The 57,671-nt window shown below is 47.6% G+C and carries 48 protein-coding genes, 1 pseudogene and 1 other annotated feature (2 of these 50 cut by a window edge); of the genes and pseudogenes, 21 read left to right on the top strand and 28 right to left on the bottom strand.

The window, feature by feature from the left end:
* The 5 genes from DW677_RS06220 to DW677_RS06200 form a co-directional block, all read left to right on the top strand.
* A protein-coding gene (locus DW677_RS06220; protein WP_117552738.1) for an MBL fold metallo-hydrolase crosses the window boundary here: on the top strand, positions 1 to 606 show its 3' portion. It extends 18 nt beyond the left edge of the window; only the last 606 of its 624 coding nucleotides appear in the window; the start codon falls outside the window, past its left edge; its stop codon occupies positions 604 to 606.
* Between the two features lie 312 nt (positions 607 to 918).
* Entirely contained in the window at positions 919 to 1,401 is a 483-nt protein-coding gene (gene leuD / locus DW677_RS06215; protein ID WP_117566676.1) for a 3-isopropylmalate dehydratase small subunit, read from the top strand.
* A 4-nt stretch (positions 1,402 to 1,405) separates the two neighbouring features.
* The gene (locus tag DW677_RS06210) at positions 1,406 to 2,656 is read left to right on the top strand and encodes a 3-isopropylmalate dehydratase large subunit (protein WP_117566675.1); all 1,251 of its coding nucleotides are present in this window, start codon (positions 1,406 to 1,408) and stop codon (positions 2,654 to 2,656) included.
* 325 nt (positions 2,657 to 2,981) lie between these two features.
* Positions 2,982 to 3,473 carry a 3-isopropylmalate dehydratase gene (locus tag DW677_RS06205; protein ID WP_117503805.1) on the top strand — a complete coding sequence of 164 codons (492 nt, stop codon included), beginning with the start codon at positions 2,982 to 2,984 and terminating at the stop codon, positions 3,471 to 3,473.
* 14 nt (positions 3,474 to 3,487) lie between these two features.
* Positions 3,488 to 4,732, top strand: a complete 1,245-nt coding sequence (locus DW677_RS06200; RefSeq protein WP_117566674.1) for a 3-isopropylmalate dehydratase large subunit — start codon at positions 3,488 to 3,490, stop codon at positions 4,730 to 4,732.
* 200 nt (positions 4,733 to 4,932) lie between these two features.
* Here DW677_RS06200 and gltS read toward each other — a convergent pair whose 3' ends face one another.
* Together gltS and DW677_RS06190 are read right to left on the bottom strand one after the other, a co-directional pair.
* A complete protein-coding gene (gltS, locus tag DW677_RS06195; protein ID WP_117469980.1) occupies positions 4,933 to 6,174 on the bottom strand; it encodes a sodium/glutamate symporter in 1,242 nt (413 codons plus the stop codon).
* Positions 6,175 to 6,212: 38 nt separating this feature from the next.
* The gene (locus DW677_RS06190; RefSeq protein WP_117469979.1) at positions 6,213 to 7,175 is read right to left on the bottom strand and encodes an arginase family protein; all 963 of its coding nucleotides are present in this window, start codon (positions 7,173 to 7,175) and stop codon (positions 6,213 to 6,215) included.
* 290 nt (positions 7,176 to 7,465) lie between these two features.
* Here DW677_RS06190 and DW677_RS06185 point away from each other — a divergent pair, with 290 nt between their 5' ends.
* Positions 7,466 to 8,236, top strand: coding sequence for an IclR family transcriptional regulator (locus tag DW677_RS06185; protein ID WP_199537912.1), 771 nt, complete (start codon positions 7,466 to 7,468; stop codon positions 8,234 to 8,236).
* 147 nt (positions 8,237 to 8,383) lie between these two features.
* On the opposite strand, the gene DW677_RS06180 is transcribed toward DW677_RS06185, so the two are convergent.
* The 16 genes from DW677_RS06180 to metG all read right to left on the bottom strand — a co-directional run bounded on the left by DW677_RS06180 (position 8,384) and on the right by metG (position 28,819).
* A complete protein-coding gene (locus DW677_RS06180; RefSeq protein ID WP_117469978.1) occupies positions 8,384 to 9,748 on the bottom strand; it encodes an MATE family efflux transporter in 1,365 nt (454 codons plus the stop codon).
* Entirely contained in the window at positions 9,735 to 10,181 is a 447-nt protein-coding gene (locus tag DW677_RS06175) for a MarR family winged helix-turn-helix transcriptional regulator (RefSeq protein WP_117469977.1), read from the bottom strand. Before DW677_RS06175 ends, DW677_RS06180 begins: the two co-directional genes overlap by 14 nt.
* Before the next feature lie 431 nt (positions 10,182 to 10,612).
* Entirely contained in the window at positions 10,613 to 11,164 is a 552-nt protein-coding gene (gene nrdG, locus DW677_RS06170; protein ID WP_117469976.1) for an anaerobic ribonucleoside-triphosphate reductase activating protein, read from the bottom strand.
* Positions 11,164 to 13,353, bottom strand: coding sequence for an anaerobic ribonucleoside-triphosphate reductase (nrdD, locus tag DW677_RS06165; protein ID WP_117552744.1), 2,190 nt, complete (start codon positions 13,351 to 13,353; stop codon positions 11,164 to 11,166). Before nrdD ends, nrdG begins: the two co-directional genes overlap by 1 nt.
* A gap of 581 nt (positions 13,354 to 13,934) precedes the next feature.
* Positions 13,935 to 14,807, bottom strand: coding sequence for a radical SAM protein (locus tag DW677_RS06160; protein ID WP_117512966.1), 873 nt, complete (start codon positions 14,805 to 14,807; stop codon positions 13,935 to 13,937).
* A 122-nt stretch (positions 14,808 to 14,929) separates the two neighbouring features.
* Positions 14,930 to 16,477: a MoxR family ATPase gene (locus DW677_RS06155; protein WP_117566673.1), complete on the bottom strand. Its 1,548-nt coding sequence runs from the start codon at positions 16,475 to 16,477 to the stop codon at positions 14,930 to 14,932.
* 195 nt (positions 16,478 to 16,672) lie between these two features.
* Positions 16,673 to 18,037 (bottom strand): VWA-like domain-containing protein, encoded by a 1,365-nt coding sequence (locus DW677_RS06150; RefSeq protein WP_117566672.1) that lies wholly within the window; start codon positions 18,035 to 18,037, stop codon positions 16,673 to 16,675.
* Between the two features lie 17 nt (positions 18,038 to 18,054).
* The gene (locus DW677_RS06145; protein ID WP_181968312.1) at positions 18,055 to 18,990 is read right to left on the bottom strand and encodes a leucine-rich repeat protein; all 936 of its coding nucleotides are present in this window, start codon (positions 18,988 to 18,990) and stop codon (positions 18,055 to 18,057) included.
* Positions 18,991 to 19,108: 118 nt separating this feature from the next.
* Positions 19,109 to 20,512 carry an MATE family efflux transporter gene (locus DW677_RS06140; RefSeq protein ID WP_347473046.1) on the bottom strand — a complete coding sequence of 468 codons (1,404 nt, stop codon included), beginning with the start codon at positions 20,510 to 20,512 and terminating at the stop codon, positions 19,109 to 19,111.
* A 140-nt stretch (positions 20,513 to 20,652) separates the two neighbouring features.
* Positions 20,653 to 21,639 carry a diaminopimelate dehydrogenase gene (locus DW677_RS06135; RefSeq protein ID WP_117512972.1) on the bottom strand — a complete coding sequence of 329 codons (987 nt, stop codon included), beginning with the start codon at positions 21,637 to 21,639 and terminating at the stop codon, positions 20,653 to 20,655.
* Between the two features lie 237 nt (positions 21,640 to 21,876).
* Positions 21,877 to 23,190, bottom strand: a complete 1,314-nt coding sequence (locus DW677_RS06130) for an MATE family efflux transporter (protein ID WP_117512974.1) — start codon at positions 23,188 to 23,190, stop codon at positions 21,877 to 21,879.
* Positions 23,191 to 23,292: 102 nt separating this feature from the next.
* Complete coding sequence (locus DW677_RS06125; RefSeq protein WP_015553983.1) at positions 23,293 to 23,985, bottom strand: L-2-amino-thiazoline-4-carboxylic acid hydrolase; 693 nt, start codon at positions 23,983 to 23,985, stop codon at positions 23,293 to 23,295.
* 119 nt (positions 23,986 to 24,104) lie between these two features.
* Complete coding sequence (gene rsmA / locus DW677_RS06120; protein ID WP_015553982.1) at positions 24,105 to 24,971, bottom strand: 16S rRNA (adenine(1518)-N(6)/adenine(1519)-N(6))-dimethyltransferase RsmA; 867 nt, start codon at positions 24,969 to 24,971, stop codon at positions 24,105 to 24,107.
* A gap of 178 nt (positions 24,972 to 25,149) precedes the next feature.
* The gene (locus tag DW677_RS06115; RefSeq protein ID WP_117512976.1) at positions 25,150 to 26,010 is read right to left on the bottom strand and encodes a TatD family hydrolase; all 861 of its coding nucleotides are present in this window, start codon (positions 26,008 to 26,010) and stop codon (positions 25,150 to 25,152) included.
* Positions 26,011 to 26,053: 43 nt separating this feature from the next.
* On the bottom strand, positions 26,054 to 26,842 hold the full coding sequence (locus DW677_RS06110) for a TraX family protein (RefSeq protein ID WP_117566671.1): 789 nt from the start codon (positions 26,840 to 26,842) through the stop codon (positions 26,054 to 26,056).
* Entirely contained in the window at positions 26,843 to 28,819 is a 1,977-nt protein-coding gene (gene metG, locus DW677_RS06105) for a methionine--tRNA ligase (RefSeq protein WP_021905796.1), read from the bottom strand. It lies immediately after the preceding gene.
* A gap of 215 nt (positions 28,820 to 29,034) precedes the next feature.
* Positions 29,035 to 29,277 (bottom strand) — a binding site (T-box leader).
* 246 nt (positions 29,278 to 29,523) lie between these two features.
* Between metG and DW677_RS06100 the strand changes: the two genes are divergently transcribed.
* The 3 genes from DW677_RS06100 to DW677_RS06090 all read left to right on the top strand — a co-directional run bounded on the left by DW677_RS06100 (position 29,524) and on the right by DW677_RS06090 (position 33,986).
* The gene (locus DW677_RS06100; protein WP_117566670.1) at positions 29,524 to 31,245 is read left to right on the top strand and encodes a DUF2156 domain-containing protein; all 1,722 of its coding nucleotides are present in this window, start codon (positions 29,524 to 29,526) and stop codon (positions 31,243 to 31,245) included.
* Positions 31,233 to 32,018 (top strand): alpha/beta hydrolase, encoded by a 786-nt coding sequence (locus tag DW677_RS06095; RefSeq protein WP_117566669.1) that lies wholly within the window; start codon positions 31,233 to 31,235, stop codon positions 32,016 to 32,018. Before DW677_RS06100 ends, DW677_RS06095 begins: the two co-directional genes overlap by 13 nt.
* A gap of 141 nt (positions 32,019 to 32,159) precedes the next feature.
* Entirely contained in the window at positions 32,160 to 33,986 is a 1,827-nt protein-coding gene (locus DW677_RS06090) for a DUF885 domain-containing protein (protein WP_117566668.1), read from the top strand.
* 111 nt (positions 33,987 to 34,097) lie between these two features.
* Here the strand turns inward: DW677_RS06090 and DW677_RS18270 are convergent, their stop codons facing one another.
* Entirely contained in the window at positions 34,098 to 34,805 is a 708-nt protein-coding gene (locus DW677_RS18270; protein WP_181968311.1) for a transposase, read from the bottom strand.
* Between the two features lie 331 nt (positions 34,806 to 35,136).
* On the opposite strand from DW677_RS18270, the gene DW677_RS06080 reads away from it, so the two are divergent.
* From DW677_RS06080 to DW677_RS06050, 7 genes are all read left to right on the top strand, one after another.
* Positions 35,137 to 35,892 carry a copper homeostasis protein CutC gene (locus DW677_RS06080; RefSeq protein WP_347473040.1) on the top strand — a complete coding sequence of 252 codons (756 nt, stop codon included), beginning with the start codon at positions 35,137 to 35,139 and terminating at the stop codon, positions 35,890 to 35,892.
* A 49-nt stretch (positions 35,893 to 35,941) separates the two neighbouring features.
* Positions 35,942 to 38,512 carry a transglutaminase domain-containing protein gene (locus DW677_RS06075; RefSeq protein WP_015553970.1) on the top strand — a complete coding sequence of 857 codons (2,571 nt, stop codon included), beginning with the start codon at positions 35,942 to 35,944 and terminating at the stop codon, positions 38,510 to 38,512.
* A gap of 118 nt (positions 38,513 to 38,630) precedes the next feature.
* Entirely contained in the window at positions 38,631 to 40,262 is a 1,632-nt protein-coding gene (locus DW677_RS06070) for an ABC transporter substrate-binding protein (RefSeq protein ID WP_117512986.1), read from the top strand.
* Between the two features lie 100 nt (positions 40,263 to 40,362).
* Entirely contained in the window at positions 40,363 to 41,283 is a 921-nt protein-coding gene (locus DW677_RS06065; RefSeq protein ID WP_015553968.1) for an ABC transporter permease, read from the top strand.
* A gap of 18 nt (positions 41,284 to 41,301) precedes the next feature.
* Positions 41,302 to 42,222, top strand: a complete 921-nt coding sequence (locus tag DW677_RS06060) for an ABC transporter permease subunit (protein WP_117566667.1) — start codon at positions 41,302 to 41,304, stop codon at positions 42,220 to 42,222.
* Positions 42,223 to 42,251: 29 nt separating this feature from the next.
* Positions 42,252 to 43,247, top strand: coding sequence for an ABC transporter ATP-binding protein (locus DW677_RS06055; RefSeq protein ID WP_117512988.1), 996 nt, complete (start codon positions 42,252 to 42,254; stop codon positions 43,245 to 43,247).
* Positions 43,248 to 44,222, top strand: coding sequence for an oligopeptide/dipeptide ABC transporter ATP-binding protein (locus DW677_RS06050; RefSeq protein ID WP_015553965.1), 975 nt, complete (start codon positions 43,248 to 43,250; stop codon positions 44,220 to 44,222).
* A gap of 128 nt (positions 44,223 to 44,350) precedes the next feature.
* On the opposite strand, the gene DW677_RS06045 is transcribed toward DW677_RS06050, so the two are convergent.
* Positions 44,351 to 45,844 (bottom strand): M81 family metallopeptidase, encoded by a 1,494-nt coding sequence (locus DW677_RS06045; RefSeq protein WP_015553964.1) that lies wholly within the window; start codon positions 45,842 to 45,844, stop codon positions 44,351 to 44,353.
* A 41-nt stretch (positions 45,845 to 45,885) separates the two neighbouring features.
* The gene (locus DW677_RS06040) at positions 45,886 to 46,851 is read right to left on the bottom strand and encodes an ROK family glucokinase (protein ID WP_015553963.1); all 966 of its coding nucleotides are present in this window, start codon (positions 46,849 to 46,851) and stop codon (positions 45,886 to 45,888) included.
* Positions 46,852 to 47,107: 256 nt separating this feature from the next.
* Here DW677_RS06040 and nagB point away from each other — a divergent pair, with 256 nt between their 5' ends.
* Together nagB and nagA are read left to right on the top strand one after the other, a co-directional pair.
* Positions 47,108 to 47,860 (top strand): glucosamine-6-phosphate deaminase, encoded by a 753-nt coding sequence (gene nagB / locus DW677_RS06035; RefSeq protein WP_015553962.1) that lies wholly within the window; start codon positions 47,108 to 47,110, stop codon positions 47,858 to 47,860.
* Positions 47,851 to 48,984, top strand: coding sequence for an N-acetylglucosamine-6-phosphate deacetylase (gene nagA / locus DW677_RS06030; protein ID WP_015553961.1), 1,134 nt, complete (start codon positions 47,851 to 47,853; stop codon positions 48,982 to 48,984). The genes nagB and nagA overlap by 10 nt, the downstream gene beginning before the upstream one ends.
* A gap of 301 nt (positions 48,985 to 49,285) precedes the next feature.
* On the opposite strand, the pseudogene DW677_RS18690 reads toward nagA, so the two are convergent.
* Positions 49,286 to 49,957, bottom strand: a pseudogene (locus DW677_RS18690) (transposase); the annotation flags it as partial.
* A 94-nt stretch (positions 49,958 to 50,051) separates the two neighbouring features.
* On the bottom strand, positions 50,052 to 50,915 hold the full coding sequence (locus tag DW677_RS18685; RefSeq protein ID WP_242992114.1) for a transposase: 864 nt from the start codon (positions 50,913 to 50,915) through the stop codon (positions 50,052 to 50,054).
* Between the two features lie 64 nt (positions 50,916 to 50,979).
* On the opposite strand from DW677_RS18685, the gene DW677_RS06020 reads away from it, so the two are divergent.
* Both DW677_RS06020 and DW677_RS06015 read left to right on the top strand, forming a co-directional pair.
* Positions 50,980 to 52,197: a hypothetical protein gene (locus tag DW677_RS06020; protein WP_117566666.1), complete on the top strand. Its 1,218-nt coding sequence runs from the start codon at positions 50,980 to 50,982 to the stop codon at positions 52,195 to 52,197.
* A gap of 204 nt (positions 52,198 to 52,401) precedes the next feature.
* Complete coding sequence (locus DW677_RS06015) at positions 52,402 to 52,923, top strand: nitroreductase (protein WP_117483892.1); 522 nt, start codon at positions 52,402 to 52,404, stop codon at positions 52,921 to 52,923.
* A 134-nt stretch (positions 52,924 to 53,057) separates the two neighbouring features.
* Here the strand turns inward: DW677_RS06015 and DW677_RS18265 are convergent, their stop codons facing one another.
* The 3 genes from DW677_RS18265 to DW677_RS06000 all read right to left on the bottom strand — a co-directional run bounded on the left by DW677_RS18265 (position 53,058) and on the right by DW677_RS06000 (position 55,265).
* Positions 53,058 to 53,558, bottom strand: a complete 501-nt coding sequence (locus DW677_RS18265; protein WP_181968310.1) for a hypothetical protein — start codon at positions 53,556 to 53,558, stop codon at positions 53,058 to 53,060.
* Between the two features lie 479 nt (positions 53,559 to 54,037).
* Positions 54,038 to 54,499 carry a MarR family transcriptional regulator gene (locus DW677_RS06005; RefSeq protein ID WP_021905808.1) on the bottom strand — a complete coding sequence of 154 codons (462 nt, stop codon included), beginning with the start codon at positions 54,497 to 54,499 and terminating at the stop codon, positions 54,038 to 54,040.
* Positions 54,500 to 54,740: 241 nt separating this feature from the next.
* Complete coding sequence (locus DW677_RS06000) at positions 54,741 to 55,265, bottom strand: membrane protein (protein ID WP_015553956.1); 525 nt, start codon at positions 55,263 to 55,265, stop codon at positions 54,741 to 54,743.
* Between the two features lie 188 nt (positions 55,266 to 55,453).
* Between DW677_RS06000 and DW677_RS05995 the strand changes: the two genes are divergently transcribed.
* Complete coding sequence (locus tag DW677_RS05995; RefSeq protein WP_015553955.1) at positions 55,454 to 55,810, top strand: arsenate reductase family protein; 357 nt, start codon at positions 55,454 to 55,456, stop codon at positions 55,808 to 55,810.
* On the opposite strand, the gene DW677_RS05990 is transcribed toward DW677_RS05995, so the two are convergent.
* Together DW677_RS05990 and DW677_RS05985 are read right to left on the bottom strand one after the other, a co-directional pair.
* Positions 55,802 to 56,746 (bottom strand): hypothetical protein, encoded by a 945-nt coding sequence (locus tag DW677_RS05990; protein WP_133304048.1) that lies wholly within the window; start codon positions 56,744 to 56,746, stop codon positions 55,802 to 55,804. The two genes, DW677_RS05995 and DW677_RS05990, sit on opposite strands and share 9 nt — an antisense overlap.
* A 58-nt stretch (positions 56,747 to 56,804) precedes the next feature.
* On the bottom strand, positions 56,805 to 57,671 hold the end of the coding sequence (locus tag DW677_RS05985) for a SpaA isopeptide-forming pilin-related protein (protein WP_117566665.1). It continues 9,306 nt past the right edge of the window; the window shows 867 of its 10,173 coding nt (coding positions 9,307–10,173); the start codon falls outside the window, past its right edge — the gene reads right to left on this strand; its stop codon occupies positions 56,805 to 56,807.

The following is a 57,671-nucleotide window of genomic DNA, read 5'->3' as shown; positions in this document are numbered from 1 at the left end:
ACCTGGAATGGTCATTCCTGTTTTACCGTTGAAAAAGATGGATTTTCCATTGTATTTGATCCATATGGCCCGAATACAGTACCGGGACTCGCTCCGCTTTCCCTCATTGCGGACATGGTACTCTGCAGCCACGAGCACGGTGACCACGGATACACAGACGCAGTAACCTTAAAGCACAGCGGGACAAAAAACCCGTTTTCCATCACGAAGATCGACACCTGGCATGACCCGGAACAGGGAGCCCTCCGCGGACCGAACCGGATCCACATTTTAGAATCAGATGGACTTAAAATTGCCCATATGGGTGACATCGGATGTCCTCTTACCAGAGAACAAAAGGATCTGTTAAAGCATCTCGACGCGATCCTGATCCCTGTGGGCGGTTATTATACGATCGATGCGGTCCAGGCGAAGGCTGTGGTGGATGACCTCGCGCCCCGCGTTGTGATCCCGATGCACTACCGCTCTGACCATTTCGGCTATCCGGTGATCGGACGTCTTGAGGAATTTACAGGACTCTGCCGGAATGTGGTGGAGTACGACTCCAACACACTGGTGCTGACGGCTGAGACGAGACCGCAAACGGCGGTTTTGAAGCTGAAATAACCAGATAAGTTCCATTTTTGCTGCAGTTTTCCGTGATGATCCGACCGGCGGTGTAAAAATACAGCTGTCATGTCCGCTCAAATACAGAGTTTAACTGCAGCAATTTTTATGTCCTTTTCCCGGCGCTGGAGAGTACTATAATTTTATAACTTTAAGTTATGTGCCATATCAATACGTGCCATTTTATTTATGCCTGATCCTATGCTATAATGAGGGAATGAAAGAATTCATGAACTGTTACGGCGGCTGACGGTCTATATCTTCGCAGCTGTCTTTTAATATTTCTTAGATAAGAAAGGAACATATAAAGTCATGGCAAAAGGAATGATCTTTAAATTTCATAATGACCTTGATACCGATCAGATCATTGCATCCCAATATCTGCTCTTACCGAATCTGGAAGAGATGAAAGAGCACACATTCGAGTCTCTCGACCCGGATTTCCCCAAAAAAGTAAAACCGGGCGATTTTGTTGTCGGCGGCGAGAACTTCGGCTGCGGTTCTTCCAGAGAACAGGCACCGGGCGTTTTAAAAGCCCTCGGCGTACAGGCCGTCGTTGCAAAATCCTTCGCAAGGATTTTCTATAGAAATGCGATCAATATCGGACTTCCGGTTATCGTCTGTAAAGACCTGCCGGATGATGTAAAGACCGGCGATACCATGGAACTTTCCATGTCTGACGGAACTGCTCATGCAAATGGAAAGACATATTCCTGCACAAAGCTGCCGGAATACATGCAGGACATCTTAAATCAGGGCGGACTGATCGCTTCTTTAAACCGTGAGGAGGAGTAGGACAATGGGAATGACAATCGCAGAAAAGATCATCGCAGCGGCAGCCGGTGTTGACTACGTAAAACCGGGAGATATCCATACCGTAACATTAGACCGTATGATGAGCAACGACGGAACCACACATCTGACCGTTGACATGTACCGCAATAAATTAAAACATCCGCACATCGCGGACACAAAAAAGATGGTATTCATTGTAGACCACAATGTCCCGTCTGACTGTCCGAAGACAGCGGCGTCCCAGAAGAAGATGCGCGACTTCGCGAAGGAAAACAACATCGATTTCTGGGAAGGAAAAGGCGTCTGCCACCAGATCATGATGGAGAATTACGTCTGCCCGGGTGAACTGATCTTTGGCGCTGACAGCCACACATGTTCCTACGGCGCTCTCGGCGCCTTCGGTACCGGAGTTGGATGTACAGACCTCCTCTACGGCATGGTGACAGGAAAATCCTGGGTTCTTGTTCCGGAGACTGTAAAATTCAACCTCGTCGGAAAGCTGCCAGAAGGCGTTTACGCGAGAGACCTGATCTTAACCATCATCGGCACCATCGGCGCAAACGGCTGCAACTACCAGGTTATGGAGTTCACCGGCGAAGGTGCTAAGACATTAAGCATCAGTGAGCGTATGGTCCTCTGCAACATGGCTGTTGAGGCAGGTGCAAAGACCGGTATCTTTGAGCCGGATGAGAAAGCCATCGAATATCTGGAAGCTCACGGAAGAAAGCCGAAAGCACTCTTTAAAAGCGATCCGGATGCTGTATACGCGAGAGAATATACCTTTGACCTCTCCAAGATCCGTCCGGTAGTGGCAAAACCAGACTTCGTTGACAACCTGGTTCCGGCTGAGGAAGTCCGCGGCGTGAAGATCGACGAGGCATTCTTAGGTTCCTGCAACAACGGACGTATCGAGGACCTGAGAGTCGGCGCTTCCATCATTAAAGGAAAGAAGGTCGCTGAAAAAGTCCGTTTCCTTGTGGTTCCGGCAAGCCAGACCGTTTATCTCCAGGCACTGAAGGAAGGTCTGATCGACACCTTTATGGAAGCTGGAGCAATTGTTATGAACCCGAACTGCAGCGTATGCTGGGGAAGCTGCCAGGGTGTGATCGGCGAGAACGAAGTCCTGATCAGCACCGGTACGAGAAACTTCAAGGGCCGCGCAGGTCATCCAAGCTCCAAGGTATATCTTGGATCCGCTGCGACGGTTACGGCATCTGCTATTAAGGGCGAAATTGCATTAGCGAGTGATTTATAATCTGCACCGATTTGTAAAGACTATTTTCACTTCTGCCTGTACTTTTATACAGGCAGAAGTGTCGTTCCACCAGTAATGCCCCTATACATAGAATAAATGTAACTATTCAGTACCTTCATAGTTACGTGCAAAAATCCATTCCAAATCAGCTTCGCTGATGGGATTTTTGCCTTCCAGCCTATGTTTTCTTACGGTCAGCGCAGCAAGTGCGCAGACCTACTGAACAGTTACGGATAAATTACTTATTGGTATTTGCCAGAATGATACGGCAATATGCATTTTTGAATATGATCACTATATTTGTATAGAAATCGAGGATATTTACATGGAAAAAATGACTGGAAAGGTCTGGGTCCTGGGCGATGACATCGACACCGATATCATCATCCCGACCGAGTACCTTGCATTAAAGACCATTGACGATATGAAACAGTATGGATTTTCCCCGCTCCGCCCGGAGCTGGCTGCCCAGATCAAGCCCGGAGACATCATCGTTGCCGGAAAGAACTTCGGCTGCGGCTCTTCCAGGGAACAGGCCCCGGAGATCATCAAAGCGCTGGGAATCCAATGCGTGATCGCGAAATCCTTCGCGAGGATCTTCTTCCGTAACTCCATCAACAACGGTCTGCTCTTAATCGAACAACCGACGCTCCACGATGACATCAAAGAGGGCGACACCGTATCTGTTGTGATGAACGAACACATCGACTACAACGGAAAAGAGTACCCGATCGCGTCTCTTCCTGAGAACCTGATGGACATTATCCGCGCTGGCGGCCTTGTAAAAGCCATGCGCAAGCTGAATGGTCTCGATTAAAGGGGGAGAATACAATGGGAAAGACAGTAATTGAGAAAATCGTTGAACATAATACCGGAAAGTCCGTAAAGCCGGGCGATATCGCGATCGTAAATGTGGACCGCGTCATGATCCACGACATTTTTATTCCGTTCGTGGCTGAAAAATTTGAAGAAATGGGCTTTAAAAAGCTGTGGGATCCGGACAAGGTCGTTCTGATCTACGATCACCTCGTTCCGGCAAGCCAGCAGGACGACACGAGACACTTCCGCATCGGAAATGCATTCGCTGAAAAGTACGGCATGACCCACGTACACAGAAGCGACGGAATTTGCCACCAGTTAATGACTGAAGCCGGATATGTAAAGCCGGGCGATATCGCATTCGGTACCGACAGCCACACAACGACTTACGGCTGCGTCGGCGCATTCTCTTCCGGGATCGGATATACCGAGATGGCAAGTATCTTAGGAACCGGTACCATGTGGATCCGCGTACCGGAGACGATCAAGGTCGTCATCAACGGAAAACTGCCGGAGAACGTGATGTCAAAGGACATTATTCTCCGTCTCATCGGTGATCTCGGCGCAGACGGTGCTACTTACAAGGCGCTGGAATTTTCCGGAAGCGCCGTTGAAAACATGACGGTTGCGAGCCGCATGACGATCTCCAACATGGCGATCGAGGCAGGCGCAAAGTGCGCTCTGTTCACACCGGATGAAAAGACGGCGGAATACTGTGATATTACCTTAAACGACTACCAGAAGAGTCTTTTCGGCGATCCGGACGCAGCTTACTGCCGCGTGATGGAATACAACGCGGAAGATTTCGTTCCGGTCATGGCATGTCCGTCCCAGGTTGACAAGATCCGCAATGTCAGCGAACTTGAAGGCACAGAGATCGACCAGGTATTCATCGGTTCCTGCACAAACGGACGCCTGGAAGATCTGGCTGCTGCCGCCGAAGTTTTAAAGGGCAGACAGGTTGCAAAATTTGTAAAGCTCATCGTGACTCCGGCAAGCCGCAAGATCTACAAACAGGCTGCTGATCTCGGAATCCTCGAGACTCTGGCCGAGGCAGGCGCTATGATCACCCACCCGGCCTGCGGCCTCTGCTGCGGACGCGCGGGCGGTATCCTGACTGACGGTGAACGTGTTGTCGCTACCAACAACCGCAACTTCCTTGGACGTATGGGAACATCCAAGGTCCAGATCTATCTCGCCTCCCCGAGAACGGCTGCGGCATGTGCAGTGGCTGGTAAGATCGTTTGTCCGGAATAAGCCAGTCAGCACAAACGATAACTACAAAGTAAAAACAGACTCGTCATATCGAATCATAAAAATCCGGTAATCAGGATATCTCGCAATGATACTTTGCGGTTATCTCCGATTACCGGATTTTTTATGTAAGTGTTATATAATCAATTTGAACACTTATGTGCAAAACCTAATAGAGTTTTTAAATGCATTTTCATAAGGTTTTAACCGACAAACCCCTGTACGAAGGTCTTAATAAACCAAATTGTCTGCGGTTGATAAATAATATCAACCAAGAATGCGCCAACGATAGGAACAATCATCATTGCGCGGCGGGACATGCCATAACGCTCATTCACAGCAGTCATGTTCACAATTGCTGATGGAGTAGCACCTAGACCATGGCCGCACAGACCAGCACACATTACAGCTGCATCGTAGTTCTTTCCTAACAGGCGGAATACTACAAAGTAGCTGACAAGAACCATGAATACTACCTGACAGATCAGCACCACCAGAACACCGCCGATCAGACCAGCTAATTCCCACAATTTCAGCGTCATCAGTGCAATAGACAGATACAGTGATAACATAACATCTCCGATTCCATCAACTATCGCAAAATCGAAATTATAAAAATTAAATTTTTCATTAAGGTTGCGAACTATTACCGCTACAAACATTGCGCCCACATAAGTAGGAAAGCTCATTCCGATTCGCTTTCCAATCCAACCGGAAACCATAGTTCCCAGCGCCATGCAAACAAGTAAAGCTGTCACATTCTTTATTACATCCAGGCTGCTCAGCTTTGCTGCTCCGGCTGCGTTTACTGTATTAATATCACTCTCGAAATTTTCAGATGCATCCGGTTTTAAATTGTATTTTACAATTAACCGCCGTCCAACTGGGCCACCTACCATAACAGCACTGATTAATCCAAACGTTGCTGCTGCCGCTCCTACCAGAGGTGCTGCTGTATATCCCATATCCGCGAATGTACTGCCATAAGCAGCCGCTGCACCATGACCACCTACCATGGAAATAGCGCTGGAGAGCAATGCATAAGGAGCCTCCAATCCAACCAGCTTGCCTACACCGATGCCGATCACATTCTGAAAAGCAGAGATAATACCCGCAATCAGCCAGTAAACAATAAGTAACATGCCACCTTTTTTCAGTAAACTGATACTTGCGCCCAATCCAACTGTTGTAAAGAAAGCAAGCATAAATGGCGACTGATACATACTGTCAAACGAAAATGCAAATGTTCCCGTCACATGACCAATAAAAGTGACAAACATAAACAGGAATCCGCCAACAACAGGTGCTGGAATACAATATTTTTCCAAAAATTTAACCTTGCTCTTGATAAAGAAACCGATAAGCAATATCACAGCAGCCATGGCAACTGTCATAATACCATCAGCCTTGATGGTAAAAAGGGAATCAATGACCTCAAACGACATGTGCGCATCCTCCTTTTTTTGTAAAGCAGACAAGTTTTTTATTTTTCACGTGCTTTCGTTGCAAACCCCATCAGATCACAAGTCAGGCGAGCCGCTGTGTAACAGGTAGTGTCACCTTCATCATCATACTGTGGAGCAACTTCTGTCATAGCCATACCAACTACATTGCAGTGGTTCGCAATCGCTTCCAACATCTCAGTTGCTTCATCGTATGTAAATCCACCCAGCATAGGAGATCCTGTACCTTTCGATAACGGATAGTCCATAGCATCAATATCAAAATGGATAAACGTATTACGGCCAGCTTCCAAATTCTTTAAAATTTCTTCAATTCCAACACGACGATAATCCTTAACAGAATATATTTTATCGCCATTTGCACGTGCTTCCTCAAAATCAGCAGGTCCACTGCTTCCTATACCGCGAATGCCCAGATGAATCATTTTTTCCACATATGGCAGTGTGGAATTATTTCGCATAGGTGAACCATTGAAATATGGCTGACCATTCAGCGGTTTTGTCCAATCCAGATGGGAATCAAAATGGATGATGTCCAGTTGGGAATAACAATCTAATCCTTTTACAGCTTGATGACCGACTGAACAGTCACCACCTAAAACGATAGGCATAACCCCCTGCTTTGCCAGAATGCGAACTGCTTCTTCCAAATTTTTATTCGTAGCAGTTAAATCACCCGGAACATAATCACAGTCACCACAATCTACCACGCGCCACAGATCGGTATCCAGATAACTCTTATTACGCTCAGGATCATAGTTGCCGCCCTTTTTCATGCGGAAGCGGGTAGATGCATTGCGGATTCCACGCGGTCCAAGGCGACATCCTGTTTTTCCCTGAATCGCCAGATCAAATGGCGCGCCCAAAATAGCGATATCTGCATTAGCGTGATGAATATCATAGCAGATCGGTACTTTAGCAAAAGTCGCAATACCAGTAGGTGCCATATTTAACGGTGCATCTTGTACAGTAAAAGCATTCATAATAAACCTCCTATTAGTCACAATTTTGAAACGCGTTTTGTTTTTGTGTCTTTCTGATATCATTATATGCTATCTAAGAAATAAGTCAAGGTTTTGTTGTCTATTTTGAAATACAGACACTCACGTGAAACAGTTTGTTTCTATTCTAGTACATATCAGATTGACTTTTTTCAGGCAGTTTACTATAATGAAACTACATTAGTAGTTGTCTAATAAGTCCGCGCCTTTACTGCGCTGACCGCAAAGTGCCACCCCACTCAGAAAATGGACACAGAAAAGGAGTAATCTTTATGGGCGATACGAATTTTATTGAATCCTCCACACCTATGGTAAATTCGGTACTTCATGCCACAAAAATTCTAGATTACTATGCTTCCCAGCGCCGGGAATATTTAAGCCTAACTGAGATCAGCCGCGCGATTGGTCTGCATAAAACAACAGTATACCGTATTTTGCGCACACTGCAGTCTGTAGGCTGGATCGAGCAATCCAGCACCAATGGACAATACCGGTTGGGCAGCGGTATTTTAATGATTGCATCTGCCGTGTCTGTGCACTATACCACACGCCAGCTAATCAGTGAAGAAATGCGCCGCTTGTGTGATTTACACAATGAAACCGTCGTGCTTTCCTCTTTGCGCGGAGATACGGGCATTTGCGTGGATCTTGTAAAAGGACATCATAATTTGGGAATTTCAAGTGAAAACGGTTATATTGTACCTTTAGATTGTGGTGCAACCGGTAAGACTTTGCTGGCTGCACAATCAGATGAATTGGTTGAACGTCTAATTCAAAATTATCCTGGTCTGGAAGAAAAGCTGCGTAATCAAGTAAAAGAAATCCGGCAGCGGGGATATTGTATCTCCGAAGGGGAGGTAGATGAGGGAGTCGCTGCCGTAGCAGTTCCACTTCCTATGCCGGATCATATTTATACACTAACCTACTCCGGACCTGTTGAGCGTTTACGCGGTTTAGATTATATGGTTCTGGTACATTCATTGCAACAGGCAGTTAAAAATATATTATTAAAATGTGATGGAAAAAGAAAGGAAGCTCTTTAAAACCTTTTACTCAGTATATTTTCTAGACAAGCAAAGTCTTGAATCAAACTGTTTCCATTGAAATAAAAATCCGATAATCGGATACTGTACGATTTTACTGGTGCAGTTATCCTGATCATCGGATTTTTCTATATGCGTATAAGATTATTATGCCTTATCTAATTTTTTAAGTGCCTTTTTAAATTGAATTGAAAACAAAATCGCCGTGAATGTCACTGCGATCGCATCCGCGATCGGCTCTGCCATGTAGACGCCCAGCGTTTTATTGCTGACGAACATCGGAACAATGAAGATTAACGGAAGCAGAAGCACAAATTTACGCACAACTGCCACGATGATCGAGCATACCGCATATCCGATGGCAACGAAGGTCATCTGGCAGGCGAGCTGGATTCCAAAGAGGAACATCGCACCGCAGTAGATCCGCAGAGCGCCTGCAGTGAAGGAAACGAGTTCTGGATCGGAGCTGAAGATTCCCGCGAAGGTTGCCGGGAAAAGCTGGACAAAGAGCCAGAACAACGTGGAATAGATCAGGGAGATCACGAGATGGAGCTTGAATGTCTTCTTCATACGGTCGATATTTCTCGCTCCGTAGTTATAGCTCATGATCGGCTGTGCGCCCTGTCCGATTCCCTGAAGCGGCAGCATTGCAAACTGCATCGTACTTGTAAGGATCGTCATGGCACCGACTGCCAGATCTCCGCCGTACTTTAACAGGGAAGAGTTAAAGCATACCGAGATAACACTCTCACTGGACTGCATCACAAATGTGGAAAGTCCCAGCGCAAGACACGGAAAAACGATAGATGGAACCGGCTTTAAATACTCCTTTTTGATCCGTAAGAAGGTCTTCTTTCCGGTCAGGAACGCGAGAACCCATCCGCAGGATACCGCCTGAGAGATGATCGTCGCGAGAGCCGCACCCTTTACGCCCATGCCAAACCCGAAGATAAAGATCGGGTCCAAAATGATGTTGCAGACAGCTCCGATGGTAACCGTCAGCATACTGGTCTTTGAAAATCCCTGGGCCGTGATGAACATGTTCATGCCTAACGTCATCTGGACAAAGATCGTTCCGACAGCGTAAATACTCATGTAATCAACGGCATAGTCGATGGTGTTTTCACTGGCTCCAAAAGTCAAGAGCATAGAGCGGCCAAACAACAGTAAGACTGCTGTCAGGATCGCAGAAATGATGATCTGAACCGTAAAACAGCCGCTGAGAATCTTCTCCGCAGAGTCCATGTCATCTTTTCCCATAAAGATCGACGCTCTCGGCGCACCGCCGGAGCCGACGAGGGCCGCGAAGGCGGAGACCACCATAATGATCGGCAGGCAGACGCCGACACCGGTCAGGGCGAGACTTCCGCTTCCCGGGATATGTCCAATGTAGATCCGGTCAACGATGTTGTACAGCATGTTGACGATCTGTGCAATGACAGATGGAACGGCAAGCTTGAAAAGAAGCTTTCCGATCGGCTCTGTCCCAAGAAATTCTTTACTGTTGTTCATGCAGTTTTCCTTCTTTCCTGTAATCTGAAATGTTTGAATTGATCCGGTTCATAAGTTCGAACAGCATCCGGTGCTCTTCCGGGGAGAATCCGCGGCAGATGATCTCAGCAGCCCGTTTCTGGACGTTTTTTCCATCAGAGACCATCGGCGCAGCAGCGTCTGTAAGTTTCAGATGGATCGTCCTCCGGTCCGTCCCATAATATTCCCCTGTGAGCAGTCCGCGCTCTTCTAATGAGCGGACAGACATGGAAACATGGGACTTTGTAAAAGCCCGCTTCTTGATAATCCGGGCGGCGGTGTCGCACTCCGGATTGTTGGCGAGAAACAGCAGAATATTGAATTCCATCTGGGTCAGCCCGTATTTTTTGCAGACCGGATCAATGAGCCCCGTATAGAAATCCCGGCTGTCCGCCATAAAATCAACAAATTTCATGTGTATCACCTCTGGTTCAAAAGTGAACTGTTCTATTTAGAACTATATTAGTATACAGGACTATTCTTAAAAAGTCAAGAGCAGCGGCAGTTCTAAGCATTCTAATCCTATCCAGGTGCCATATCCAGATCTCGTTCTTCACATGATGTCCTTACCTGCACTACAGATTTTATAAAAAAGAGGTGCCTTGGCTGCATATTCCCCAGGTCGACCGGAATTTGCACCCTGGCACATTCGCGCAGTCGCTTGCGACAATCTACATCTTCGCGCAAGTGCGCATCATTGGCACGTTAGTGCCTTTTGTGTGACAGGGAATTCTTCGGAATTTCCTATTACATCAAAAAGATCCGACAATCAAGTTGTCTTACAGAATCAAAAATTCCCGTAAAACAACCCAACTGCCGGATCTTTTCTATATATAGCTTTATATTCTAATTAAACTTCATCGAGATTCCCCGGCTCACCAGATCATGCCAGACGATCTCCCCTGTTTCCAGAGACTTTTTCACATCGATAATCCTCTGGTTCTCCGAACCGCGGAATGCCAGTGCCACGCTGTAAAGTTCCTGAACAAACTCGCCGTCCACGAGGACATCGATCAGGCTTAACATCTCATCCGTACACTCACATCTCGCCCGGCTCTCACCGAGAAGCTCTTTATCGAAAAGATAACCGGTATAGCACCAGATATTTTTCTTTGGGAATCTCTCGCGCACTTTCTTTAAGAACGGAAGAAGTACCCGCTGGTTCTCCGGCTCAAAGGGTTCTCCACCGAGAAGCGATAATCCATCCACAAAATCCGGCTCCAGCGCCTTTAATAACATTTCTTCCGTCTCTTCCGTAAACGGCTTTCCGTATCCGAAATCCCACGCCACATCATTAAAGCAATTTTTACAGTGATGTGTACAGCCGGACACAAAGAGGGACACGCGGACTCCCTCACCGTTTGCAATATCACATGTTTTGATCTCTCCGTAATTCATTACAGGTGCAGTACCCTTTCCTTAATTTCCTGCGTTCTGCCCTGATTCCAGAACTGTGTTCCGATGTATCCGCAGGTACGTCTCGCGACGTTGAGCTTGCTCTGGTCACGGTTTCCGCAGTGTGGGCATTCCCATACGAGCTTTCCGTCATCCTCGATGATCCTGATCTCGCCGTCGTAACCGCATACCTGACAGTAATCGCTCTTCGTATTTAACTCCGCGTACATGATATTGTCATAGATGTAGCGGATGACCTGAAGAACAGCCGGGATATTATCCTGCATGTTCGGAACTTCCACGTAGCTGATCGCTCCGCCCGGGGACAGTGCCTGAAATTCAGACTCTAATTTTAACTTACTGAAGGCGTCGATCGGTTCCGTTACATGTACATGGTAGCTGTTTGTGATGTAGTTTCTGTCGGTTACGCCTTTTACGATGCCGAAGCGTCTCTGGAGACTCTTCGCAAAAGAGTAGGTTGTGGACTCCAGCGGGGTTCCGTAGATGCTGTAATCGATATTTTCCGCCTCTTTCCACTTCGCGCAGTAGTCATTTAACTTCTGCATGATCTCAAGACCGAGTTTCTTTCCTTCCGGCTCAGTCAGTTTCTTCTCGATTAAGCTGTATACACACTCCCAGAGGCCTGCATAGCCAAGGGAAAGTGTGGAATATCCGTCATAGAGGAGCTTGTCGATGGTCTCACCTTTCTTTAAGCGGGCAAGCGCGCCATACTGCCAGAGGATCGGAGCCGCGTCGGATAAGGTTCCTTTTAATCTCTCGTGGCGGCAGCGCATTGCGCGGTGGCAGAGTTCCATTCTCTCATCAAAGATCTCCCAGAACCTGTTCATGTCTTTTCTTGCGCTGAGTCCGATATCAACAAGGTTTACCGTCACAACGCCCTGATTGAAGCGGCCATAATACTTGCGCTCGCCTTCCCGGTAGTTTCCTGCATTCGCAAGGTTTCCTTTTACATAGGAACGGTCCGGGGTCAGGAAGGAACGGCAGCCCATGCATGTATACACATCGCCCTTTAATTCCCGCATCTTCTTCGCGGAGATGTAGTCCGGAACCATGCGCTTTGCGGTACATTTTGCCGCAAGCTCTGTTAAATAGTAATACGGCGCATCCGGAGTGATATTGTCCTCATCGAGAACATAGATCAGCTTCGGGAATGCCGGTGTGATCCATACGCCGGCTTCATTTTTAACGCCGAGATATCTCTGTTTTAAGGTCTCCTCGATGATCATCGCAAGGTCTTTTTTCTCCTGCGGGTTCTTTGCCTCGTCGAGGTACATGTAAACGGTAACGAATGGTGCCTGTCCGTTTGTGGTGAGGAGTGTTACAACCTGATACTGGATCGTCTGGATTCCCTTCGTGATCTCTCTGCGGAGACGCTCCTCCGTGAGCTTATCGATCTGATCCTCTGTCACAGCAATTCCAAGATCCTTCATCTCGCCGATCACTTCCTGACGGATCTTCACCCTCGATACCTGGACGAACGGAGCGAGATGCGCAAGGCTGATGCTCTGTCCGCCGTACTGGTTGCTGGCAACCTGAGCGATGATCTGGGTCGCGATGTTGCAGGCTGTGGAAAAGCTGTGCGGGCGCTCGATCAGGGTCTCGCTGATTACAGTGCCGTTCTGCAGCATATCCTCCAGGTTTACAAGGTCGCAGTTGTGCATATGCTGTGCAAAATAGTCGGAGTCGTGGAAGTGGATGATTCCCTGCTTATCCGCCTCAACAATATCTTCCGGAAGAAGAAGTCTTCTCGTGAGATCCTTGCTGACCTCTCCAGCCATATAGTCACGCTGCACACTGTTGACGGTCGGGTTCTTGTTAGAGTTCTCCTGCATAACCTCTTCGTTGTTGCACTCGATCAGGGACAGTATCCGGTTGTCCGTCGTGTTTGCTCTCCGCACCAGAGAGCGGTCATAGCGGTAGCGCACATAATTTTTCGCAATCGCAAAAGCTCCGATAGCCATCAACTGGTTCTCGACCATATCCTGAATCTCCTCTACAGACACAGCACGTCCCAGCTTATTGCACTTATACTCTACATAATCCGCGATATCCGTAAGCTGTTCCGGTGCCAGATAGGCATTTTCTGTGGCATTGCACGCCTTCTGGACCGCATTTACGATCTTGAGCGTGTCAAAACTTTCCTCCGCTCCGTTTCTTTTGATGATCTTCATCCCTGATTCCCCGTTTCATTTCATTGTGTTGGCAGAATTGTCCGTTTTACGCACAACTGCCGTTGCCTGTTTTTCTCTTCTGTCTATTCTGTCAAAAAACACAGCTGACCTACAGGTCCGCGCATTTACCGGCCGGCCTCAGGCATGTACATTTCAGTTGCTGATAGTTTTCTTGGTTGTATATACAGTTTGTTTTTTCAGAATTATACAGAAATTTTATCTGATTTAGATATTTTATGATTGATCTGTCGGACCTGCCGCCACGAGTCTCTTAAGGCGGTCATGTCGTATTCCCGCCGTGTTATTTTTAGTCACTCACGCGAGAACGATTCTATTATAACTGTATTGTTCCAGGATTGCAAGGAGTACTGCTATATAAATATGATATACCAAAACCATATATATGGTGAAAAATTCATGATTCAAAACTATATCTTGTTGTTTTTTGAATACAATCCACAAGAAGAGTCCCCTCCGGGATCGTCCCGGAAAGTCCCTGAAAAGGCATGTCCCGCAAGCTGTTTTTCTGCCGTTTTAAGCGTCCAGAAAGCCTGCGGGACTGTTTTCTCTGTTCTTCTTACTTAAATATGTCTGCGCCACTCTTCAAGGCGGTAACGCTGTCTTTTTTTTGCGTCCTCCAATTGTGCCAGCATTTTCGGAATATCTTCGTTAAAATTTCCCGCAAGCACTACATAGTTGGACGCGTGGTTTGTCCGGAAGATCGTTCCGGGAGAATCGATGTGCGTTAAAAACAGCTCCATTTCCTCCACGATCTCGTCCGGGGTGATAAGCTCCATCTCCCCGCGTTTTACTTCCTCATTCATCTGGGTCCCCTCATAGAGGCGCAGCGTCAGGAAGGAGGCATACTCCGGATTCATCTGATTGATCAGCTCCGCGGACTTGATGGCATGTTCCCGGATCCCTTTTCTTCCGCCGAGGCCGGAGATCAGCGTCACAGAGATCTTGATGCCGCAGCGCTTCAATTTCTGTCCCGCCGCCGCGATCTGGGCAGCCGTCACATCCTTATGGATATGCTCCAGAACGCGGTCATCGCCGGATTCCGCTCCGATATAGACCATCTCGAGTCCTGCTGCCGCTAAGGCTTTTAAATCTTCCTCAGACTTTGCCAGAACATCCTTTGCAGTCCCATAGGAGGTGATTCGTTCCACATACGGGAAATTTTTGTGGACGTAGGCTAAAAGCTCTAAAAGAAGTTCTGTCTTTACCACCAGTGCATCACCGTCTGCAAAGAATACGCGGCTGACATACGGTCCGTAGTAATCGCGGCATTCGTCCAGATCTTTCATGATCTCTTCTTTTGTCCGCACACGGAATTTTTTCGTCCGGTACATATTGCAGAACGTGCACCGGTTATGGGCACAGCCCACAGTCACCTGGATAATTAAACTTCTCGCCTCGCTCGGCGGGCGGTATACGGTTCCTTCGTATTCCATATGATAATTTTCCTTTCCAATTTCTCTTTAACACATGCTCACATGATTCCGTAAGCACAACCCTATTTTATATACTTATTTTGCAAATCCTGTCTTTAAGGATTTTTCAGCTCCACATTTCTTTAAAAGAATGCTCCCAATCTGTCCAACCGGCTCAAAATATCTGCCCGTTTTTCATCAAACAATAGATTTTTATTGTATTCATAATACCGTTCGCACTCATTCTCCTGTAAGAACCGCACTGCCGAGGCACTGGAATTCAATTCTGTGATAAATACCACCATCTCCTGGCTGCTGCCGAACGTTCCTTCCATGAAATCAAAGGCGTACTCCAGCGCCTGTCCGGCATGGGCACACAGATTTTCCAGTTCTGTCCGTTCTTCGCCAAACATCTCCCGGAACCGATCGAATATCTCACCGCCATCAGATAACAGTTCTGCTTTCACAGTCTGTAGATACCGGTTCATGGCCGCTGTGATATCGGCACAGCGATACTTTTCCGACCTCGTGAGGAGTCCAGCTTTCTGTTTCTGCTCGGATACCGCAGTGAATGCCTCGATCTGCTGGGAAAAGATGGCGATTGGAGTCTGCGGCACTGTCTCTATCATTTCTCCTGCCTCCGCTTTACCTTCCAAGCTTCTCTTGAATGCTTTCAGCTCTCCAAACAGCACTTCCAGATAATCCTCTTTCTGCGCATAAGCCTTGAACTCCACATCGAGCTTCGCTAAAATCAGGCTGATGATCGAAAGCTTCTCATCAAACGGCGCTTTCGCCGCCTGTTCCATCAGGTGCTCGTCCCGCTTTCCTTCCAGGATCTCGTCGATCTGGTATCTCGCCTGATACTTCTTATATAATTCCAGATAGTTCGCAAAATCTTTCGCGATCCGCGGGTGCTCGATATACTGTACCACAACCTCCCGGTCGCAGGTAAGCCCCACCTTCTCGCAGACCTTCAAAAATCCGGAGAGGTCTTCCCATCCACGAGGTGTCGCGAACACTTTTCCGTCCACGGTGGTCTCCACCTGGTAAAAATACTGCGGCTTTGCGGTGAGGAACGACAGGATCGCCGGATGGATATCCGCCTGTTTCGCGTATTCCTTCCAGACCTCAAAATCTGCCTCCACATCAATCTTTTTGATGCGGTCCAGGGTCGCAATATCGAATTCCCGCACGGATTTATTGTATTCCGGCGGGTTTCCTGCCGCCACGATGATCCAGCCATCCGGGATCTTATGATTTCCGAAAGTCTTATACTGCAAAAACTGCAGCATGGCCGGGGCCAATGTCTCGGAAACGCAGTTGATCTCATCAATGAAGAGAAGTCCCTCGGAGAGTCCTGTGTCCTCGATCTTATTGTAGATCGCCGCGACGATCTCACTCATGGTATATTCCGTCACATGGACATTCTTCCCACTGTAAGTCTTCTCCGAGATAAACGGGAGACCGATGGCACTCTGTCTCGTATGGTGTGTGATCGTGTAGGAGACGAGACCGATCCCGCACTCCCGCGCCACCTGCTCCATGATCTGGGTCTTTCCGATTCCTGGCGGACCGATGAGCAGCACCGGGCGCTGCCGCATGGACGGGATCTCGTATTCCCCGTGTGCGTTCTTCGTCAGATACACCTGTATCGTATTTTTAATTTCCTGTTTTGCACGCTTGATGTTCATATCTTTTTACTCCGGTATAATTTTTACAGTCCGTGAACCAGCCTGTCAAACCTTTTACTTTCCGTAACTGTTCAGTACCCCCACAGTTACGCGCAAAAATCCATTCCAAATCGGCTATGCCGATAGGATTTTTGCCTTCCATTCTAAGTTTTCTTACGGTCAGCGCAGTAAATGCGCAGACCTACTGAACAGTTACTATTTTCCATCTAATATTTTCCCCACGTCCTCCATCGACTCCGGGTCCAGAATCACCTTCATCGCCCAGGGCGGAACGTCCGCGTCAGTATAATTATCCCGCATAAACACGAAGGCCGTGTCGTAGGGCGGCATTTTCACCGGAAATGTCCCATATCCGTCCGTAAAATAGAGAAGTCCCCGCAGCCTGCTGAACTTTCCCGCCTTGATCATCTGGTCCACATGCAGGAATGCCGGGCGGAAATCAGTCCCGCCCATGCCATGGAGCTCCATGTGGTCCATATAATTCCGAAGGTCCTCCTCGCTCTCGATCTTCACATCCTGCCGTACTTTATCGTCGCACTGCAAAATGTGGATATTGACCTTCTTAAAGAAGCTCTCCGACTGAGCCAGCACCCCGTAGGTCTCTTCCAGGAATTTCTTCACCAGCTCCCCGGAACATGACATCGAAGTGTCGATAACGACCACAAAATCCTCGATCCGCCGGACTTCCTTCGTCTCAAGGGGCTCGATCAACGGCATATTTCCGTATAACTGCATGCCATAATTGTAGAATACATAGTCGAACGCATCCGGATCGATCTGAACCGTCTCCTTCAGCACCGAAAATTTCCGCAAAAATTTCCGGTAATCGTACCGCTCCCGGTTTTCCACCGCCAGCTGGTCCATCAGCTCCCTGGAGTCATCCGCCGCCTCGTTGGAAAACGCCTCCATCTCCGCCTGCATCTTCTCCCGCTTGTCATCCCAATCGTTTTTTCGGTTCCGGTTGGGATTCGGGGACTTTTTCTCGTCCTCTTTCTCCCATCTGGAATGATCGTCCCGGCAAAATTCCCGGCAGAGCCGCTCATATTCGATCTCCGAAAGCTCCATCTCCTGCATAGTGTGATAGATGCTCTCCGCGTTCAGTACCTTGATCTTTTTCCTCAGACGTCCATAAAATTCCACCCGCACCGGTGACATCGGCAGATGGACGCACGGCTTGTGGATTCCATCGATCAGGGATTCCACAGCGATATCGCATGCCAGATTCCAGTATTCCTCTGTCCGCTTTTTTCTCGACCATGGGTGGACAAAGAGACAGTGGAAAGTCTCGTGCAGGATCATGCGGTTTACATAAACAGGATTTCTCCGGTACCAGCCGCAGATGTATCCTGTCTCAAATGATAATAAGGTTCCGTCCGTTCCGATTCCCTTGATGCTGTTGTCCGCCACCGGTAACAGACCATTTAAGGCCACGTCGAGAAACCGCATGGAAAGATACAGCTCATTCCTCGCGTTCCGTATGATCTCAACGCCGATCGCCGCCAGTTCTTCCAGCGCGCCCTGCTCTCTCAGGATCGGCGACCATGCCGCATCTTCTCTCATGACGATTTCTGACCTCCTCACAAATCAAAATCAAACTTTTTCTTCTTTACGCCAAACTTCTTCCTCTGGATCTCCATAAACATCCCCAAAAGCTCCGGCAGATGCTTTTTCGAGATCTCCGTGATCAGCCCCGACATCTTATCCGCCGTCAGCGGATTCTTTTCCGGTGTTAAATACTGTCCCGCAATCCATTTTATGGTCTCCGGGTCCTCAAGGCTGCCGAGAAGTACTTCATAAAGATTCTCCATAAGAAACTTTTCATATTCCTTTTTCGCGCTCTCCCACAGTCCTTTCGGATACTGCAGCCGGGTCACCGCGATCTTCGATGCCATGAGAACCGATTCCTCTGCTTTTTCATACACAAACATTTTATCATACCTGTCAAATCGGAATTTTCGTCCCTCAAAACAGTAGCGGTACTTCTGCCCCGCACCGTGGATATTGGATACCGTGATCCTGGCGGGCGTATTTTCCACCGCCTCGTCGTAGTATTCCGGGAAGATCACACGCGCAGTCTCTGTCTCCCCGTTCTCTTCCTCAAAAGCACTTGAATCCAGCGCTGTTCGTTCAGAGTCCGTATCTCTCTCGTCCTGCATTCGATTTTGTCCGCCCTGCATAAACACATGCACTGTGACTCTCTCATTGATCTCCGTCACAAAATCCCTGAGTGCCGACTCTTCATCCATCCCCATATGCACGGTCAGACTCCTGATATTCCGGCAGCCCGTGAACACACCGCCGCCGACTTCCCGGAGCTCCCCGTAAAAATGAATCTCCCGAAGTTCCTCACATCTATAAAATTCATATCTTCCAATCCGGGTGAGTGTCCGAGGTAGATAGACTTTCTCCACCACACTCCCCGAAAATACCTTGTCCGCCAGCTCTGTCACCGGGAGTCCGCCCAGACTTTCCGGAACCACGCAGACGGCGCCTGGTGCCAAAAGCTTTGTCACACAAGCGCCCCCATTTTTCTCTTTAAATTCAAATTCAACATCCATATTCCAGTTACACTTATTATAATTGTTCAGCAGACCAGCGCAATAAGTTCACAGACCTGCCGAACAGTTATGCTTATTCTTCAATCAGTTTATTTAACTTTCTCATCGCACTGAACCGGTAATAATATACCAGGAATGCCAGCGAAGTGATACTCCAGCTTAACGGATAGCTCGTCAGCGTCGTGTACAGTCCCGGATGGACTGCGCCTGCGCCGAATACCCAGATCACACGCAGGATACATGTACCGACACAGATGATCAGCATCGGGATCAGGGCATCGCCCACACCGCGCAGAGTACACGGATATACGTTGACGCAGATATAGCAGAACCAGAACGGTACCAGGAAACAAAGGATGTTCATGCTCTCAGCCATAACATCCACATCGTTCGTAAAGAGACTGATCAGAACCGGTCCCGCCGTAAACATAAACAGACCGAGTGCCGCCGTGATGATCGTCGACATGAGAAGTCCCACGTAGGTTCCCTTCTTTAAACGTCTGATCTTGCCCGCACCGAAGTTCTGACCCGCAAAGGTCGTCACGGAGATTCCCATGGCATCCATAGTCATCCAGAAAATACCGTCGATCTTTCCGTAAACCGCCCAGGACGCGATCGTATTCGTTCCGTATCCATTGATGTTTGCCTGAATCAGGATATTGGAGATCGAGTACATCATGGACTGGAGTCCCGCCGGAAGACCGATCTTTATGATCCTCTTTAATAATACCGGCTCCACACGGAGTTCCTTCGGGATAAAACGGTAAGATTCTTTTGTCCGGATCAGCGTTATCATAACGAGTACTGCCGATAAAAGCTGGGACATGATCGTCGCAAGCGCCGCCCCGGCAACTTCCATATGAAAACAGACTACAAACAGGAGATCCAGAGCAATATTGGTCAGGCAGCTCGCCACAAGGAAATAGAGCGGTCTCTTCGAATCTCCCACAGCTCGTAGGATCGCAGCACCCATGTTATAGACCAGATTTCCTATGATACCCAGAAAATAGATCCTGAGATATGTCACAGAATATCCAAGGATCTCTTCGGGAGCACCCATAGCCCGGATTGCAGCCGGAGTGAAGATCTCACCGATCACTAAGAGTGCCACACCGCCGGCCAGCGCCAGACAGAACGATGTGTGGACCGATTTCTGCACCTGCTGGTCTTCCTTTGCCCCATAGAACTGGGATACGACAACGGCCGCGCCGGAGGACATTCCGACGAAGAAACCAACTAACAGGTTGATCAACGTTCCTGTCGTACCCCCTACCGCGGAAAGTGCTTCTTTTCCAACGAATTTTCCAACGATCATGGCATCTGCCGTGTTGTAAAGCTGCTGGAAAAATGTCCCGAACAGGATCGGAAAGAAAAAGAGCAGAAGCTGCTGCCAGATCACACCGTCCGTGATCCCGTTGTAGCCTGCCGGATGATTCTTCTTAAGTGTCATATCTTCACCCTCTACAAAATCCGCCATGCATGGATCCCGTTTGCAGTCTTTTCTGAATGCATGGCAACTGATACTTCCGCCCTGTATCTGTCGGCTGCGGACACAGGGCGGAGATATGATTGATCAAAGGCCGGCTCTTTCGCCGCCTTTAAAGGTTCTTTTTATGATTACAGGAGATTCTTTCTGAGTTCCTCGCCGCTCTTTGCGGAAAGGTATGCCGGCGGAATGTCAAGAATGGTCTTGCATCCGCTCATTCCCTCCTGTTTCATGCGGAATGCGGCGCGGGCACAGCAAACGATCACGGAGGAAGTGAACTCCGGGTTGGAATCCAGTTTCAGACGATACTCAATCACATGTGTATTCTCCTGATTCCATCCGGTCTTTCCGTTTCTGATCACGAAACCGCCGTGCGGGAGTGTGGAGTGGTCACGCTTCATCTCTTCCTCGCTGATGAAATGAACCGTTGTGTCATAGTCGGAGAAGTAGTTCGGCATCGTTACGATCTCTTTTTCGATGCGTGCAAGATCAGCACCCTCTTCAGCAACAACATAGCACTCTCTTGTGTGTTTCTCTCTCGTTGTGAGCTCCGGAGTCTCGCCATTTCTGATTCTCTCCAGTACACTCTCAACCGGGACTGTATACTGTCTTGCGTCCTTCACGCCATCAATGCGGCGGATCGCGTCGGAATGTCCCTGGCTTACACCTTTGCCCCAGAATGTATAGTCTTTACCATCCGGGAGAATTGCATTTGCGTATACACGATTTAAGGAGAACATACCCGGATCCCAGCCTGCGGAGATCACTGCTACATTTCCTGCTTCCTTTGCCGCTGCATCGACAGCTGCAAAATGCTCCGGAATTCTCGCGTGTGTGTCAAAGCTGTCCACTACGGTGAAATATTTCGCATACTCCGGTGTCTGCACCGGAAGATCTGTCGCACTTCCGCCGCAAAGGATCAGGACATCGATCTTATCTGTCATATGTTTCGCTTCGTCCGCATGGTAAACCTTTGCGTCTTCGGTCAGGATCCTTACATTTTTCGGATCTCTTCTTGTAAATACTGCCGCAAGCTCCATATCCGGATTCTGTTTGATGGCGCACTCAACGCCGCGTCCAAGATTTCCATAACCCATAATTCCGATTCTGATCGTCATATTGTTCTCCTCTTCTTTCTTTATTTAATGTCGCTATCTCCATTTTACCAATAGGCCGTTATAGTGTCAATTGAAATAAGTTTAACGAATTTGTCTCCTGTTTCTTCCAGATACACCTGCAAAACCTGCCACCGGAAGGTTCTTCTGGGAACACGGTAATGAAAAAAGAAACAACGGAATCCGAAATCCTTTTTCTCAAAGATCCCTGAGTCCGTTGTTTACATATTTTTTAATATATTAATGTTTTTCCCTTTTCATAAGCACAAACGCAACGCCCGCCGTGATGAACTCTGATACAGTCACCGTAAGCCAGATTCCGTCTACACCAAAGAGTGCCGGGAGAAGGAACACGAACACGCTGTTTAAGATCACTCCGCGGAGCAGTGTGATCGTTAAAGAAAACCGCGGTCTTACAGTAGACTGGAAATACATTCCGCTGATGATGTTCCACTCGCTGACTAAGAAGCAGAGGAAATACAGCCGGATCGCCGGGACCGCCATTGTGAGGATCTCCAGTGTCGGGTCCAGGAACAGATAGGACAACTGTACCGGGATCAGCATGCCGATCGCAGTGAATATGAAGCCTGCGGCAAATCCGGTCCGGACTCCCAGTTTTCTCGCCTCGCCGACTCTCTTCAAGTTTCCCGCGCCAAAGTTCGCGGAAAGCAACGGCTGTACTGCCTGAGCGATACCGTTGGAAATGGACGATGCCACAAGCGCGGTGTTTGTGATGATTCCATAGACCGTGATTCCCATCTCTCCCACGTAAGCGAGGAGCTGGCGGTTAAACAGCAACATCACGAAGCCGTTGGAGATCTCCAGAATAAAGCTTGCGAGCCCATTTCCGAGCACCTCCGGCACCCGTCTCCACACATCGCTAAATTCCAGCTTCAAGTGGTTATCTTTCGAGAAAAAATGGCTTGCGAGGATCAGCACCGTGAGTGTCGTTCCGGTGGCTGTCGCCAGCGCCGCACCTCCCATTCCCCATTTCATGATAAAAATATATACATAATCCAGGATCACATTGGTGACGCCTCCGCTGATCACGCCCGCCATGGCAAGCTTCGGCGCACCGTCATTTCGGACGAATGCCTGAAGGAATGAAGACAGGGCAAACATGGGAGCCGCTGTTGTGAGCACAGTTCCGTAAGGCACGGTGTATTCATTTAAGAGCGGGGTATTTCCCATAAAAGTAATCAGAGGGTTGAAAAAGATTCTTCCCAATATCAGAAAGACTGCTGACAGAGCAAGCACCACACAGAGTGCCGCCGTAAAATAACTTCTGGCGCGTTTTTCATCGCCGCGTCCTCTGGAAAACCCAAAGAGAACGCTGCCGCCGACTCCGCACATCATTCCGATCCCGAAATATGTGTTGTAGAGCGGCAGTAAAATATTCATCGCCGCAATACCGGAACCACCGACTCCGCGTCCGATCATCATCGTGTCAGCCAGAATATAAATAGATGTCACGAGCGTCGCGCTGATGGACGGCACCAGGTAACTGAAAAATACCTGGCGGACCGGGGATTCCAGCATGTTGATCTGTTTCATAAGTGTTGCTCCTCAATATTCTTCAAAATGTATTTCGATATACCTTGTTCTTCTTTCTAACAGCAATATTTCAGCAGCTCTTTTTGCAAAGCTGCTGATTTCTTAGTCTGCGATGTTAAAATTCGTCCTTGCATATCCTGCCAGCGTGTCTGCCATCTTTTTTCCATACTCTGCGGCAAAATCATCAAGGACTCTTTCAGCGATCCGTGTCCCCTCTTCCCCGAAGATTGCTTCACAAACTTCCCGGTATGCCCAGTAGGAGTGAGCGCAGTGGTACTCGAAAGATCTGAGGCCTGCCGGATTTTTTGCCATATTGGACTCCGGCGTCAAACCGGCGTTCCGGATCGTCTGTATACAATAATCATGGTCATGGAGTGTCTGGGAGACCTCATAGCGAATCTCCGGGTTGAAGCCTCGGGAAATGGACGCATCCAGGTCCTTACAATAGAGAAGCCCCGCTTCCGGGAGTCCCATATTCTTAAACTGGGTGTGCCACGGACAGACATGGATGTGGATCTGAAAGTCCGGGCTTAAGCTTGTCGTCTCGGACTGGTTTCCGAGTCCTTGTGCTTTCACCTCTTCCGTGTTGACCCACTCACCGTACTGGCAGTATGTCTCATAAGTCAGAGGTTTTCCGTCCCGGATCGCCCGCTGTGCCATCCGACGTCCACGCTGTTCGCCGTAATATCGGGTAGCATGCAAAAATGCCGCCTCGCCGCGGTCACCGAAGATTTCCTTCAGGTAAACATAATATTTTGCCGCGATAAACGCGTGTGACAGTTCTGTAAATCCCATAATGCTTCCTCCCGTCCTTTATTCTATTCTTCTGCTTCACCATAGCGCTCTGGCTTGTATACAAAGTCCATGCTGCGGACAGACTCATTTTCCCGCATGACCAGATATCCGCATGCTTCTTATTTCATCTCTCCAAGAATATCCGACAACTGCGCAAACTGTGCAAGGCTTAACGCCTCGCCGCGGATCGTCGGAGTGAGTCCCATCTCTGCGATCGCTGCCGCGATCTGTTCCTTTGTATACGGAAGTTCAGGCGCATTTCCGAGACCGTTCTGCAGCGTCTTTCTTCTCTGATTGAAGGACGCGCGGATGATCTTAAACATCAAGGCAGGATCCTTCACCTCCACCGGCATCTCCTTATGTCTTGTAAGCCGGATCACCGCTGATCCCACATTCGGGCGCGGGATAAAGCAGTTCGGCGGTACGTTCGCTACGATCTCCGGCTCCGCGTAATACTGGACAGCCAGGGACAGAGCGCCGTAATCCTTGGACCCCGGTCCTTCCTTCATGCGGTCCGCAACTTCCTTCTGGACCATGACGGTAATATTGTCGATCGGCACTCCGCTCTCAAAGAGCCCCATGATGATTGGGGTCGTGATATAATACGGCAGGTTCGCAACGACCTTGATCGGCTTTCCGCCGTTGTATTCCTCGGCCAGTGCCTTGATATCGACTCTTAAGATATCCTCGTTGATGACGGTCACGTTGTCGTAATCCGCCAGTGTCTCCTTTAAGATGGGGATCAGGTTCCGGTCGATCTCAACAGCTACAACATGTCCGGCGTTCTCCGCAAGGTACTGGGTCATGGTTCCGATTCCCGGGCCGATCTCAAGGACGCAGTCATTCTTTGTGATTCCAGCTGCGGAGATGATCTTCTCCAGTACATGGGTATCGATCAAAAAGTTCTGACCGAACTTTTTCTGAAACATGAATTCATACTTCTGTATGATTTCTATGGTATTCTTTGGGTTTCCCAGATTCGCCATTTATTTCTCTCTTTCTATTTTTGACTGCGCTTTTGCGCAGGTGCTTTTATTTACGCGAACAACGAGCCAAAGTCCGCGCTTGCGCGAGACCTTGGCGACTGTCGCGATAACAAGGGGAAACTCGCGAAGCGTGTTTTCACTTGTTACATGAGATGCATCTTGTATACAAAATTTGATACTATTCCGATATCGCAGTCCGATCGGTCTGATCATCCCGAAACTCCTGCTCTGTGATCCGATACAGCGCTCTAGCGTTCTTCGCCGTCTCCCGGATGATCTCTTCCGCGGAAACGCCCTTGATCTCCGCCAGCTTTTCCACTACATACGGAAGATTTCCGGAGAAATTTCGTTTTCCCCGGTTTGGCACCGGGGCCAGATACGGACAGTCCGTTTCCAGAACGATCCGGTCGAGCGGCGCATATTCTGCCACTTCGATCAGTTTTTTCGCGTTTTTAAAGGTCAGCACTCCGCCGATCCCGATATAATATCCCATATTCAGGTATTCTCTCGCCATCTCCACTCCATAGGAGAAGCAGTGGATCACGCCGCCGGTGGCACCGTTGTGTTCCACCTTCATAATATCTAACGTGTCCTTCGCCGCGTCACGGCTGTGGATGATCACTGGGAGTCCCGTCTTCTTTGCGACCTCAAGCTGCGCCGAAAACCAGTGTTTCTGGATCTCCCGTTCCGGCTCGTCCCAGTAATAGTCAAGACCGATCTCACCGATCGCCACAACCTTCGGGTTTTCTGCCAGAGATTCCAGCCATTTCATGTCCGCAACCGTAAGCTCCGCCGTCTCGTTCGGATGCACGCCCACCGCCGCATACATGAAGGGATGCGCCTCGGCCAGTGCCAGCGTTGTCTTTGTTGACGCGATGCTCGCTCCGACATTCACAACGGTTCCGACTCCCTGTTCTTTTAATCCCGTGAGCACTTCCTCCCGGTCCGCGTCAAATGCCTCATCGTCGTAATGGGCATGTGTGTCAAAAATATAGTCCATTCTTTCTGTCCTCAAGTCATATGTCGTTTTCTTTTTCATCCGGAGCCGGCATCCGTAAGACTTTTTTGCACCATCTCATTTTCTACAGTCCCACAGCCATCTTGATTCCCCGGATCACCAGCAGATGCAGCGGATAAAACAGATAGAAAATCCTTCCGTTCCCACCGCCTTTTTCTCCATTGTAACGGTTTATCAGGAAAATTGCAACGCAAGCCGCAGCGCCATAGAAATCCATATACATGCAAAATAAAAATACAGCGCAGACAGCCGTGCGAAGCTGTGGTTCTGTGCGCAATGTATACAATATAACGATCAGCAGTACGCCCATAAAACCATAATCTGTCTTCAGATAATAGGCTGCCAGTCCGAAAGGAACCGCCGCCAGAACCCGGATATACCGCTCATATTCCAACGGAAATCTCCTCTGGCCTACTGCCTTCCTGCCGCCATCTCCTGTTTTTTTCCTGTTTCCGTATGACACTCCAGATCCGGTCCCACAGATCAGATCTCCAGCCCAGACTGCCAGAAGTCCCAGAAGTAATGTGAACACCGTATTCTGATCCGCCGGAAAAAGCCATGTTCCCCCCGCCACAAGATCAAAGGGGATCTCCGAAATAACTGCCAGCAGAAGCAGCCTCAGCGCATACCATCTCCGGTCTCTCGTATGCGCCGCACCCTCCGCGATCATAAACGCAAAGAGAGGAAAAGCCACACGCCCCACAAGGCGCATGGCTGTCCCACAGAGACTCCAGGCAACGCCCGAAGCCAGTTCTGACTGTTCAATAAGCCCAACGGCCGCATGGTCGATGACCATGCTGACCAGGGCAATGTTTTTTATCTGTTCCGCCGAAAAGCAAAAGCGCACTTTCACTTAGCAGACCTCAGAACCGGACTTGATATCCTTTGCCGGTGTCATTAATGCAAGGTTGCCCTCATCATCCTCCGCGCAGAGGATCATGCCTTCCGATAACATGCCTGCGAGCTTCGCCGGTTTTAAGTTCGTAACGACCATAACTTTTCTGCCGACCATATCTTCCGGTTTATACCATGCCTTGATTCCGCTTAAGATCTGTCTTGTCTCAGAACCGATCTTAACCTGGGAGCAAAGTAATTTTTTGGACTTCGGAACCTCTTCACACTTCACGATCTCACCGATCTGGAACTGAAGCTTTGCGAAATCATCATATGTGATCTCCGGCTTCTTCTCAACGTCCATGCCCGGCTTCTCTTCTTCCTTCTTCTCTTCCTGTTTCTCTGCTGCGGCTGCTGCCTTCATGGCCTCAACCTTCTCCATAACGTCCTTGATGTCCATACGGGCAAACAGGATCTCCGGCTTCTCTGTAACCTTGTTTCCGTTCGGGTACAGACCGAAGGTATTCATGTTCTCCAGCGATCTCTTCTCTGTGTTTAACTGAGCGAGGATCTTCTCAGAAGTTTCCGGCATGAAGGAGAATAACAGGGACGCACCGATGGTGATCGCCTCTGTGAGATTGTAAAGAACGGTTGCAAGACGGTCCTTCTTTGCCTCGTCCTTTGCGAGTGTCCACGGAGTTGTCTCATCGATATATTTGTTGCTGCGGCGGAAGATATTGAAGATCTCTGTGATCGCGTCTGCAACGCGGAGCTTGTTCATCTTCTCGTCTACTTTCTTGACCGTCTCAAGAACGGTTGCCTTTAACTCTTCATCCACCGGCTCTGCAGCGCCCTTGTTCTCGACAATTCCGCCAAAATATTTATTTGTCATGGAAACGGTACGGTTTACAAGGTTTCCAAGGATGTTGGCAAGATCAGAGTTCATGCGCTCAACCATAAGATCCCAGGAGATCACGCCATCGTTCTCAAACGGCATCTCATGAAGTACGAAGTAGCGGACTGCATCTACACCGAAGAAGTCAACGAGCGTATCTGCATAGAGGACGTTTCCTTTGGACTTACTCATCTTGCCATCGCCCTGTAACAGCCACGGATGTCCGAATACCTGCTTCGGAAGCGGAAGACCGAGAGCCATTAAGAAGATCGGCCAGTAAATGGTATGGAAGCGGATAATATCTTTACCGATCAGGTGAAGGTCTGCCGGCCAGTATTTCTTAAACTTCTCGTCGCTGTTTCCGTCACAGTCATATCCGATTCCCGTGATATAGTTGGTCAGCGCGTCAAGCCATACATAGGTAACGTGCTTCGGATCAAAAGTGACCGGAATTCCCCACTTGAAGGAGGTTCTGGATACGCAAAGATCCTGAAGTCCCGGAAGCAGGAAGTTGTTCATCATCTCGTTCTTTCTGGATACCGGCTGAATAAACTCCGGATGCTCGTTGATATATTCGATGAGCTTCGGAGCATATTTACTCATACGGAAGAAATATGCCTCTTCCTTTGCCGGCTGTACCGGACGTCCGCAGTCCGGGCATTTTCCGTCTACGACCTGGGACGGAGTCCAGAAAGACTCACACGGTGTGCAGTAAAGTCCCTCATAATGTCCTTTGTAGATATCGCCCTGATCATATAATTTCTTGAAGATCTTCTGGACCTGTTTCTCATGGTAATCATCTGTGGTACGGATGAATTTATCATAGGAAGTGTTCATGAGGTCCCAGATCTCCTTGATCTGTCCTGCTACGTTGTCAACGAACTCCTTCGGAGTTACGCCTGCGTCCGCAGCCTTTAACTCGATCTTCTGACCGTGCTCGTCGGTTCCTGTCTGGAAGTAAACGTCATAGCCCTGTTCTCTCTTGTAGCGTGCGATCGCGTCTGCCAATACGATCTCGTAAGTGTTTCCGATATGCGGTTTGCCGGATGTATAGGCGATCGCTGTGGAAATGTAGTATGGTTTCTTACAGTTTGTACACATGGATTGATTCCTCCTGTTTTTTATCTCTTTTTACGGCTTGTCTCCTGCCGGTCGTTTTTATTGCACAATGACATAAAAAAGAATGTGCTTTGGCACGTTCAGAGCTCTCGCGCAGTCTCTTGCGACAACCTGCCTCCTCGCGCAAGTGTGCGTTTTTGTTTAACAGGACGTTCCTTCGGAGTTTCCTGTCAAATAAAAAAAGCCCGTCTTTAATTATTAAAGACGAGTCTCCTCGTGTTACCACTTTAAATTCGGCGGTGCCTCACGGTCATCGCCCTCACCGGCTGTCAAAAACAGCCTGACACGCTAACGGGTGCTTCCGGCACAGGCTAACACGGTTTCCGCTTTCACCTGCACAGCTCCGGGACCATCTTCTGCCGCCTCTTTGCTCCCCTTTCTCACCAACCGGGGTCTCTGAAAGCTTCCTTTCGGCATACTCTTCCCTTCCAAGCTTTTTCCATATGATGCCTTTAGTCTATCCTGTTCGAATAAATTTGTCAAGGTATCGTTTGTTTTTCCGGCGTTTTATGTTGCAGTTCAGCCATGCATCTTCATCCAAACCATCGCATAAATGAACTCTAATATTTTTATTGATTTTTTATCCGCAAAAGACTACACTGTGGTTACCAAAAAACTTTTTCACAGATCTTTGCATCGGTATCCTGCAAATCTGCGGCGTCTCTTAACTCTGGAGGAATGAGCTTATGAATCATACATTACTTAACAATCAGGAACGCGCAAGACAGCTCCGTATCCGGGTCGAAAATATCACGATCCTTCTGCTCGCCGTCTTTTCCTTTTTCCTGTTCCTTTTAACCTTTTTCCCGTTTTCCAGGATCTCGAAGGCCATGCAGGGATCCTTTGAGATGGGGCGCATGGTTCAGCGTGCCTTTTCCATTGTTCTTTTCGTATTGTCCCTGCAGTTATGGAAGAGAAAACGGAACGCATGGACAATCGCCGTGGGGATCTTTGTCCTCAATTTTCTGCGCGGACTCATCGGAATGGGACATCCGCTGCACAACGGGATCATGATTCTCGACCTTTTCTTATTTATCCTGTTTTTCATCACGCGGAAAGATTTCTGCTGCCCGGCCGGACGCGGAAACCGCCGACAAACACTGCTTCTGGCACTTTTTGCCATCATCGGTGTCCTCATAAATGTAGGGATCACCTGGCACTATATGCGGCTCGGAACCGCGGACGGTGCTTCTATCTCCTTTGCCGACAGCTTCACTCAGGGAATCAGTATGATCTTCGGCATGGGAAGTCTTCCCGCGTCTATGGCTGACCGCCATGGAACGGAGTTCGTCCTGTTCTGGTTCAGCTGGGGCTGTATTCTCGCCGCTATTCTCTGTGCCGTGCGCCCGTGGATTCAGAAACAGGCCCACGGATCCCAGGAAATCCAGCATGCCAGAACACTTTTAAACCTTTACAGTCAGAATCCATGCTCCTATCTCGCGCTGGAGGATGACAAATGTCTGTATTTCGGTCATTCTGTCGATGGAGTGCTTCCTTATGGAACCGTCGGAGATACCATTGTTGTAAACGGTGATCCTGTGTGCAGGGATGAAGATTTTCCGGCTCTTCTCGCGGAATTTAAGGAATTCTGCCAGAACAGCGCCCACAACATTTTTTTTCTCGGGCTGACGGACTATTATCTCAGGGAATATGAAAAACAGGGTTTTGGTCTCGTAAAGAGCGGTGAGGAGGCGCGTTTTAAACTCGCCGATTACGAGATCAGCGGCAAAAAGGGCGCGAAAATGCGAATGAACATCAACCATGCCACGAAAGCCGGTGTCACCGTCCATGAATACAAGGTCCTTGAGAAACGCGATCCGGCTCTTGACCGGGAATTCGACCGGATCACCGATGAATGGCTGGATGGCAAGAAGAGCGGCATGCTCCAGTTCACCATGGGTACCGTAGGACTTGAGGATCCGATGGATAAGCGTTATTTCTACGCATTAAATTCTGATGGAAAAATGGTTGCCTTTATCGTCTTTGTTCCATTTCTTGGAAAAAACGGCTACATGGCAGATGTGACGAGACACGGGAAAGACGCGCCCAGCGGAGTCATGGAGACGATCATATACGAGGCATTTCAGGTATTTAAGGAAGAAGGCATCGGCTACGGCAGCCTCGGTGTTGCCCCTCTGGCAGGATTAAGTGCCGAGAGCAAAAATCCGATGGAACGTCTTCTGCAGTTTATCTATGACCACTTAAATGCCTGCTATGGATTCCGGGATCTTTACCGCGCGAAAGAAAAGTACAGTCCCACCGAATGGGTTCCGTCCTATTACGCATATCTTCCGAAATATCCGACGCCAAGCATGCTCTACGCTGCTGTCGAGATCCAGAATCCCCACGGGATCCGCGGTTACATTCTGACGTTTCTAAAAGGAGAGCTGCACAAATGGAAAAAATGATCTGCCGTCAGGGAATGGCGGATACGTCTCAGGTGTGGATCTATTATAGGGAAAGCGGGCGCGGCACTCCCATCTTAATGCTGCACGGAAACGCGGAGACGCACCTGATCTTTGATTATTACGAAAAAAAGCTGTCCATGAAATACCGTGTCATTCTCATGGACAGCCGCGCCCACGGGCGCTCACGGATCAAGCCGGAATACGCGGAATCAGAGTTCACTACCACAGATATGGCGAGGGACGCGGCAGCGCTTCTGGATATCCTTCATATCCCGTCCTGTATTCTTTTTGGATTCAGCGATGGAGCAAATATCGCCCTGGAATTCGCATCCCTGTTTCCTGATCGGACTCGTGCCGTGATTGCCATCAGCGGAAATGTCGCACCGGATGGGCTGATTCTTCCTGTCCGGGCTTTCTGTGTGGGGAAATACTTCTGTCTGAAAGCGGCGACAAGTCTGTTCCGGGGAATCTGCAAAAAAAATCCTGCCGCTTCCTGCATCCTTTCATGTCTTTTCCGTCATCAGCAGCTCGCTTCCCTGCTCTGCAATTCTCCCATGATGTCCCGGGAGCAGCTTGAAAATGTCCAGGCGCCAGTTCTCCTGATCGCCGGAACGAGAGATCTGGTGAAGGTCTCCCACTCCCGCCTTATGGCCCGGCTGATTCCCCGGGCGCAGTTAGTTTTGATCAAGGGGGCGACCCATACGTCCATGTTTGGGCGTAAAGCGTTTTATTTGAAAATCATCCATGATTTTCTGGACAAATCACAAGCATAACAATAAGCCCCGGCACCTCCACCGGGCAGTTATTTTTTTATCCTTATAAAGTTCTGTTTTTACCGGCAAAGCATATATTGAACCAAATGGCTGTTTCTTCCGCGACTGGTCAGCCAATATTTTTCGGAGGTCCGAAGATCTATGGCTTTTAAAACATTCCGCCTTGCTATTGCCGCTTTAGTTTTGACCGTTTTCATTACTGCCTGCCAGAATGACCGGATCTCCCGGTCCCTTTCCCCGGAAACCGGGGAATTTTATTCTTCTGACGTTCTTTCTTCTACCCGATCCGGTCATTCCGAAGAGGAGCGAAAGCTTCAGGCAGATTTCGACGCCTTCTGCACGGAACTGTTTCGGAAAGAAATGGAGTCTTCCGGCACTCTGGATCTTCACTATACGCTTCTGCACCCGGAAAATTATGGAATTGATGCTGAGGATGCTACTCTCGGTACATACCGTCTGTCGGAGCTCATAAAAAACAGCCATGAGATTCATGACCTGAAAGAAAAGCTCTCCGAGTTTGATCCCCATATGCTGTCCGATGACCAGCAGATCCTCTATGACTCCCTTTCCGAGAGAATTGAGACCGGTCTGATGGCGGAAGGTTTAGAACTTTATGATCAGCCTCTCGCTCCCACCATCGGGATCCAAGCACAGCTTCCGATCCTGCTGGCGGAGTATTCCTTTCACTCGCTTCAGGATGTGGAAGATTATCTCACTCTGCTTTCCCAGCTTGATTCCTATTATGGGGATATCCTCTGCTTTGAAGAGCAGAAGGCGGCTGCCGGACTCGGACCATCTGATGCCTCGATCGAACGGATCCTGGAATCCTGTCAGAGTTATCTCATAGATCCCGTGAACAATTTTCTCACGGAAACCTTTGAGACACGGTTAAATTCTCTTTCCACAGATATTTCCCTGTCGGAACAGCAGAAAAATAATTTCCGCTCCCGCCATCTTGAGGTCATAAAGAACTCGTTTCTTCCCGCTTACCGCCATCTAATCGATGGGCTCTCCGAATTAAAGGGACGCGGTATCAATGAAGGTGGGCTCTGCGGATTCCGGAATGGCAGATGGTATTATGAATATCTTCTACGATCCGGTCCCGGCCTTTCTTATAATATAGAAGAATTAAAGGCAGCTCTGTCTAACCGGATGCAGAAAGATCTGGAAACGATTTCTTCTCTTTCGAAAAAGACAGGTCCTGATCTCTCCTTCCGCCTTACAGATCCACCTGCGATCCTGGCTGATCTGCAGACACAGATGTCCGGAGATTTCCCGGTTCTTTCCGAATCCTCAAAAAAATATGAGATCCGGTACGTTCCCGCGCAGCTGGAATCTACGTTAAGTCCGGCGTTTTATCTCACTGCACCCCTTGACGATCCCACCCGGAATGTGATCTATATCAACAACGGCAGCACCGGTGCAGATGACGAACTATATCCAACACTTGCCCATGAGGGCTTTCCCGGTCATCTCTACCAGACCGTCTATTTCCGGGAACACACACACAATCCTCTGGCGGCCCTGCTCACCTGTTCCGGGGCAAATGAAGGATGGGCAACTTATGTAGAACAGCTGTCCTACTTCTATGATAATGGTCTTTCTGAAGAAAACAGCGCTTATCAGGCCGCCATGCGGTCCTTTTCTCTCTGTTTTCACTCACTTTTAGATATCGGGATCAATTATGACGGCTGGTCAAAAGACCGGGCTGCCGCCTTTGTCCGCACCTGCTTTGACGCGGATGATGCACTGGTGGAAGAACTCTGGCAGACCCTGATCGACAATCCCACAAATTATCTGGAGTACGCCGGCGGATATGTGGAGATCATGGAGATGCGGGAGGAAGCAGAAAAAAAGCTGGGGAACCGATTTTCCGCGAAGGAATTCCATAAGTTTCTTCTCGATCTCGGTCCTGTGCCGTTTTCGGTGACACGGAAATACTTTACATTATGGCTCCAACAGAAATAGCCTGTAAGAAAAAAAATAAAGTGTGTAAGTTTTTGCCTTAGTGTGGTTCTTTCTGAATTTTGGGTATAGCGTATAAAATATTAGCTGGTATCAATTCGATACCAGCTTGTTTTACAACAAGGCAGAAAGTGAAAAATCCTGATTCTTAGGAAGGAAAGCCAATTTACATTTTTTCTCCAGATTGACTAATCCGCTTCTACCATATACAATACGTTTGAGAACTTTGAATTTGTTGTTGTTTCCTTCAACAAATCCAGAGCTTACAGAAAGGGATATCGCATTCTTGACCGGAGTGATATCCCTTTTTATTCCATTGCAAAAAAATTCTATCTCACTCGCACCATACTTTCCCAAATATTCATCCAGTTTTGTTTCGTCTTTCCCCATTAATAATGCATGAAATTCTTTGAACATAGTTTCAACTTTTTCTACAACAGGATATTGGCTTTTTATCTGATCAATATATTTTTCAATATTGGGGTCACGTTTCGTTTTAGGATTACAGGTCAGGATATATTTGAGCAAATCTGTCCTGGTGATTATTATCACTTCAGATGGTAACACCCATTCCATAACCGTTTTTGCGTTGAACGGGGTTCTGTCTGGAAAATTATTTTTCCCGATAAGATAAATATAGTCTGCAAGGTTGCGCTCAGATTCGTGAAATGCTTTTTGACGCTTTATATAAAAATAAATCAGTTCATTGCTACAACCATCAGCCATCATCTTATAAATGACATTTAGCCACGCATTCATCGGTGATTCCCGCTTTTTATAATGATTGGGATGATCCAGACGGGAAATGTCTTCCTGCGTCATGGACAGATACCTCTTTGCTGTCACTGACGATATTCCAAATGCATCTGCTGCGCCTTTTAGCCGCGGTTTCTTTTGTTTCGCCCAATACCCCTGTATGTTCCGGATCAATTGCTGTTTTTTTTTCCGCATCTCTTCGTGATGCTGGTAGGATGTAGAATTTTAAATGGATTATTGGAACTATAGGTAGAAAAAATAAAAATCGTATTAAAATAAAAGATAGTTATCGCTTTTATTCTGAAAAACAATTATAATAAAAGAAATCAGATTTCAAAACTGAGTGGATTGAAACAGACAATAGCATAAAATTGACAAGATTGTCAGGGAGGAAAGAATGATGAGGGAGTTTATGCTTGAGGTGTGTACAGATTCTGTGGAATCTGCAGCCGCAGCGGTCCGGGGAGGTGCAAGGAGACTCGAAGTCTGCGCGAACCTTGTGATCGGAGGTACAACACCGGGGGTCAGCCAGTTTAAACAGATGAGGAAAGCTTGTGATATTCCGTTAAATGTATTACTGCGCCCGCGATATGGAGACTTTCTGTATACAGAGGCAGAATTTACGATGCTTTTGGAAGACACGGCAATGTTTCGGAAACTTGGGGCGGACGGCATAGTTGTTGGTTGTCTGAATGCGGATGGCACACTGGATCTGGAACGGATAAAAAAGCTGAGGGAGGCGGCAGACGGCATGCACATGACGCTTCACCGCGCATTTGACGTATGCAGAAATCCGAAAGAGACGCTGGAGCAGGCTGTGGAGATCGGAGTCGATACGATCCTTACGTCCGGCCATAAGGACAGCTGCATGGCCGGAATCGGGCTGTTGAAGCAGCTCACAGAGCAGTCGGCAGGCAGAATCCATATTCTTGCGGGTGGGGGAGTTACTCCGGAGAATATCGGCATGCTTGCGAAAGAGACCGGAACGGATAGTTTCCATATGTCCGGAAAGAAGATCATTGAAAGCGGAATGGAGTACCGGAATGACGAAGTAAATATGGGAATTCCGGGAATTGGCGAGTACGAGATCTTCCGTACGGATGAGACGAAGATTGTAAAGGCAGTTCAGGAATTAAATAAATTATTTAAGTAATTCTGCATGTTCACAAAAATAATACAAATTAAAAAAGAAAGGATAACGTATGTTTTCAGAAAAATTAAAAAAATACGCGGAATCACAATATGAGGAACGTCTGGGAATTCTTGGGGAGACAGGCCGTATCGTTGAGGAAAAAATGAAAAGCTGTACTCCGGATGAGCAGATCCTGATGAAATTCCTTTACGGAACGATGCCGGTCCGGGATGCCGGAGAATATGAATTTGAAGTTTTCCTGGGCTATGTCCGCCATTCACTCATGGTATATACGACAATGGACTGGTGCAGGGATCTTTCCGAAGAAATATTCATTAACCATGTTTTATATTACCGGATTAATTCCGAAAATATCGTTGACTGCCGCAGGTTCTTTTATGATCAGCTGATCGACAGAATACGCGGGCTGAGCGCGAAAGAAGCAGCGCTTGAGATCAACTACTGGTGTGCGGAAAACGGCTCCTACGAGGCATCTGACAGGAGAACCATATCGCCGGTGACACTGTATAAATCCGGAAAAGGACGCTGCGGAGAAGAATCTACTTTTGCGGTAACCGCCTTCAGGAGTGTTGGAATCCCGGCCCGCCAGGTATATACACCGAGATGGGCACACTGTGATGATAACCATGCCTGGGTGGAAGTTTATGTAGATGGAAAATGGCACTTCCTCGGTGCATGTGAGCCGGAAGAGATTCTTGATAAGGGCTGGTTCTCCAGCGCCTCCTCCAGAGCGCTTCTTGTCCATTCCCGCAGCTTCTCTGATTTCATGAGTGAGAGAAAAGAAGGCTGTCTAGGCAAACAGGAACTTCTTTACTACTACAACCATACAGATACATATGCCCGGACGAAAAATCTCCAGGTGAACGTATTAGATGGTGAAAAGAGACCGGTATCCGGAGCGAATGTAGCAGTACAGATCTTAAATGGTGCGGATCTTTTTGACGCGGCAACACTTACGACGGATGAAGAGGGAAAAGCATCCATTATTCTTGGACTTGGAACGATCCGTCTGGCTGCCAGAAAAGATGACTGGTACTGCGAGAAAAAGCTGAATGTCCGTGAACAGGGGGAGGTCATACTGGAACTTCGTCCGGAAAAGGAATTTTTACGGGAAAGCAGCGACTGGGAAGCTTTTTATGTGGAAGCACCGGCAGATTACCCGATGAATCCAGGAAAACTGACTCGTGAACAGAAAGAAAAGAACCGCAAACGTATCAGGGAGTGCGGAAAGATTCGTGAGGAGCGCATCAACAGTTATTATCTTAAAGAAAAGGCAGAAAAATATCCGGATCTGCAGGAGATCCTTCATTTTTCCGGCGGTAACTTTGATGAGCTGATCCATTTCCTGGAAAAGGATGGAAATCCGGACCGTAAGGAACTGTTAAAGAGTCTGGTACTTAAAGATTCCAAGGATGCTAGCGCGGATATTCTGGAAGCTCATCTGGAAGCTGCGTCCGAATACAGAGAAAAATGGGTGGTAGCAGGAAAATATGATATTTATGTCAAATACATCCTGTGCCCGAGAATATTCTTCGAGGAACTGAAAGCATGGAGAAAACCGGTGCTTGATGCATTTAACGAAGAGGAGAAAAAACGTTTCGCGGCGGATCCGATGGAGGCGTGGTCCTATGTGCAGAACGAGATCCGCTATGTACCAGAGCTTGATTACAGCACGATCTATACGACGCCGGAGGCAGCTTTAAAACTTAAGATCTGCAATCCGCTGGATAAAAAGATCACATTTGTCGCAATCTGTCGCGCACTGGGAATTCCGGCGCGGATCAATCCGGTAAACCTGGAAGCGGAATACTATAAAGATGGTCATTTTATTTCTACAGAGGCAGAAAAAGTTGTTGAGGGAGAGGACGAGAGTGCCGAGATCCGCCTGCTCGCAAAAGAAGGAGATCCGTGGAGCTATAACCGTACATGGACGATCGGAAGACTGCAGAATGGCCATTATGAAACATTGAATTATTTGGGAATCCGTTTTGAAGACGGAAAACTTGATTTGACCGTTCGCCCGGGAGCTTACCGGATCCTTACTTCGAACCGTCTTCCGAGCGGAAACCAGCTTGCTATGGAATATCGTTTCTGTATAAAAAACGGAGAGAAGAAAGAGATCGAAATGAAGTTGGAGTCTGTAAAAACAGAAGATATGCTTGTATCAAACCAGCTTGAAGATTTTGATGTCACGAAGGATGGAAAGACTCCGGTATCTGTGCTTTCCGTTATGGGCGAGGGAATGAATATCGCGGCATTCTTATCAGAGGGCGAAGAGCCGACAGAGCATGTTCTCAATGAGATCCTGGAGAGCAGTCCGGAACTGGAAAAATGCGGAGCAGATATCTGGTTTATTTTCCGTGATGAGCATGGAACAGAAAATAAGACTGTGAAGAAAGTTCTTGACCGTCTGCCGGGGATTCATATTCTGTACGCGGATTTCGACTCTGTCGTAGAACCGTTAGCCCGCCGGATGTATGTGGATCCGGAAAAACTCCCGCTTCTTCTGCTGTTAAAGCCAGGACTTCTGGGCATTTACGGAACCAGCGGTTACCATGTTGGCAGCGTAGAGCTTGCATTAAAATTACTGGAATATAACCAGCAGATGGAAAAAATGTAAAAATATTAGCAATAAAAACAAAAATTGCTTGAAAAAATTCTGAAAACAGAGTATCCTTGTAAGTAGTAGAATACGATGTTCCGGAACGTGGGAACATCACACGAAAAAGGAGGATTTTATGAAAAAACAGGCTTCTATCATTCTTGCCGCATTGCTTGCAGTAAGCCTTACTGCCTGCTCCGGAGGAAAAACTGAAACACCCGCAACAACAGCAGCCGGTGAAACTTCCGCCGCAACAGAGGCAGCGTCCACAGCAGGCGGCGATAACACGGCGGTGTCCCCGGACAACGACTTTGTAATCGCGCTTCAGGCCGATGCGACCCATCTGGATCCGCATGTTTCCGGAAACGGCGTTTCCAACACGATCACAAACTCCATGTATGAGACATTAGTGTGGTTTGATGAAAATCTTGAGCTTAAGCCGCTGCTTGCAAAGAGCTGGACCGTATCGGATGACGGACTGGATTACACATTTGTTCTCAATGAGGGTATCAAATTCCATGACGGTGAGCCGTTCAATGCGGAATCTATCGTAGCGAACTATGAGCGCGCAAAGAGCGATTCCTCTCTTCGTCTTGCATCCCAGACAGCAATGTGGGACAGTGTTACGGTTGACAGTGAGTATCAGGTGACGATCCATCTGAAAGAACCGAACAACACATTCTTAAATAAACTTGCACAGGTTAGAATTGTCAGCCCGAAGGCAATCAAAGAACTTGGAAAAGACGGTCTTGCAAAACAGTCCGCTGGAACTGGTCCGTTTATTCTTTCCGAGCGCGTAGATGGCGGATATACGAAGATGGTTCGCAACGAAAACTACTGGCAGGATGGTCCGAAGGTTGATACACTCACATGGCGTGTAGTTCCGGAGGATGGAGCCCGTGTTGCTATGCTCCAGACAGGTGAAGCGGATATTATTTCCCCGCTTCCGGCAATCCAGGTAGATAAGTTAAAAGATGATGCAAGCCTTGATGTTTTAAATCTCGGCGGTCTTACATACCGTTATGCGACTCTTAATAAGAACTATACATTAGCGGATGGAAGAAAACCGTTAGATGATGTAAGAGTTCGTCAGGCAATGAACTATGCATTCGACAGCGAAGCATATACACAGGTTGTATTCCAGGGTTACGCATCAGTTCCGACATCGTTATTTGCAAGTTCTGTTCCGTATTATGCTGAGCAGACTCCGTATACAGCAGATGTAGAAAAAGCAAAATCCCTGATGAGCGAAGCTGGTTACAGCGATGGTTTCCCGATCAATATCTGGGTAGATAATACAACAATTGAGATGCAGGGTGCAGAGTTCTTAAAACAGCAGCTCGCACAGATCAACATTGATGTAAATGTAGTTCCGATGGAATCCACAACGATCGCTGATATGACAAGTGCACCGGAAGATAAGACAGAAGTTCAGATGTGGTATGTAAACTGGTCCTCCGGCGATTATAGTGCAGATGGTTCCATGAGAAATATTCTTCATGGCGATAAGTATCCGCCGTCTGGATATAACACTGCATTCTATAACAACGCTGAGTTTAACAAGTGCCTTGATGATGCTCTTAAGACAACTGATACCGATGAAATTACAAAACTTTACGCACAGGCTCAGTCGATTGCGTGGGAAGAGTGCCCGTGGATCTTCCTCGGTGTTGATAATTCACTGATCGGACAGAAGAAGTATGTAAAGGGGATTAAATACAGACCGGGCGGAACAATCCTTGTTACAAACATAGAGCTTGTTCATTAAGTCTTGAAATAACTATTATGCCGGTCAAAAGGGGTAGTATGAATTACTGCCCCTTTAATCTTATGAGGCAATGCCGGAGGAAATACGACGGAGGTAATCTATGAACCGTTATTTTATCAGACGAATTTTGGAAACGATTCCGCTGATGCTGGTCATTTCCATCTTTGTATTCATGTTTATTCACTTGATTCCGGGCGACCCGGCAAGAACGATTGCGGGGCTGGATGCAGAAGAATCAGAGGTACAGGCGATTCGGGAAGAATATGATCTGGACAAACCGCTGGTAATTCAATATGTAAAATATATGGGAAAATTGTTCCACGGAAATATGGGACAAAGCATGAAATCCGGCACACCGGTCACAGAGCTTATTCTTACCCGTATGAAGACAACGTTAAAACTTGTGTTTGCGGGAATTCTGTGGGCACCGGCACTGGGAATTTTTATTGGAGTGATCTCGGCGATCAAGAGGGGAAAAGCGTTGGATCACGCCTGTATGTTCTTAGCCATTAGCGGTCTTTCAGCGCCTGGTTTCTGGCTGGGGCTTATGGGAATTCAGATCTTTTCTGTACAGCTTGGATGGCTTCCGTCCGGCGGCCTGGATTCCTGGAAAGGAATGGTGCTCCCGTCCTTTACGATGGGATGCAGCATCATGGCAGTACTTGCGAGATATTCCAGATCTTCCATGCTGGAGACACTCCGTGAGGATTATGTCAGAACCGCAAGAGCAAAGGGCCAGAAGGAATCTCTCGTTATGTTTCTTCACGCGTTCCGTAACTCCCTGATCCAGGTCGTTACGATCCTGGGACTTCAGATCGGTGGACTCTTATCAGGTTCCGTTCTTACAGAAACAGTTTTCTCTATTCCCGGAATGGGCCGTCTTCTTGTAGATTCTATTGCATTCCGTGATTATCCGGTCATTCAGGGACTTCTGATGCTGTTTGCTGTTCAGTATGTATTTATTAATCTGGTTGTGGATCTGCTTTACGGAGTCATCAATCCGAAGATTCGTTACGACTGATAAAAAGGAGGAAATGATATGGCTCAGAATGAGGAAAAAATGCAGGCGGATCAGGCGGCATTTGGGGCGCATTACATAGATGATACGATTCATGCCGATAAAAGCAGCCGCACGGCCGCATTTATTAAAAAATTTCTGCAGAGAAAAACAGCAGTCCTTGGACTTGTGATCATTCTCTTTTTCGTAGTCGTTGCGATCGTTGGACCATCAATCGCTCCATATGATTATACAGCATATGACTACAGCAACATGCTTTCCGGACCGAGTGCGGCGCACTGGTTTGGAACAGATCATTATGGACGGGATATTTTCAGTCGTATGCTGGTCGGCACAAGACTGACACTGGGAGTCGCCCTGTCTTCTGTAGTTGTGGGCGCGGCGCTCGGAACCGTTCTCGGTCTCCTGGCCGGTTATTACGGCGGAATTATTGAAATGCTTGTTATGCGAAGCGCGGACGTACTGTTCAGCTTCCCGGATATTCTTCTTGCGATCGCGATCGTTGCGATTCTTGGACCTGGAATCATCAACGTATTTATTGCCGTTATGGTATTCACGGTGCCGAGTTTTGCGCGTATCATGCGAAGCGCGACACTGACGGTAAAGAACTCTGTTTACGTTGAGGTGGCGCAGAGTCTGGGATGTAAGGATAACCGTCTTCTGTTTGTTCATATTTTCCCGGGAACGATCCAGTCCCTGATCGTAAACTTCACAATGCGTATCGGTTCCGCGATCATGGCAGCAGCATCCTTAAGTTTCCTGGGATTTGGTGCAAATGTTACAGAACCGGAGTGGGGAGCAATGCTCTCTCAGGGAAGAAACTATATTGGAATTGCGTCTCATATGGTCTATATTCCGGGTATCGTGATCTTCGTTACCGTACTGGCATTCAACCTGTTCGGAGACGGACTGCGGGATACACTTGATCCCAAGATCAAATAAATAAGATCAGAGAGGGAAAGGAGTACGTCATGTCAGAGGAAAAACTGCTGGTCGTTGATAAACTGAGAACGGAATTTTTCCAGAGCAAGAAATCGAGTGTTACCGCAATCAATGAGATCAGTTTTTATATTAATAAGGGGGAGATCGTCGGTCTCGTAGGCGAGTCCGGCTGCGGAAAAAGTGTGACCTCCCTTTCGATTATGCGTCTTTTAAACTTTACGTCAGGAAAAGTTACAAAAGGAGAAGTTCTCTTTGAGGGAACAGATCTTCAGAAACTGTCAGAGAAGGAAATGCGGCAGGTCCGCGGCGGAAAGATGAGTATGATCTTCCAGGAGCCGATGAGCAGCCTGAATCCGGCGATGCGTATCGATAAGCAGCTGATCGAGCAGATCCGTCTCCACACAGATTACAGCAAAGAAAAAGCTCTTGAAAGAGCGGCTGAAATGTTAAAACTGGTAGGCATCCCGGATCCGCCGCGGGTATTGAAAAACTATCCGCATCAGCTTTCCGGTGGTATGAGCCAACGTGTTATGATCGCGATGGCAATGAGCTGTAATCCACAGCTTCTGATCGCGGACGAGCCGACGACTGCACTGGACGTTACGATCCAGGCACAGATCCTGGAGCTTATGAAAAAGATCCAGAAAGAAGAAGGAATGAGTATCCTTCTGATCACCCATGATCTCGGTGTCGTTGCGGAGATGTGTACGAGAGTTATCGTTATGTACGCAGGCGAGATCGTAGAGGAAGCACCGGTAGATGTATTGTTCTATCAGCCGGCACATCCGTATACAAAAGGCCTGATCGCATCTGTTCCGAAGCTTGGATCAGGTGTAAAAGTACTTCCGAGTATTCCGGGAAGTGTTCCGGATCTTTCATCCTTACCAGAGGGATGTCGTTTTGCGCCGAGATGCGCGTTTGCGACGGAGCGGTGCCGGAAGGAAAAACCGGATCTTTATCCAGTAGGAGAGGGACAGAGATCCAGATGCTTCCTTGCGGAAAATGCCGGAAAGGGGGAGAAGTAGATGGCGGAAAGAGAAAAGATCGTCTCATTAAAGCAGGTATCCAAAGCATTCCCGGTCGGCAAAAACCTTTTAGGAAGACCAGATAAATTTGTACATGCGGTAAATAACGTAAGCTTTGATATTTATAAAGGCGAAACATTCTCCGTAGTAGGTGAGTCCGGCTGCGGAAAGAGTACAACAGGCCGTCTTTTGGATCATCTGATCACGCCGGATTCCGGTGAGATCTGGTTCTGTGGACAGGAGATCAGCCATTACACCCAGGCACAGATGCGCCCGCTCAGGAAAGATATCCAGATGATCTTCCAGGATCCGGCGGGCAGCCTGAATCCGAGAATGCGCGTGGAGGACCTTGTAGAAGAGCCGCTTCTTATTCATACTGATCTTTCAAGAGAAGAACGTATGAAGATCGTACATGAGCTTCTGGAGATTGTAGGACTGAGCGCGAAACACGCGAAACGTTTCCCGCACGAGTTCTCCGGCGGTCAGAAACAGCGTATCGGTATCGCGAGAGCTCTTACCGTGCGCCCAAAACTGATCATTGCCGACGAGCCGATCTCCGCGTTAGACGTGTCGATCCAGGCGCAGGTATTAAACCTGCTTCATGATCTTCAGGAACGGTTCGATCTGACATATTTGTTTATTTCACATGACCTGTCCGTTGTAGAGATGATCTCAGACCGAATTGCGGTCATGTATCTTGGATTTGTGGTGGAGACAGCGCCGAAAGAAGCACTCTATAAGACTCCGCTGCATCCATATACACAGGCACTTCTTTCAGCAGTGCCGATTCCGGACCCGCGTTATCAGCAGGATAGAATCATTCTTGAGGGTGATATCCCGAGTACGATCTCGCTGCCGAAGGGATGTCCGTTCGCAACGAGATGTAAACAGTGTAAAGCTGTCTGCATGGAAAATCGTCCGGAGACGAAGGAAGTGGAGCCGGGACATTTTGTAGCGTGTCATCTGTATGATTAAGAAGAGCGTTTTGAAGCTCTGTCATAGATGAAAAGGTGGAGAACAGGAATTTTGGTTCCTGTATCTCCACCTTTTTATGTGCCGTATCTATTGAAAGATACCGGCAGCAGAATATGTTTGAGCAATCGTTATTTCATAAGATTTGCAGCCGCGTCATACAGGAAATCATCCTCTAACGGGAAGATCGGACGCGGAACTTTCTCATAGTGAAGAGTCTTCAGATCTTCATTTGTGCTTCCTTTGGAAAGTGCCATAATACTGCGCTTTGCAACAGCAGACTGCGCTGCGGTCAGATATCCGAGTTTGCAGACAACGATGTCGGCGTCTTTCGGGTCACGTCCGAGGTCTTTGAAGATATCCGGTGTGGTGTATCCGACATGAGCTTCAGCAATCACTACATCGACTCCGTGGGTAGAGAAGAGAGCAAGTGCTGTTTTCATCGGGAATTTATCCCAATCTTCGATATAAGCTTTTACAACACCTGTTGCTGTGATCGGGGAAGTTGTCTTTGAGTCAAATTTGGAACCAAAGGTCAGTGTGATCTCCTGCCCAACTTTTCCCGCGCATGCTCTTGCGGCTTCCGGATCATAGATTCCGCCGTAAAGGACCGGAGTTCTTAATTTATCGGTACGCGGGTCATCCATGAGTTTCTTTAAGAAACCGGTGCAGTCGGAAGAAGAACCGGCTGTTGGGTTGTCTCCGGAGTCGGAAAGGTAAATCGGAAGCGGGTCACCGGCTAAAACTGCCTTCATAGCAGTGTCGATCGCTTCTTCCTCATGGTAAGTTTCTGTCTGGAAGCAGAATTCATTTTTTTTGCTCCACATGAGGTCGGCAAGACGGATCGCTTCGCTGTCAGCGAGCTCCTGGCTGTCAGCAACAACATGGACCGCAACAGAGCTGTCGGTATTATCTGCCCACGGGAATCCCATCAGGTAGGAAGCTGCCATGACACCCGGTTTCTTTTCCGCTTCTCGGGTCATTTCAACAAGCCCCTTCATCGGTTCTACGGTCGTAGAGGACTGTTCACCGGCGATCAGGATCGGAACCTTTACCCATGCGGATTTTGCTTTAAAACCATCTTCTAAGGCTGCGATCGTCATTTTTGCCGCATGTACACCTGTTTCATAGCGGTCGGTGTGCGGAGCACATTTATAGCCGACGAAACCGTCGCAGTTTTCCTGCATTTTCTTTGTCATGGTCGTATGCATATCAAGAGCGCAGAAGATAGGGATATTCGGGAATACCTGACGGAGTTCCTCTAAAAGCGGTCCCTCTGCCTCGCCGAAATCTCTGACACGCATGGAGCCGTGGAGAGAAAGTGTAACGGCATCGATCGGAGCTTTTGCCTGTTCTTCTTTTGCGAGTCGGATGATCTCTGCCTTGAGGTCAAGGTAAAAGTTACGGTCGACCTCACCATTCGGAACCGCGCTTGCGAAGATTGTCGGAACAACTTCATAGCCCTGGTCAAGGAGCGTCTGGATCACTCCGCTGGCAGGATCATTCGCCTTCATGTTCTGGAAAATTTTTTCGCCGCGGATCACATTGAAATCATTCGCGCCGGTCAGGATCGGATTAAAAGAGTTGGATTCGTGCATCAGTGAGGCGGTCAGCACTCGTTTCATAATACGTTTTCCTCCTTAATATAGATAAAAATATTAATAGTTTATTCTTTACAGTGTGACAGGGCAAGACCTGCAGCACCGTAGATTCCGGCATTATTTCCGAGAGCGGCGATAACAAAATCCGGTTTTCTGCGGACGACCGGTGTAAAGAGATCATGGTAATGGCGGATCTTATCGATCAGGAATGATCCGGCAGCAGAAAGACCTCCGCCGACCATATAAGCTTCCGGCTCGATGGTCATGGTTACCCCGGAAAGGATCCAGCCGAGATACCGGCAGGCGCGTTCTACGGCCTGGGAGGCGACAGGATCATTCTCTTTTGCAGCGTCGATCACATCTTTTGCGGTGATTTCAGGATTATCTTTTAATGTGGAAACAGCGTCAGGCTCAGCAAGAAGACGTTTTGCGGTACGGATGATTCCAGGCGCGGATGCTGCCTGTTGGAGACAGCCGACTCCGCCGCAGGTACAAGGTTCCGTTTCATCCTCGATAATATGGATATGTCCGAGCTCGCCGCAGAGACATTCTCTTCCGGCGCGAATCTTTCCGTCGAGGATCACGGCCCCGCCGATTCCTGTTCCGAGAGTGATCATAACCATATCCCGGAATGCTTTTCCGCTGCCCTGCCACATTTCGCCGAAAGCTGCGATATTCGCATCATTTTCACAGAAAACAGAAATGCAATCGAGAAGCGCGCTGAGATCTTCCTGCGGATTAGTATCTTTCCAGCCAAGATTTGCACAGACTTCTACGTATCCGCCAGATAAAACGAGACCAGGGATCCCCATTCCGATTCCCGCGATATCTGCCAGAGAAAGTCCCCGGCCGGCGAGTGTTTCGCGGATCGAGCAGGCAATATCTTCGAGAATATGTCCGCCATTATCATCGATCCTTGTGGAAATTGCCCATGAAAAAAGAAGTGTTCCATCCGAGTCGAACAGGCCAAGCTTCGTTGAAGTGCCGCCAAGATCGATACCGATCAGATGGCAGTTTGAATTTTTCTGCATGTATATCTCCCTTCATAAATTTTCTGAAATAATACTAATTTCATTATAAGCAAGGGGGACAGAAAAGTCAAAAGAGAAATAAAATTATTTCAAAAAACATTATAGTTCGGAAAATAATATATAATAAATTAAAAGAACAAAAAATATAAAGAATTAAAAAGAAATGACAAAAATATCTGCCTGTGATACAATGGAAAGAAAGACAGCGTAAGTATTATTTGCATGAGGGAATTTATGAAAAAGGAGAAGAAGGAAGATGAAAATTTATCAGGAAAAGGATTATGATGCATTAAGCCGCCGTGCCGCGAATCTGATCTCAGCGGAGGTGATCCGGAAACCGGATTGTGTACTCGGACTTGCGACAGGATCGACTCCGGTCGGAACATACCGTCAGTTATCGGCCTGGAACCAGAAAGGGGATTTCAGCTTTAAGGATGTGCGTACCGTAAATCTTGATGAATATCTCGGTCTGCCGCCTACCCATGACCAGAGCTACCGCTATTTTATGCAGGAGAATCTGTTTGACAAGATCGATATTCCGTTTGAACATACGCATGTACCGGACGGAATGGCTGCTGATCCTGAGCAAGAGTGCAGACGATATGATGAGCTTGTCCGATCACTCGGGTATGCGGATCTGCAGCTTTTAGGACTGGGACGAAACGGACATATTGGATTTAATGAGCCAGGAGACTGCTTTAGAAAGGAAACTCATGTGGTAGAGCTTACCCAGAACACGATCGAAGCAAACGCAAGATTTTTCGAGAACGAGGCGGCTGTTCCGAAGAAAGCAATCACAATGGGAATCGGCTGTATTATGGCAGCCCGCCGTGTACTTCTTGTAGCGTCAGGTGCAAACAAAGCAGAAGCGGTTTACCGCACTGTATGCGGTCCGATCACCCCGCAGTGTCCGGCATCGATCCTTCAGCTTCATAATGATGTTGTCATCGTTGGAGACGAGGAAGCACTTTCTATGGTACGGGAAGCCGGGGTGGAGATATGCAGATAAAACATGGCCTTGTTTTTGACCTTGAAAAAGGTTTTGAAGACCGGGATCTGCGGATCCGGGACGGAGTGATCACAGATGATCCGGTCGAAGATCCAGAGATCATAGATGCGGCAGGATGTTATGTGATTCCGGGACTTCTGGACGTTCATTTTCATGGCTGTATTGGAGAAGATTTCAGTGACGCATCGGCGGATGGACTTCAGAAAATGGCAGATTATGAATTGTCAGAGGGAGTAACATATATCTGTCCGGCGGGAATGACGCTGGCGGAAGAACAGCTGACTGGAATATGCCGGAACGCGGCGAATCATAAGAAAACTTCCTCCGCGGGCGCAGAGCTGGTGGGTGTTCATCTCGAGGGACCGTTCCTTTCCCAGGCGAAGAAAGGCGCGCAGAACAGCGATTTCCTTCATAAACCGGATGCGGATATGCTTTTAAGACTTCAGAAAGAGGCGGATGGTCTTGTAAAACTTGTGACGCTCGCCCCGGAAGAAGAAAACGGTTTGGAATTCACAAAACGCGCGGTCGAGGCCGGGATCCATGTGTCGATCGGACATACAGCTGCGGATTATGATACAGCGTTAGCGGCATTTCAGGCGGGCGCGGATCATGTGACCCATCTTTTTAACGGTATGCCGCCGATCCATCACCGTGCGCCGGGAGTCATTATGGCGGCATTCGATTCTCCGGGAGTCAGACCGGAGATTATCTGTGACGGAGTTCATATCCATGGCAGTGTGATTCGCGGAACATTTCGTCTGTTTGGGGCAGACCGGATGATCCTGATTTCGGATTCCCTTCGGGCAACGGGAATGCCGGATGGAAAATATCCGTTTGGAGGTCAGATGATCGAGGTACATGGAAACCGGGCAACGATCCTTGACCATCCGGAAACACTGGCCGGTTCGGTCACGAGTCTGATGGGCTGCCTGCGCCGGGCGGTGGCATTCGGAATTCCGCTTGATGACGCGGTCCGCGCGGCATCCTACAACCCGGCAGTATCGATCGGTATGGAAGACCGGATCGGAAGTCTTGATGCCGGAAAGGATGGAACGGCAGTACTGTTGGATCAGAAAGATCTTTCTGTTCGGGGGATTATCTTTAAGGGAAAACGTGTAAAATAGGAGATTCTGTGAGATGAGGCTGTCGCATTAGCAAATATTTTTGCTGGGCGGCAGCCCTGCTTTATGTCCAAATGGCATCGGAATCAGTTACGGTTTCGATGCCATTCTTTATAAATGCAGTTCATTCCCAGCCATCCCTTTCGGCATGCCTTATTCAAATTGTTTTATTTTTAATTATCAAAATCTATGCTGTCTTTAATGAAAAAAGATGGCTTCCCGTCCTTCCAGTCTGAATCTTGCAATGAAGCTTATTTATATTTCGTCCCATTGCCAAAAGGATGCTCTCTGCCAGTGCATTTGCCTTTCCTCGGTACAGATATCTCCGAAAATTCATGTCTTCTTTTACATCAGTAAAAGAACCTTCTGCCTGAATACTGCGATTCATCCGGAGCATTGTTCCATACTCACTTGTAATCCGTTTCAAATCTTCTGCACGTTTCTGGCTCATCGTCTTCGAGACCATTAATACTTTATTCCGTTTTTCCATAGGCGTTTTGCAGTTGTTCCCTTTGATACATTCTATTTTGTAAGGGCAGCCGGTACAGTCTGAACTCTTGTAATAAGTTTTTACACTGACATATCCGCTGGCTGTTTTACTTCTGCGTTCATTCGTAACTGTCAGTTCCCTTCCGTTGCGGCAGATGTAACTGTCACTGTCTGCATGATACTCCATGTTTTCTCTTCTGCCGATTGCTTTTTTGTATTTTCGGGTTTTCGAGATCTCATAGTTCTGCGGCTTTATATACGCAGTCTGTCCGTTGCCTTCAATAAAAAGGTAGTTTTCTTCGCTTTCGTATCCGGCATCTGCAACGATTTCTGAATATTTAAATCCTAAGTGACTCTCCATATCTTTCAAAAAAGGTATCAGAGTACGTGTATCGGTTGGATGTGGGCTGATATCGATCCATGTGATATATTCAGAATCCACTCCGTGTTGGATATTATAAGCAGGCTTTAATTGCCCATTCAGCATTGCGTCTTCTTTCATTCTCATAAAAGTTGCATCCGGGTTCGTTTTTGAATAACTGTTTCTGTCTCCAAGAGTATACAGTTTTTCGTATATTCCTTTAGTTTTCCAGGTATTGATCCAGTTGTTCCAGGGATTTCTGCAGCTGCGTTTTTCTCCGCCCGATTCCATGTACAAACACAATGCCATCCTGTACTTTGATACGGCACAACTGCTTTTTTAAGCGTTTTAATGTATGGATAGATATCCGGTCATGATATACAGTTCTGATTCCGTAAAGTTCTTCGCATTCTGCCACAAAAGAGGTCAGTTTTGTGTATAACCGAGTCTGATTTTTCGTGATAGCCCGTTTCCATACAAATGTATATTTATTGGCTGCAGATTCGATCTTGGTGCCGTCAATAAAGATGGTCTTCCCTGAAATCTCACCAATAAGATAGAGCAAATCTGACATTTGAGCAAGCAAAGCTTTTGCACAGGCAGAAAAGTGCAGGGATATAAAACGTGCGATTGTTGCGTGATCAGGAGCAGGCATTCCTTCCAGGAGATACCTGAAGTTGATATCTCGTTTACATGCTTTTCTGATATCCCGGCTTGAATAGATTCGATTCATTGCTGCATAGATAACGAGTTTCAGCATCTGACGCGGTGTTGCCTGATTTTTTCTGATCCTGCCGTAAGTTTTATACAGTTCAGAAAGGTCCATTTCCTCCACAAAGGCACTTACCAGACGAACCGGATCATCAGATGGAATAGAAATCTCTAAATCCAGCGGAAGTTTGATTTGATAATACAGAGAAAACGAGGTATAATCCTGATATATGTTTCGGATTTTTATGGGGATCAAGAGGTTATGGTGAACTGTAACTATTTGCACAGGCACTTTAATATATAACTTGACAACACAGGAATCGCTGAAGGCGAAAGGCCTAAAAAATGAAAATAGCGTTACTATCAACGTCATATCTGGAATCTTTTTATAAAAATAGCTGAAGGAACTTGACCTCGCAGATATTATTGATGTTTATGTGTATTATACATATGAACATGTTGTGGATCTGTATCGTCAGATCTCCGAACAGTATGATGGTATTCTGGCCGGAGGAACCGCCCCGATGCGGATCATTCAGAAAGCCTACCCCAAGCACAAACCAATGCGGAACATTGAATGTGGTATCAGTAATTTTTACCGCGAAATTACCAGAGTCATTTTCGAATATCAGGATTTTACACTGCAGTATGGATACTTTGATTTCTGTGATGTTATGTGCCCGGATAACGCAAAAAGTCTGATTGAAAAGATGAGGCAGGGAAAATTTGAGGACTGGTTTGAAAAGAATCAGGAGTTTATAAGTCAGGTGCCGCCCAATGAAATCTGGGATTCTCTGGAGACGAAACGAAATAAGCACATTGAACTCTGGAAGAGCGGAACCGTCAAATACACACTGTCCAGACGAAGCCTGATCGTACCTGACCTTTTAAAGGCAGGTGTAAATTGCCGCTTTGTCAACTGTAATCAGGACGATATTTTAAAGAGCAGTGAGCTTCTGATGCATGACATCACGATTCAGAATCTGAAGAAAAACCGCCCTGCGGTGATCGATATCAAGCCTTATCCAAATACAGAAGAAAACAGGCAGAAAATCCAAAAGTGCCTGATGTCATACAGTAAAAAATATCTCTGTGACTTCCTGCAGGAAGATCAGGATGATTTTATTCAGGTGTTTACGAATCACCACTCCGTGGAGAAGCTTACCTGCGACTTTCAGACCTGCACGTTGAAAACGTATCTCGAGGAAAAATGTGATTTTCGCGTCAGTATCGGATACGGATTAGGAGAAAGTCTCCAGGATGCCGTTTCCAACAGCCTGTATGCATTAAAAGAATCCATGAATACAGTGGATTATAACAGTTATCTGATCAATGTGAAGAAAAACAAGATCGGTCTGTTTGGAGATGGAAGGCTGGTAGCTTTTTCAAGTGACGTTTCCCCTCAGATTTTGAATCTGGCCGAAGAAACAGGGTTATCTACCCTGACCATTCAGAAAATTTTAAAAGCTAAGGAAATATTAGGCGATACGGATTTTACTTCCCAGGATCTGGCTGATATTCTCCATATCACACTTCGAAGCGCCAATCGAATGTTGGATAACATGGTGCGTTATCATATGGCCGCCCTCTTATACCATCGTCAGAAAGGAACAAAGGGAAGACCACAGAAAGTATATCGGATCATCCATGAATAGCTGCACCCGGCAACCTGTTGCAAAACATATTGTAACTATTCAGTACCTTCATAGTTACACGCAAAAATCCATTCCATATCAGCTTCGCTGATGGGATTTTTGCCCTCCAGCCTATGTTTTCTTACGGTCAGCGCAGCAAGTGCGCAGACCTACTGAACAGTTACAACATATTACATAAATCAAACATAACAGGAGGACTTTTCAATGAATGAGATCATGAACAACATACTGACAAGAAGAAGCATCCGGAAATTCACTGATGCACCTGTGTCCAAAGAGATTCTGGATGATCTGGTGCAGGCTGCGCTCCATGCGCCGAGCGGATGTGGAAAACAGACCTGGAAATTTACAGTTATCACAAATAAAGCAGCGATCAGGCGGTTGGCAGACGCGATCGAGACGACCTTAGACCGCCCAGGCTACAACATGTACTGCCCAACGGCAATCATCATGCCTTCGAACCTCCGTGACAGCATCTGGGGAAAAGAGGATGACGCCTGCGCCCTTGAAAATATTTTTCTGGCTGCCCACTCCTACGGTGTCGGTTCCGTATGGATCAACCAGCTCCAGAATATCTGCGATACTCCGGCGATCCGTGACATCTTAAATGATTTTGGTGTTCCGGCCGATCATGTAGTCTATGGGATGGCTGCTTTAGGCTATCCGGATCCGGATACTGTGATCCAGCCGAAAGAGCGGATCGGAAAAGTTGCCTATATCGAATAATCAAAAACTTTCCGGCGCCGCTGTTCACCGCGGCGCCAGTCTTTATACACATCCAGTTACAGACACAAAAATACCTGGTCAGAGTGAAGTGATCCATCTCTGCCAGGTATTTTTATCCGGATCTTTGTGCTGATCTACTCTACGTACCCCGCATTCCAGAAGTAGAGTCCGCTGTAATTGTTTAAGCCTTTCACATGATCATTCCATGCATAGTTCGCAATATAATGGCCAAAATTGATGACTGCCAGATAATCCCAGGAATACTCCTGAACTTTCTCCCAGGCCGCCTTCGCGTCATCCATGTTTGTGGAGGTATTCATGTCATTTAAAAGACTCTGCAGGGTTTCATCATCGTTCCAGCCCGCGTAATTCGGTCCAAAGTAAAGCTTTAAGGACGGAATCGGAACCTGTGAAAATGTGCAGATATATATCCAGACGAAATATTGTTCTACCACAGGTTTATCCAGCCCCATCTTCGCCCGGAGCGCCGCGATATCTTCCACCGTGGCCTCAGCGCCAAGAATAGAAGCTGCCGGATCACCAGGTGTCAGGTGCACTACTGAAAAGATAACGACGGATACGATGATCAATACTGGAATAATGGAAAGTAACCGTCCTACGATGAATTTTCTCATATTGTCCTCTCCCTTCTTGCTATCCAGAAAAAACAAATAAAAAAGCACACAATGCGTCTTTTGATACGCCATTGTATGCTCAACAGTTATCTTTTTTCTTTTTGTTTTTTCTGCTCCTGTAATTGCGTTTTATTCTACTGTCCATAATTGGATTTGTCGATTAACGATTATGTATATATATTCAGACTATTTTGCCAGTTCATTTAGTTATTTTTTACAATGTGCCTGGAAATTTTGTTCAGAGTGAACCATTGACTCTCTTTTAAAGTTATTTTTGTTTTTACTTTATTTTATTAATTTCTATTTTGCATTCACTGCCACTACAAAGGTGATAGTTATTAGACTTCCCACTATCTGGGCGTGTTCGGAACCTTCACCGTTAGAGCGCGCCCATGGCGCGCATACTCAAAAAGGCAGATATCCTTTTGAAGAACATCTGCCTTTTACACATCTTATCAAGAGCTGGTAGTCTATCGTTTCTACTCTCGATTCTTTTTATTCTCTTCTTCCTTATTCTTAAACCAATTATCCAGTTTCGTGAGACCCCGGATCAAGATCTTCTTCTCATCATCATCAAATTCATCCATGATGGATGTGATCATCTCTTTGTGGAATCTTGCATGATGAACAAACGCCTTCTTGCCCTTATCTGAAAGCGAAATATATACGACCCGGCGGTCTTCCTCACCGCGTTCTCTCTTCACATAGCCCTTTTTAACTAGGCTGTTCATTGCGATCGTCAGGGTTCCCACCGTGACGGAGAGCTTTTTCGCGATCGAGGACATATTTTTCGGCGTTCCTATACCGATGGCCTCAATCACATGCATATCGTTATTTGTTATATCCTGGAATTCCCGGGTAATGATCGCTTTCTCCTCAACATCCATGATGCTGCGGAATAATCTCACCAGGATCTCATTCAGTTCCTTATAATCGTCCAACAGCGGAATCCTCTTTCTCCCTGGGCTGTCTGATCTCTTCTGGCAGCCCGGATCTTTTGTCTTTTATGGGTTTTATTATAACCGATTCCAACTGACGGCACAACTGATTTCCAAGTGTTTCCGACCTTTTTCCGGGAAATTTCAGGACTTACAGCCTCTTCTCCTGCTATGTCCCCGTTGCTGTTCTGCTGCTGTTCCGCCGCTGAGAACGCCTGGCTTTTTGCCTGGCATTCTGGCGGTCTTACAATAAATCCGCCAGAAAGATACTTGCAGCTATCCCGGCCGCTGTCGCGACTAGAGCTCCCGGCAATGTCCAACGGGTCTTTCGGATATGGGCAGACATAAAATATACACTCATGGTGTAAAATACTGTCTCCGTACACCCCATCATGATCGAGACCATATTTCCCACCAAGGAATCTGGACCGTATTCTTTAAAAATATCAAGGATCAGACCGACAGCCGCGGAACTGGATATGATCCTCACCAGGATGATCGGAATTACCGGAACCGGGATATGGCAGAGTGCGGCTGGGAATTTCAGAAGCTCTGATAATACCTCCAGAATCCCGGAAGCTCTCAATACTCCCACCGCAGTCATCAGTCCGATCAAGGTTGGAAGTACATCCGCCACTGTCCGCATTCCTTCTTTTGCACCATCCAGGAAATCGTCGAATACCGGCCGTTTTGCGAGGATTCCGGAACCAACGATATAAAATACCGTGAGCGGAACCATGAATTCTGAGAGGAAAATCAATATATCCATGTTTTTCTTCTATGCCCTGCGATTGCCGTTTCTTTAGAACTTCCCGACGTTAACACATACTCTACAGAATGTCTTCTTCCCGTCAGTCCTATCCTGGGAACCGCAGCAATCTCCCTTCAATTCTTTTCCTTCTCATTGTATTCTCCGCAAAAATCCATTATACTAAGCCCATGGAGGTGTTTTTCACTATGAGTATTCTTTTTCTAGAGTATCCACCCTGTTCTACCTGTCAGAAAGCAAAGCGCTGGCTTGATGAGCATCATGTATCCTATACCAGCCGCCACATCAAGGAGAACAATCCCACTGCGGAGGAACTGACAGAATGGTATAAAAAGAGCGGACTTCCGTTGAAAAAATTCTTTAACACCAGCGGACTTATCTATAAATCCATGGGATTGAAGGATAAACTCCCGACAATGAACGAAGAAGAGCAGATTGCCTTGCTCGCAACAGACGGAATGCTTGTAAAGCGTCCGTTAGTTATCGGCGATTCCTTTGTTCTCACTGGTTTTAAGGAAAAAGACTGGCAGGAAAAGCTAGGGTGACTGACGCCCTGGCTTTTTTCCTGTCTTCACGAATAACCAGATTCCCGCTGCTAAAAAGAACAGGATCCCGATACTGACCGTTATCGTTGTGACATGGCTCTCCAGCCATTCTATGATCCGCTCCGCCAGACTGGTTCTCAAAAGATCTGGGGGATCCGTTTCTTCTTCTGCCCGACTTACGATCTCTGCCTCGGGTGCGTTTTCTGTCTTATTTTCCGTTTCTGGAAGAACTTCCTCATAAATTCCAATATACTGCTTTCCTTTCAGATCCGGTGTTCGGATCTGACCTCCATATTTTGCTTTTACATTTCGAATCAGCTTACTTCCGCCTGCAGTCGCATTTCTGAACATCACCTCCCCATCCATATAAGGTTCTCCGTCCCATTCCACCCGGTTCACCCGATAATATACCCGGGACAACCCTGCAAGTTCTAAAAGTTTTTCTCCATAATCAGCAAGATCTGCATCGCCAGGAATCTCCATATCTCCCAAATAGAACGAATCTGCCCCGTATCCAGATACCGTCACAGAAAAGGAAAAGGTATCCGACCAGCTTCTCGACGTCTCTTCCACATCTACAAGAGAAAGTTCCCGCTCAAACTCTGTGCCGGACTCCTCATCGATAAGCGGAACGTCTGCCGTCTCCGGCACCGTATCATCACCTTCCAGGTCATAGGGAATTGTCACCTGGGCATATGTTATTTCTCCGGCTTTTTTCGCATTTCTGATTCGTTTTGATACCAACCGGTATTCCTTTTCCCCCTCGATCCTTGTCTCTTCCGGTATGAATGCCTCACCTCCATCCGTAAATATGGGGCTTTCATAGATCAAAGTCTCTTTTTCTTCTGATTTTTTATTTCCAGATGCTGCCTCTTCCGTGAAAAGTGTTTCCTCTGCAAACGTAGGCAGCGGAAATGCCAGACATGACAGAAACATCACACTTCCTAAAAAACCGGAAATTTTTTTGACAGGAAGCCGGAATATTCGGCTCCCATCATTTTTTATCCTTACGTTCTTCTTTTCTCTCATTTTCCTCCTTCTTTATATGCAGATACCAAAGACCAAGGAATCCGATAAACAGACCAAATACCGCAATTTCCGGTCTCCGGGTATCGCCAGTCTCCGGGGTCCTGAGACTTGTCCTGTCCTTCTGACGGACTCGCCCCTCTGTGCTGCCGGAAAATTCCCGCTCATAGCGTACCGTAATCCTGCCATACGTCTTTTCTCGGTCCCGTTCTTGTTTCGATTCCTCCTCCGATTCCGGTTCTGTCCACTCTGCCTCCACCGGTTTCTTCGGTTTGTCATGCGGAGTGGGCGCTGTTGGCTGTTCCGGCTCTGACGGTCTCTCAGACGTCTCCGGTTCCTTCGGCGCTGTCGGAGTCTCCGCTGGCGCCGTTGTCTCAGATTCGGCGGGCTCTGTCGGCAGCTCCGGTTCAGTAGGTCTTTCCGGCTCGTCCGGTATTTTTCTGTGGTCTGTCATCTCGATTTTTATAAAGCTTCCATCTATTGGCACTGTAAATTTGATGGAATCAGCGATCTCATACCCATCCGGCGCAGATATCTCCGTCAGGATATACGTCTCCCCTGCTGTCAGCGTTCCCTCCACAAAATGTGGAGTTTTCCCTGATATCCAGGAATCGATGACCGTTCCATCCACCGTTTTTAACTCCAGGGACGCTCCAGGCAGTTCTTCTCCCGTCGCCATATCTAACTTGCTGAACTGTGCTCTCGTCTTTTTATTCGTAATCGAAAGTTCATACAACTGGATCACCGCTTCTTTTTCCCTGTCAAATACGATAGAAAACGTCTCTTCAGAACACCCATATCCGGGTGGAGACTGGATCTCCTGAACCTCATACTC

It is taken from the genome of Clostridium sp. AM25-23AC (assembly GCF_003435125.1).
GTDB classification, from domain to species: Bacteria; Bacillota; Clostridia; order Lachnospirales; family Lachnospiraceae; genus Pilosibacter; species Pilosibacter fragilis.
The sequence above is the reverse complement of the archived record's forward strand: the minus strand, read 5'-3'. Positions and strand labels throughout refer to the sequence as shown.

Excerpts from the sequence above, each read along its gene's own strand:
- DW677_RS05990 (WP_133304048.1), bottom strand. The coding sequence starts at position 56,746 with ATGTTTCTGTCATGTCTGGCATTTCCGCTGCCTACGTTTGCAGAGGAA.
- DW677_RS18265 (WP_181968310.1), bottom strand. The coding sequence starts at position 53,558 with ATGAGAAAATTCATCGTAGGACGGTTACTTTCCATTATTCCAGTATTG.
- DW677_RS06070 (WP_117512986.1), top strand. The coding sequence starts at position 38,631 with ATGAAAAAACAGGCTTCTATCATTCTTGCCGCATTGCTTGCAGTAAGC.
- nrdD (WP_117552744.1), bottom strand. The coding sequence starts at position 13,353 with ATGAAGATCATCAAAAGAAACGGAGCGGAGGAAAGTTTTGACACGCTC.
- DW677_RS06140 (WP_347473046.1), bottom strand. The coding sequence starts at position 20,512 with ATGGCGGATTTTGTAGAGGGTGAAGATATGACACTTAAGAAGAATCAT.
- DW677_RS06160 (WP_117512966.1), bottom strand. The coding sequence starts at position 14,807 with ATGGAATACGAAGGAACCGTATACCGCCCGCCGAGCGAGGCGAGAAGT.
- nagB (WP_015553962.1), top strand. The coding sequence starts at position 47,108 with ATGAAAATTTATCAGGAAAAGGATTATGATGCATTAAGCCGCCGTGCC.
- DW677_RS06045 (WP_015553964.1), bottom strand. The coding sequence starts at position 45,844 with ATGAAACGAGTGCTGACCGCCTCACTGATGCACGAATCCAACTCTTTT.
- DW677_RS06185 (WP_199537912.1), top strand. The coding sequence starts at position 7,466 with ATGGGCGATACGAATTTTATTGAATCCTCCACACCTATGGTAAATTCG.
- leuD (WP_117566676.1), top strand. The coding sequence starts at position 919 with ATGGCAAAAGGAATGATCTTTAAATTTCATAATGACCTTGATACCGAT.
- DW677_RS06095 (WP_117566669.1), top strand. The coding sequence starts at position 31,233 with ATGGAAAAAATGATCTGCCGTCAGGGAATGGCGGATACGTCTCAGGTG.
- DW677_RS06125 (WP_015553983.1), bottom strand. The coding sequence starts at position 23,985 with ATGGGATTTACAGAACTGTCACACGCGTTTATCGCGGCAAAATATTAT.
- DW677_RS06130 (WP_117512974.1), bottom strand. The coding sequence starts at position 23,190 with ATGAAACAGATCAACATGCTGGAATCCCCGGTCCGCCAGGTATTTTTC.
- DW677_RS06135 (WP_117512972.1), bottom strand. The coding sequence starts at position 21,639 with ATGACGATCAGAATCGGAATTATGGGTTATGGAAATCTTGGACGCGGC.
- metG (WP_021905796.1), bottom strand. The coding sequence starts at position 28,819 with ATGTGTACAAACTGTAAGAAACCATACTACATTTCCACAGCGATCGCC.
- DW677_RS06190 (WP_117469979.1), bottom strand. The coding sequence starts at position 7,175 with ATGAATGCTTTTACTGTACAAGATGCACCGTTAAATATGGCACCTACT.
- DW677_RS18685 (WP_242992114.1), bottom strand. The coding sequence starts at position 50,915 with ATGACGTTGATAGTAACGCTATTTTCATTTTTTAGGCCTTTCGCCTTC.
- DW677_RS06150 (WP_117566672.1), bottom strand. The coding sequence starts at position 18,037 with ATGAGAGAAGATGCGGCATGGTCGCCGATCCTGAGAGAGCAGGGCGCG.
- DW677_RS06075 (WP_015553970.1), top strand. The coding sequence starts at position 35,942 with ATGTTTTCAGAAAAATTAAAAAAATACGCGGAATCACAATATGAGGAA.
- DW677_RS06000 (WP_015553956.1), bottom strand. The coding sequence starts at position 55,265 with ATGGATATATTGATTTTCCTCTCAGAATTCATGGTTCCGCTCACGGTA.
- DW677_RS06200 (WP_117566674.1), top strand. The coding sequence starts at position 3,488 with ATGGGAAAGACAGTAATTGAGAAAATCGTTGAACATAATACCGGAAAG.
- rsmA (WP_015553982.1), bottom strand. The coding sequence starts at position 24,971 with ATGGCGAATCTGGGAAACCCAAAGAATACCATAGAAATCATACAGAAG.
- DW677_RS06015 (WP_117483892.1), top strand. The coding sequence starts at position 52,402 with ATGAATGAGATCATGAACAACATACTGACAAGAAGAAGCATCCGGAAA.
- DW677_RS06180 (WP_117469978.1), bottom strand. The coding sequence starts at position 9,748 with ATGAACAACAGTAAAGAATTTCTTGGGACAGAGCCGATCGGAAAGCTT.
- DW677_RS06100 (WP_117566670.1), top strand. The coding sequence starts at position 29,524 with ATGAATCATACATTACTTAACAATCAGGAACGCGCAAGACAGCTCCGT.
- DW677_RS06050 (WP_015553965.1), top strand. The coding sequence starts at position 43,248 with ATGGCGGAAAGAGAAAAGATCGTCTCATTAAAGCAGGTATCCAAAGCA.
- DW677_RS06060 (WP_117566667.1), top strand. The coding sequence starts at position 41,302 with ATGGCTCAGAATGAGGAAAAAATGCAGGCGGATCAGGCGGCATTTGGG.
- DW677_RS06065 (WP_015553968.1), top strand. The coding sequence starts at position 40,363 with ATGAACCGTTATTTTATCAGACGAATTTTGGAAACGATTCCGCTGATG.
- DW677_RS06175 (WP_117469977.1), bottom strand. The coding sequence starts at position 10,181 with ATGAAATTTGTTGATTTTATGGCGGACAGCCGGGATTTCTATACGGGG.
- gltS (WP_117469980.1), bottom strand. The coding sequence starts at position 6,174 with ATGTCGTTTGAGGTCATTGATTCCCTTTTTACCATCAAGGCTGATGGT.
- nrdG (WP_117469976.1), bottom strand. The coding sequence starts at position 11,164 with ATGAATTACGGAGAGATCAAAACATGTGATATTGCAAACGGTGAGGGA.
- DW677_RS06205 (WP_117503805.1), top strand. The coding sequence starts at position 2,982 with ATGGAAAAAATGACTGGAAAGGTCTGGGTCCTGGGCGATGACATCGAC.
- DW677_RS06210 (WP_117566675.1), top strand. The coding sequence starts at position 1,406 with ATGGGAATGACAATCGCAGAAAAGATCATCGCAGCGGCAGCCGGTGTT.
- DW677_RS18270 (WP_181968311.1), bottom strand. The coding sequence starts at position 34,805 with ATGACGCAGGAAGACATTTCCCGTCTGGATCATCCCAATCATTATAAA.
- DW677_RS06090 (WP_117566668.1), top strand. The coding sequence starts at position 32,160 with ATGGCTTTTAAAACATTCCGCCTTGCTATTGCCGCTTTAGTTTTGACC.
- DW677_RS06080 (WP_347473040.1), top strand. The coding sequence starts at position 35,137 with ATGATGAGGGAGTTTATGCTTGAGGTGTGTACAGATTCTGTGGAATCT.
- DW677_RS05995 (WP_015553955.1), top strand. The coding sequence starts at position 55,454 with ATGAGTATTCTTTTTCTAGAGTATCCACCCTGTTCTACCTGTCAGAAA.
- nagA (WP_015553961.1), top strand. The coding sequence starts at position 47,851 with ATGCAGATAAAACATGGCCTTGTTTTTGACCTTGAAAAAGGTTTTGAA.
- DW677_RS06155 (WP_117566673.1), bottom strand. The coding sequence starts at position 16,477 with ATGAACATCAAGCGTGCAAAACAGGAAATTAAAAATACGATACAGGTG.
- DW677_RS06040 (WP_015553963.1), bottom strand. The coding sequence starts at position 46,851 with ATGCAGAAAAATTCAAACTGCCATCTGATCGGTATCGATCTTGGCGGC.
- DW677_RS06115 (WP_117512976.1), bottom strand. The coding sequence starts at position 26,010 with ATGAAAAAGAAAACGACATATGACTTGAGGACAGAAAGAATGGACTAT.
- DW677_RS06055 (WP_117512988.1), top strand. The coding sequence starts at position 42,252 with ATGTCAGAGGAAAAACTGCTGGTCGTTGATAAACTGAGAACGGAATTT.